This window comes from Limnohabitans sp. (assembly GCF_046052765.1).
Taxonomy (GTDB): Bacteria; Pseudomonadota; Gammaproteobacteria; order Burkholderiales; family Burkholderiaceae_C; genus Limnohabitans.
On record NZ_JAVLFQ010000002.1, the window covers coordinates 1 to 45,066 of the forward strand.

Sequence of the window (45,066 nt, forward strand, 5' to 3'; positions counted from 1 at the left end):
GGGGGATTCTGAGAATAGGTCTGCCGAAAAAGCAAGAGGCTAAGCCCTGACAGGGTCAGTTCATGTACTTCTATCTGATACATCCGTCAGTCAATAAATAGCCAGAGCGCCACCTAAGTGAAAAGTACCAGAGATCGGCAGATGCTCTACAGTCGGATTTTTTCAACTGGAGCCAAGCTTCATGCGCGTGTTATTGCTCGGTGCCACCGGCACCATAGGATTGGCCACGGCCAGGGCATTGCTCAGCAGCGGCCACGAGGTGGTGTGTCTGGCCCGGAATATAGCCGGGGTCAAGGGTAGCTGGACTGCTGAAAAAACCCGCGAACAGCTGGCGGGAACCCAAGTGCGTTTTGGCGATGTGCAATCGGCTGAATCTGTGCAAGTTCACGGTTTGCAAGGCGAACATTTCGATGCTGTGGTGTCTTGCCTGGCTTCGCGCACCGGCACCCCGCGTGATGCATGGGCCATAGATTACCAAGCCCATTCTCAGTTGTTGAAACTTGCACAAGCCGCCGGCATAAAGCAATTTGTATTGTTGTCAGCGATTTGCGTGCAAAAGCCATTGCTCGGTTTTCAACAAGCCAAACTTGCTTTTGAAAAAGAATTGATGGTGTCCGGTTTGACTTATTCCATCGTCAGGCCAACGGCGTTTTTCAAATCTTTATCAGGGCAGATTCAACGTTTAAAGCAAGGCAAGCCTTTTTTGCTGTTCGGCGACGGACGCTTAACCGCTTGCAAGCCCATCAGCGATGACGACCTCGGGCATTTCATCGCCGCTTGTTTGAGTGATGCTGACAAACACAACCGGATACTGCCCATAGGCGGGCCGGGCGAGGCGATCACGCCTTTGCAGCAAGGCGAGTACCTGTTCAAACTGCTGGGCAAAACCCCGAAGTACAAACACCTGCCCGTGGGTTTGCTTGATGTCATCATCCATGTGTTGAAGACCTTAGGAAAATTGATACCTTCGCTGGCTGATAAGGCTGAGCTTGCCCGCATAGGCCGCTATTACGCCACCGAGTCCATGCTGGTGTGGAACACGCAAACGCAAGCTTATGACGCGGACGCTACGCCGTCCTTCGGTACGCAAACTTTGTTTGAACATTACAAACAACTTGTGGCGGGTGAAGCGAAAGTGCAACTGGGTGATCACGCTGTGTTTTGAAGCCGTTGCCAGCAGCTTAGGTACGCTCCAATGAATGTTAACTTTGTTAACGGTTCCATTGTTTTTATTTGCCTACATTACCAAAAGACCTTAAACGGCGAAGCATCATCTGAACGCAGTGAAGATGATTGAATTAAGTCCCCATGAAGTACCGGATAAGTATTAAAGTAAAAATCACCACCAGGTCAAACAAAACAATCCAATAATTTATTCCACCAGAAATTTCCCACGGAATCCAAAATCAACCAGACCTATTTGTGACCACAGTCATTCTGCTGGCATAAATACCTGTACCAATAGAACATCATCACAAAGTGTTCGCTACTGCCTCGCACTAACTTACCGTGTGAAAGTCTTAGATAAATCCTTACATGGAGATTCCATATATGTCATCAGTAAACCAAGAAGAACAACCAAGAAAACAGATTCCAATCCGAATCGCTCATTCCCAGCACACCAAATTTACCAACATATCCAGACGCACCAAGATTCCCATGTCAGTCCTGTGCAGAGATGCCATTGCACGACACATAAAAGACATTGAGACCAGAGGCATCACAGCAGTCTTAAACGACTTGGATGCGGTGTACTGATGGCACCAGACAAGACCAAAATAAAAGAACTGATTCAGAAGTCTGCCACCAAAGACCTTATGTATCTTCACATCAATCCAGTTGAACCTAAGTCGCTTGAGTCTGCGTTGAAAGATTTACAGAAGTTCCTTGGCAAAGGTGGTGCAGAGGTGGTGGTGGTGAGGAGTTAAATTTAAATATAGGGCAAGAAAAGTGAAAATTTTCAATAAATCACCTATCGATAAATTCACCATTAATCCATTGACCAGTGCTAGGTGTAAAAAATGGATTGGATGATATATAAGATCCAATGCCATGATACTTACCATTTTTGAACTGTCCAACATATCTATCTCCATTTGAAAGAATTATTGAACCTTCACCATCATATTTTCCATTTAAAAATCCCCCTGAATAATGTTCTCCACGATTAGTATCATATTTTCCCGTCCCAGTCATTTCACCATTCTGATAACTTCCTTCATATTTGTCACCGTTACTATATAAATGAGTGCCTTTTCCATGTCTTTCTCCATTTAAATAATCTCCAATATACTTATCACCATTCCTGTGCCAATACGTACCAGTGCCACTTTGTTTACTATTTAAGTATTCGCCGTCGTATTTGTCACCATTTGAAAATTTCATTACGCCTTTACCATGAAGATTATTTTCTTTATACATCCCAATATATTCAAATTTGTCAGATTTAACAGTTCCGTATCCATCAGCAAGATCATTTTTGAATTCACCTTCGTATTTTGTTTCTGGTCCAATTCTTTTGCCGAAACCATGTGCTTTGCCATCTAAAACTTCGCCTTGATATGCATATCCTTTTTTTGGTCCGTCTAAATAGGTAAATGAACCAACACAATTAGTCCATTTAAGATAATTTTCACCTTCACATTTTGGAAGTGATTTTTTTGCAATATTATTATTAGAGTCAGTAGATAATATTTTTTTATTTGTTAAGAAAGAAGAGTCTATCCAACCATTTTTATTATTAAATTTAATTTTAGAATATGAGTTGGATTTTTCGCCAAGATAAATTAATTCGTCTTCTTTTGTAATCTTGTAAAGAACCTCTGCACTGTCGTCAGGTGATTTCAATATTTCAACATTATTTATTTTTGAAGTTACTACATCACCAATATTAAAATTAATAGAATTAGTTTGACTAAATGAGTTTATATTCAATAATAGAAGTACAAAAAAAATAACTTTAACTTTCATTATAAGTCCTTTACTTTTTGACAAGTATTTCTTCCACCCAACCAACACCGTTTTCAGTTCTGACTTTTACAAAACCTTGTTCAGTGACTCCCAAATAAAGCAAATCATCAGTTTTAGATAATTTACTTATTACTTCACTTTCTTCATTTGGCATTTTTAATAAAACAACATTTGCCACTTTAACTCTCAACATATCACCCTTATTGTAAGAGTTTGCTTTTGGAGCAGATTTTGCATTTTCAGCAGATTTTTCATTAATCTTAGAGTCAGCAAGTGTTGGCAAATCTCTAATTGATTTAACAATATTATTGTAGTTGTCAAGTAATGCAGCAGCAACAATTTTCCCCTCTGCTGTACTCGTATACGCACCCGCACCAACACCACCTAAAACACCACCAATTCCAAAATCTGCTTTTTCAACATTACCCTCCGCTGCTGCAACTTGTAGACCAGACCTGACATCAGAAATAATTAATGATGTTTGTGCTTGTTTTAGATTAATACCGGCACCAACTGCACCTGCAATCGCTCCTATGGGTCCAAAAAATCCACCGACTGCACCTATTGCTGCACCTCCAGCATTATTGGTGCTAAATGCAACAGTTGCAGTCATTATAAAATCAGCACTAACTAATTGACCTTTTCCAATATTTTGGTCTGCTTGAAGGTCACCATTATCTGATAATGCTCTTTCTTGCATTATGTTTTGCATTGCTTTTCCACGCTCAACTACTTGAAAGCATTTTGATTGTTGAATTATTAATCTTAATAATTGTGTTGGTGGTGGTAATTTATATTGGTTCAGTAGTGTTTGTATATCATTTTGAGGTTCTGAGATAGCAATAGTTCCTAGAGATTTTTCACATTTCTCTAAACTTGGTGCTGCATTCGTACTTCCAGACGATGTCGCTGAACCTTTTATTGGGGTATTCGCTTCTCCAGGTTTATTAGCAAATGCATCTTTTAATTTATCAAATAAATTCGGACCTTTATTTTCTGTTTGAGTTGTTTGAGGAGATCCTCTGCCTTGTGAATAACTGTTAACTGAAGAAAGGCATATTAGTATTATTAATATATATTTTTTCATATTTGAGTCTTAGATTACTTTGTGATTAGTCAATTTCAAAATACAAATTTCATTCAAGTCTTAATTTAGACACACCATGCTAACAAGACAGTTCATTGTATTGATGAATATATTTCCTATGTCTCAAAATGTAAACAATTTGAGATGGATTCAAAAAGCATTACATTTTTCGGTGGTTGCCAAGTCTCAAATGTTGTCTCACCATCCACAGATCCTTAACTAATCTACCAAATCTATTCACTATGTCAAGTATCGGTTACGCCAGAGTGTCGTCTTACGGTCAATCACTTGAGGTTCAACTTGAGAAGTTGTCATTCTGTGACACAGTGTTCCAAGAGAAGCAGTCTGCTCGAAACGACGACCGAGAACAACTCCAACGCTGCCTGAACTATCTAAATGACGGTGATAGTCTGGTCATCACTAAACTGGACAGACTCGCAAGATCCACCCGTGACCTATTGAACATCATGTCTCGACTAGACAGAATGAATGTCAAACTGGTCGTCTTGGATCAACAGATAGATACTTCTACATCTACTGGGATGCTGCTTTTCACGATGCTCGGTGCTATTGCCACTTTTGAGAATGACCTCAGGCGTGATAGACAGTCACAAGGTGTTGAACACGCAATCAAACGAGGTGTGAAATTCGGTCGCAAATGTGTTCTGAACGATGAGCAACTGATGACCATGAAGTCAAGGCGACTCAATGGTGACTCTATCCACGACTTGATGACTCAGTTCAAAGTCAGTAGAGCAACTGTGTACCGATGCCTGTCACAGGTTCAACATTAACTAATCAGTAGAGCATTAAAAAACCCACTCATAAGTGGGTTCTGATTGAGTTCTGTTGCCTTCTGACTGAACGACTTCTGGTTCATTGAAGATGGAAGACTTTTTGTTCTTCCTCGGAACACGATGTTCTTTCTTGACTCTTGGTTCTTTCACACTCAACGCAAATGCAATGTGTTCTGCGTTCAGTTGGTTCTGTTTGGCGATGGCAACAATCTGTGCAAGTGCGTCTGAGTGCGTTGATTGAATCTGACGCATTTCTTCCTTCTGCATTGATTCAATCATCTTGCGAAGTTTGACCAATGTTGTCCCTGTGTCACTCTGTGTCATACCGTTACCTCTGTGAGTTGTTGATGAGGGTTTGGATGGTATGAATGGGGTAAGAAATGGCAAGAATTTTTTCGGTAGGCACAGAAAAAACCGCATCACTAGTGGTGGTGCGGTTTGCCGTGGAAAGTATAAAACTACAGACTTTTATACTTTCAAAATAAAAAAAGCACTTAAATCTCTTTAAGCGCTTAATTTAATTGGGGTTTTTGGTAGGACGTACAAGATTCGAACTTGTGACCAACGGATTAAAAGTCCGCTGCTCTACCAACTGAGCTAACGTCCCATCATTGCGCGTAGCAGTTTTGCTGCAAAGCGAAGCCACAAAGTATAACTGTTTTTTTGAGCTTTTAACAAGACTGTTAAATATCAATCAGTGAGAAAAATGGTTCAATACCCAACCTGCTGCACACTGACCAAAAGTGGCTGTCACAGTGACCAATGAACCGTATCCATGGCAATTCAAATTGCCATCTACAGATACGCCTTCGATGGGTTCGGGTCGGGTAATTTCTTCCCTGCTAAACACCGCATGAATACTGCTGGGAACTTTGACAGAAAAAACAAAACCCATTTTTCGAAGCCGTTGCCTGACTTGTGCAAGCAGCGGGTCATGTGTGACCGAGGCTAAATCTGCCATTTCAACCAAATGGGCGAGTTTTTTTCCACCAGCAGCACCCACCATAACCAAAGGTTTGTGATGCGCTAAACACCAAGAAGCCAAAGCGACTTTGGCGCTGACCTGATCGGTGGCATCTATCAGCATATCCAGATCGCGGGGTAACAATGAATCTATGTTTTCAGGTGTGATGAAATCATCAATTTTTCGTACGACACACGACGGATTGATCAGCGAAATGCGATCTTGCATGGCTTGAACTTTGGATTGACCCAGTGTAGTGGTCAGCGCATGTAACTGACGATTGATATTGGATTCGGAAACATGATCCATATCAATCAACGTTAAATGTCCAACCCCACTTCTTGCCAAGGCCTCCACAGACCATGAGCCAACGCCGCCAACTCCGATCACTGCCACAGAGGCATGTTGGATTCGTTTTGCTGTGTCAGTTCCGAACAATCGAGACAAGCCGCCAAAACGTCTGTCTATGTCTGCCGAAGTGATATGGGTCGTATCCACCAATCTATTTCAATTTAGTCATCCGTTCTTTGGCAGCGATTGCTGCTTCTGAATTGGGATGTTTTGAAATCAATTCATCGAATGTTTTCTTGGCTTCTTGTGGCAATTTCAATTCGAGCTGTGCGTTGGCCAAAGTCAATAAGGCTTCAGGAAATTTGGTATGGCTATCGCTCATGCCGGTAAAAGCCTTCAATTGATTGACGGTATCTGCGTATTCCCGCTTCACATACTTCGCACTGGCTAGCCAGAACAAGGTACTTTGTTTAAATCCAGTATCAGGGTATTTGCGTAAAAAAGCCGAGAAGGTGGCGATAGATGCAGTGAAATCACCTTTTCTGAAAGAAGCCAAGGCCAGTTCAAAATCTTTCTTTTCGGCCGGGTCTGCCTGAAATTCAAGACCGTCAAGTTGAAAAATAACAGGCTCTAATTTAGCAATACGTTGCTCCATCTTGAGCAAGCGTTCTTCCAATCCTGAAGTGTTGTCGTTTTGACCACGTTTTAAAAGTGAGATTTCACGTTGCAACTGGTCTCTTTCTCCACGTGTTTCAGCCAAGCTTTGCTTGAGTCCATCAATCTGAGATTGCAGCTGAAGCAAGGCTTGCTGTAAGCGGGAGGATTCTTGCTGAACTTCAGAGGCGACCGTATCACGCACAACTTGTTGTGATTTGGTGATGCTGTCGAGTGAACGCTGTATCACAGCCTCATTGTTCAGTTGCGCTTGACGAAGGTTTTCTAAGCGTTGTCTTAAATCAAGAATCGCTCGCCGTGCTTCATCGTCTTCAAATACTCCCGCGTGGGAAAAAGTTGCTACAAACAACCAACACAGACAAGCTGTCTTAAAGCTTGGTTTCATTTGTAGAAGAATTCAGCACGACGGTTTTTAGAGAATGCGGCTTCGTTGTTGCCTTGAACTGCAGGTTTCTCTTCGCCGAAACTGACAGTTTCAATTTGCGAAGCAGCCACACCCAACAAGGTCAAACTTTGACGAACCGCATCAGAACGCTTTTGTCCGAGTGCAAGGTTGTACTCACGTCCACCGCGCTCATCCGAATGACCCTCTAAGGATAAACGTGCACGAGGGTTTGCTTTCAAAAACTTTGCGTGTGATTCGATGACAGATTGAAATTCAGGTTTAACGGAAAAACTGTCGTAATCGAAATAAATAATTTTTGTTGTGTTAGCTGGCCCAGATGCAAAATTGTCATTATTTGATGATGTAACGGGTTCAACCTTGCTTTGAGGTTGCGGCGTTGGTTGTACTGGCGCAGGAGTGATATTGGATAGTTCGGGCGGTGGTTTGATGCCAGATCTGTCTTCAACTGGCACATCATTGAGTTTCACCCCAGAGGCACAGGCGGTAAGCATCACCACAAGCAAAAAAGACAATAGAGACTTCATCATAGATTTACTCCAAATTTCAAAGCGTCAAGGTTTTAAGAAAGGGCCCCAATGGGGTTCACGAATATTGGTGGTTTGTCCGGCAAGCTTTGCACTTATTTTGCCATCTAACGTCGTTGTCATCAGCGCCTCACGACCTTGGATCAGTGTCGCATACAGAATAAGTTTTCCATTCGGTGCAAAACTGGGTTTTTCATCGCGGGTTGTTTCTGTCAAAGACAATACTTTGTCAGTAGCTAACTCCATTAATTGAAGCTTATATGAGGAACCAGTGCGGGAAATATAGGCTAGCCATTTGCCATCGGCGCTCAGCGCCGGTGAAATGTTGTAGTTGCCATTGAAAGTCACCCTTTGTACAGGACCTCCTGATGAAGGTATGCGGTAGATTTGAGGAGATCCGCCACGGTCACTGACGAAATAAATAGCGCTGCCATCTGAAGTGAAAACCGGCTCAGTATCAATTCCGGTGGACTGGGTGATACGTTTAGGATCACCGCCTGTGGCATCTATCAAAAAGATTTGAGAGCCACCATCTTTGCTCAGGGTAATGGCCAGATTCTTTCCGTCAGGCGACCAAGCAGGTGCGCTGTTAGACCCTTTGAAATTAGCCAACACCCTGCGCTTGCCAGTTGCTACATTGTGAATGTAAACAACAGGTTTGCGTGTTTCAAAAGAAACGTAAGCAAGTTCATTTCCATTCGGTGACCAACTTGACGAAATGATAGGTTCAGGACTGGTCAGTGCGGATTGAGCGTTTTCACCGTCTGAATCAGAAACCCACAGCATATGACGGTTTGCGGAACTGGTTATGTAGGTAATACGGGTTGAAAAAATGCCCTTGTCACCGGTTAGTTTTTCATACACTTGATCCGCAACACGGTGCGCCACAAAACGTAAATCAGAGGGTAGTGCCATGAAGCTTTGACCACCCAAGTCCTGGCTTCTAACCATATCCCATAGCCTGTAGCGAACTTCAAAGCGCCCATCCGCCAATTTGCTGATACTGCCAGTCAGTAATGCGTCAATTTTTTTTTGTTTCAGCAGATTGAAATCTGGACGGGTGTTTTCATCCAACTCAACGCCTGGGTTTGAACTTTTAAATTGACCACTGCGTTCCAGATCAGCGCTGATGATTTGAGAGATTTTTTGAGGAACCGTTTCGGAAGAACGGAAATCAGTAATGCCGATGGGAATCTGGCTAATGCCTACGCCTGAGATTTCAACTTTGAATTCTGCTTGTGCCGGACCACTGTATGCAAACAGCATTCCAATCAGGGCAGTTATCGCGATGACGTATCGGGTCATGTTTTTCATGGTAATTGTTGCTCCGCGATTCTAACCAAGAGAGGACTTCTCTAAGGCGATAATCCACACAAGTATAAAGTGATTACAAATGAGCCAAGAGAAAAATTTCATACAACGCTTGATCAGTTGCTTGAGTTTATTCAAGCAACCTACTCATGCGTGGGTGATTGCCGTTGTGTGCATGGTATTGGTTGCATTGTGCGAGCCCATGGTGCCAGCATTGCTTCAACCTTTGCTGGACAAGGGTTTTCAGCAAAACAGTTTCTCAGTATGGTTGGTGCCATTTGCCTTGATCGGACTTTTTGGTATTCGCGGCTTGGGTATGTTTGTGGGGCAAGTAGCTATCGCGAAAGTCACACAAAACGGATTGCTGCAGCTGCGCGTTCAAATGTTCAACCGACTGCAAGACGCAACGCTGTCATTATTCAGACAACAAAATGCGAGCGCACTGGGCAATACGCTGGTATTTGAAGTACAGATCGGGGCACTGACACTGGTCAATGCAATGATTGGTGCGGTTCGCGACAGTTTGACGCTTATTTCGCTGATTGCTTATTTGCTCTACCTCAATTGGAAATTAAGTTTGATTGTGGCCTTGCTCATCCCTTCGGTAGCATGGTTAATGAAGGTTCTGAGCAGGCGTTTATATATGCTTGTTCGCTCAAGTCAGCAAGCCACAGATAATTTGTCTTATGCGGTAGAGGAAACTGCATTAGCTCACCGAGAAATTCGCCTGCATGACGCGCAAGCACTACAAACACAACGCTTTAGGAATCTTGGCTTGGCGATGTCCCGTTTGTCACTCAAAACAACTGTCGCTAACGCAGGCATTACGCCATTGACACAACTATTTTCTGCGGTCGCACTTTCGGCGGTGATCAGCGTAGCTTTGTTACAAAGTCAAGACAGCCATATGAGTGTCGGTGGTTTTGCTGCTTTCGTCACGGGCATGTTGATGCTGGTCAATCCCATCAAACACTTATCTGAAGTTGCAGGACCCATCACGCGTGGTGTTGCTGCCATTGAACGTGCGCTTGAACTGATCAACCACACACCTGTTGAAACCAGTGGTCACTTTCATTGCGAAAAAGCCAAGGGACATTTGCATTTTCAACATATTTCTGTTCAATACCAACCGGACCATCCTTATGCGCTCAAGGAAATTGAACTTGAGATCAAGCCTGGAGAAACGGTGGCATTGGTGGGAAGTTCGGGTTCAGGCAAAACATCGTTGGCGAATTTACTGCCCAGATTTGTTGAGTGGACCCAAGGCGATGTGACGCTTGACGGTGTTTCCATACGAGATTGGGATCTACGTGATTTGCGCCGACAATTTGCCATGGTCAGTCAAACAGTAGTCGTGATGAACGACTCCTTGGCAGCCAATGTTGCCCTCGGCAAAGAGCCAGACAGAGACAGAGTGGTTGAATGCTTGCTGGCTGCTAACTTGGGGGACTATCTACAAACGCTTCCCGATCATATTGACACGCTGGTTGGCCATAACGCTTCCACACTGTCGGGTGGACAACGTCAACGTCTAGCGATTGCCAGAGCCATGTACAAAAACACACCTATTCTGATTTTGGATGAAGCTACATCCGCATTAGACAATGAATCTGAGCGCATGGTTCAAGATGCTTTGCAAAAATTACAAAAAGGCAGAACAACGTTAGTGATAGCGCATCGCTTATCAACCATTGAAAATGCAGACCGCATTGTTGTGCTGGATGCTGGGCGCATCATTGAATCAGGTACACATCAAAGTCTGATGAACATCGATGGTGTGTACGCCTCGATGTTCAGATTGGGTAGTTCTGGCAATCTGCAAGCATCATAAGTACTTGTTGATCAGTTCAAAGCAATACGATGTTGTATTGCTCAAGCCCTATACCAAATTCAGCTTGCAAAGAAATAGGTTTGCCAATGAACTCACTCAAACCGACCAAGTGTTGGCTTTCTTCCTCTTGCAATAAATCAATGACTTTAGGGGCTGCTAAAACTCGAAACTCGCGCGGACTGAATTGTCTGGCTTCTCTCAAAATTTCTCTGAGAATGTTGTAAGCAACCGTTCGGGCGGTGTTCACAACCCCACGTCCCTGACAATGACCGCAGGGCTCGCACAGCATCTGTGCCAAGGACTCTCTGGTGCGTTTACGAGTCATTTCGACCAACCCTAACGCTGAATACCCACTCAAACCTGTTTTCACTTTATCTCGTGACAGTTGCTTTGAAAACTCTGTCAGCACGGCGTCGCGGTGCTCGATTTTTTGCATGTCGATGAAGTCTGTCACGATGACTCCGCCTAAGTTGCGTAAGCGTAATTGCCGCGCAATAGCTCCAGCGGCTTCCAGGTTGGTTTTGAAAATCGTATCGTCAAAATTTTTCGCGCCGACAAAACCACCAGTATTCACATCGATGGTTGTCAACGCCTCTGTTTGATCAATGATCAGGTACCCGCCAGACTTGAGCATGACTTTTCGACCTAACGCCTGTTTAATTTCATCGTCTATGTTGAATAAATCAAATATGGGGCGTTCACCTTTGTAATGCGCAAGTTTTGATAAAACCGATGGCATGAACTCAGTGCCGAATGTACGCAAAATACCGTGTTGCTCGTGTGAATCAATACGTATGGTTTGGGTATTGTCATCCACCATGTCTCTTAATACGCGTTGCAGCAAATTCAAATCTTGATGCAGTAAGCTTTTGGACGCTTGTTGTGTTGAACTCGTTTTTACCTTGATCCAAGTCTTGCGCAAATATGCGATGTCCTCTTGAAGTTGCGCATCCGTTGCATCTTCTCCGTTGGTTCGAAGAATAAAACCGCCCTTTTCTTCGTTTTGATGTGCAAGCTGTACCAGTCTGAGACGCAGGTTTTCTCTTTGTTCTGGAGGGATTTTTTGCGATACACCGATGTGGTTATCCTGGGGTAAAAAAACCAATAAACGTCCTGCAATACTTATTTGCGTAGATAACCTCGCACCTTTGCTTCCGATGGGATCTTTGATCACTTGAACCAACAATGTTTGACCTTCAAACACCTGCTTCTCAATCGGGATCTGCGCAGACTGAGCGTCGTTATCCGTATTTTTGGGAGGGCTGCCATTGAACACATCAGCTACATGCAAGAAGGCGGAGCGTTCCATGCCAATATCTATGAATGCTGATTGCATGCCCGGGAGCACCCTTGCGACCCGTCCAGAGTAAATATTACCAACCAAGCCGCGCTCTAACGAACGTTCGATATGTATTTCCTGTAGGGCACCGTTTTCGACCACAGCAACACGGGTTTCCTGCGGTGACCAATTGATCAGAATGTCGTGTTGCATGATGGGTCCTTATCAATTTGGCTGAGCATTTGTCGGGTTTCAAAAACTGGCAAACCCATGATGCCTGAATGACTGCCTACAATTTTTTTGATAAAGCAAGCGGCAAACCCTTGTATCGCGTATGCGCCTGCTTTACCCATAGGCTCCGAGGTTTGAACGTAGGCTTGAATATCGCTACTGCTGATGGCTGCGAATGTCACCGATGATTTTTGTACCTTGCAGATAGTTCGACGTCCATGGCCTAGCGCCACTGCAGTAAACACATGGTGTGTTGTGCCTGACAAGATGCTTAACATTCTGAATGCATCTTGGTCGTCGACAGGTTTTCCCAAAATGGTTTCATTCAAAGCAACCGTGGTGTCTGCACACAGCACAGGACGAGGTGTCAAGCCGGAGGACTTCATTTGGGCTGTGGCTGCTTTGAGCTTCAATAACGTGACTCTTTTGACATAAGTCTGGGGGTTTTCGCCTGGCAATACCTGTTCTAATTTTTCTGCCGCCAGTGCATCAACTGGCAATAGCAACTCAAAAGAAATACCTATTTGAGTCAATAACTGTTGTCTGCGCGGACTTTGAGAGGCCAAATAAATAGTCGGCAACATGGTCACTCCCGATGGTAGGGATGGTTGGATAACAAAGACCAGGCTCTGTACAACTGTTCAATGAGCACCACTCTCACCATGGCATGGGGTAAGGTGAGATTCGACAACCCCAGTAAATCATGGCCGCCTTGTCTGATGACAGGATCAAATCCGTCCGGTCCGCCAATGATAAATGCCACTTCCAATGCTTGATCCTGCCATCCGCGCCATTTGCTTGCAAGACCAACAGTGCTGAGTTGTTCGCCTTTTTCATCTAGCCAAATACGGTGGCAGTCTTTGGGAATGGCGGCATCAATTCGACTGCGCTCAGCAACCCATATTTGAGACAAAGTTTTAGAGGATCGGGGTTCTGTCTTGACCGTTCTCAAAGTCAATTTGATATCAGGCGTGAACCGTTTGGCGTAGTCGTCCCACGCGAGTTGTGCCCAAGCAGGCACTTTTTGGCCAACTGCGACTACCCACAGTTTCATGAGCGCGTTTGACGGACTGCACTTTTAAGTGGAGTTGTTTTTTTAGCTGCCGTTTTCTTTGCAGGGGTCTTGGTGTTGATCACTTTTTTTGCCACTGGTTTACTGAGCTCTTTGGGGTTTGAAGTGGTTTTTTGAGCGACAGGTTTTTTATTCGATGAAGCTGTTGTTGAACGCTTAGGTTTATCTGAAGTCTTTGATTTTTCTGCAACGGGCTTAGCGGTAGATTTACTTCGGGCAGATTTCTTTGCAACCGGTTCTGATATTTCAACAACTTTGGGTGCGGCTTTCGGTAGTGGTGCACCCAGTTTGATGCGAACAGGTTTATCACCCCAGATTTCTTCCAGATGGTAATACTGCCGAATGGTGGGTTGCATGATGTGTACTACCACTGAACCGCAGTCCACAATGATCCATTCACCGTTTTCTTCGCCTTCAATCCGGGGTTTGCCAAAACCGCCGTCACGAACATCGTCGCGCACATTGGCAGCCAAGGCTTTGGTTTGCCTGTTAGAGGTTCCACTGGCGATGATGACCCGTTCAAATAGCGCAGATAAGTGTTCGGTATTGAACACAGCAATGTCTTGCGCCTTGACATCCTCGAGGCTGTCGACAACGATACGCTGCAATTTTTGTACGTCTTTTTTTTCAGAGACTTCGGTCATGGCGGTCCATATAAAGGTGGTGATGTTGAATATATTGAAACACTGAGGGCTTTAAACCGAGGTCGGTCATGAAGCCTTGTTTTAGGCCTAAACGTATGTCGGTGGCACTGACGTTTTCCAAGGGCATGTTCAATGGCGTGAGCCTGATCTGGGGGTGATTGTGCCACTCATACAGTTGAGTATCGTCTTTTTCGCTGGTTGCCCGCGGGGCCACTGCCAGTTGAGCCAGTTGAGCGATCTGTTGCCATTCTTTCCAAGTTTCAAAACGCGCAGCCTGGTCTGCGCCGAGCAACACAAAAAAATCTGCACTGTCATGGCGTTTGACCAACTCTCGCAGTGTGTCAATCGTATAACTTGGCCCCTGTCGCTTCAATTCCATATCTTCAACAACCACAGCCGGTAAGTCTGCAAAATTCAACTGTGTCATCGCCAGCCTGTGGGTCGCAGTGGTCAGGGATTGACTTTTGTGCCATGCATTTCCAGTGGGAATGATGTACAAAAGATCAAGTTTGAGTTGACTGATGGCGCACTGGGCCAATACGAAATGCCCGGTATGCGGCGGATCAAAAGCGCCGCCGTACAAACCAATCCGTTGTGAGGTTGAATGACTCAAATCCAAGCTTTTGGTTTGAGAAATTCTGTGTACAAGCGATCCTCAGCCGAACCAGTCTCTGGTCGGTGCTGGTATGACCAAGTCACCAGTGGAGGCATGGATAACAAGATGGACTCGGTTCGTCCGCCGGATTGCAAGCCGAAATGGGTTCCCCGATCAAACACCAGATTGAATTCGACATAGCGTCCTCGCCGATACAGTTGATGATCCCGTTCACGCTCGCCAAACGGCATGTCTTTGCGTTTTTCAACGATGGGCAGATAAGCCAAAAGCAAATGATTGCCGACACTTTGCATCATTTCAAAACTTCGATCAAAACCTAATTCTGAAAAATCATCGAAAAAAATTCCACCGATTCCGCGCGGTTCATTGCGGTGTTTCAAGAAAAAATATTCATCGCACCATGTTTTGAAACGCGGATACAACTTTTCATCGAACCCCTCTAAAGCTTGTCTGCAAGTCTGATGGAAATGGATCGCATCTTCTTCAAACCCATAATACGGTGTTAAATCCATGCCACCACCAAACCAGGCGACGGGTTCACCATCTTGTGTTTTGGCCATCAAGGCACGCACATTCATGTGCACCGTTGGCACATAGGGATTGCGCGGATGGAACACCAATGAAACGCCCATGGCTTCAAATGGTGAACCATTCAGTTCGGGACGGTGTTGAGTGGCTGATGGGGGAAGCTTAGGTCCGGTGACATGAGAAAACCCAACGCCTGCCCGCTCAAACACATTTCCCTGCTCCATGATCATGGTGATGCCATTGCCTTGAAGCGCTTCGCCTTTGGGTTTTTCCCAGCTGTCTGACAAAAAAGCATGACCATCCAGCTCAGTCAATGCAGAGGTGATGCGCTGTTGCAAGCCCATCAAATATGTGCGCACAGGCGCAAATACAGGATTCATTTATCAAGTCCTTGAATCAACGGCCTAAATTCATCGCTTCACACCTCGGTAGCCAATGTCACGTCTGACCTGTGCACCATCAAAATGGATAGTATCAACCAATTCATAGGCATTAGCCTGCGCTTGACGAACCGTGTCTCCAAGGGCGGTCACGCAAAGTACGCGACCTCCTGCGGTTACCGTTTCTGTACCTTCTTTGGCGGTGGCCGCATGAAACACCCTGGCATCTGGCTTGTCTGTATTGAGGCCATGGATCACGTCTCCTTTGCGAACTGCGCCAGGGTAACCAGATGCGGCCATGACCACACCAAGGGCTACCCGACGATCCCAATCCAGTTCCATTTTTGCAAGTTGAATAGGCTTGGGCTCGGTCGCCGCCAAAAGCAAGGCCAGCAAATCACTTTTGAGCCTTAACAATATGGGTTGGGTCTCGGGGTCGCCCATGCGGCAATTGAACTCGAGCACCTTGATCTGGCCATGCGAGCCAATCATTAATCCGGCATACAAAAAACCTGTGTAAGGAATGCCGTCAGACTCCATGCCTTTGAGTGTCGGTTGAATCACTTCGCGCATGACACGAGCATGTATTTCGGGCGTCACGACTGGCGCGGGAGAATAGGCACCCATACCGCCTGTATTGGGGCCCTGATCACCGTCAAGCAAGCGTTTATGGTCTTGGGATGTGGCCAGTGCCACTGCAACCTGACCATGCGCCACGACCATGAAGCTGGCTTCTTCCCCCTCTAAAAACTCTTCGATCACCACCCTTGGCTTCCCGTCAGAATGCTGAATGCCGGTTTGATCATGGGCAAGCATGTGGTCAATGGCTTCATGGGCTTCTTGCAAAGTGGTAGCTACTACCACGCCTTTGCCAGCTGCCAACCCATCAGCTTTCACCACGATGGGTGCAACCTGAGCTTGGACATACGCGTGCGCAAGCGTTGCATCTTCAAACACTTGATATGCCGCAGTAGGTATCTGGTGACGATGCATGAAGGCTTTGGAAAATGCCTTGGAACTCTCAAGCTGAGCAGCTGCCCTTGTAGGGCCAAAAATACGCAGTCCATGGGCTCTGAATTCGTCAACAATGCCTGCTGCCAAAGGAGCCTCAGGACCCACCACGGTAAGACCCACGTCATTGGCCTGAGCCCATTCACGCAAAGCAACCACATCCGTGATGGGCAGTACTTGCAGATCTTTATTCATGGCAATGCCGGCATTGCCTGGAGCGACGTACACCATTTGTACTTGGGGTGACGCGGTCAGTTTCCATGCCAGCGCATGCTCGCGTCCACCGGATCCAATCACCAATATTTTCATAGGGCCGCGTTGTGGTAGACCTCTTGTACGTCGTCAAGGTCTTCTAACGCATCAATGATTTTTTGCATTTTCAGGCGATCCTCATCGCTTAAATCGATGGTGATATCTGCACGGTAAGTGATTTCAGCCATGGCTGGCGTCAACCCTGCTTTGTCGAGGGCGGCCTTGATAGCCTCAAATTCAGCAGGGTCAGTCAACACCTCGATAGCGCCATCTTCATCAGTCAAGACATCTTGGGCGCCCGCCTCAAGTGCTACTTCCATGATGACGTCTTCGGAGGTGCCGGGCGCCAGAATCAGTTGGCCGCAATGTTTAAATTGAAAAGCCACCGAGCCTTCTGTGCCTAAGTTACCGCCGTGTTTGCTCAGTGCGTGGCGAACTTCTGCGACTGTCCGTACTTTGTTGTCAGTCATGGTGTCAACCATCAATGCCACACCCCCTATGCCATAGCCCTCATAGCGGATTTCTTCGTATTGCACGCCTTCTAGGTTACCAGTGGCCTTGTCGATATTGCGTTTGATGGTGTCAGCAGGCATATTGGCCGCTTTTGCCTTTTCAATCGCTAAACGCAAGCGGGGATTGATTTGCAGATCGCCACCCCCGGCTCGCGCAGCCACCATGATTTCCCGAATGACGCGCGTCCAGACTTTGCCGCGTTTTTCGTCTTGCCTGCCCTTACGGTGCTGGATATTGGCCCATTTACTATGACCTGCCACCTTAACTGGCCTCGGCTTCTTCGGGCTCTGCCGGTTCTGATTTAGAGGATCGACTCTCTTTTTTGGGAAGCGGTTGTATATCCAACAGCACTTCGTCCTTGTCGTCGAGCCCCACCGTGAGTCGACCACCCTCAGTCAAACGACCGAATAGCAATTCATCTGCCAGCGCACGGCGGATCATGTCTTGAATCAAGCGCTGCATAGGACGCGCGCCCATGAGGGGATCAAAGCCTTTTTTGGCCAGGTATTTGCGTAGGTCGTCGGTGAACGTGACATCAACTTTTTTCTCTGCCAACTGTGTTTCAAGTTGCAACAAAAACTTATCAACCACGCGCATGATGACAGTTTCATCCAGCGGTTTGAAACTGACTGTGGCATCCAAGCGGTTGCGGAACTCTGGCGTGAATAAACGTTTGATGTCTGCCATCTCGTCACCAGGTTCGCGTGCATTCGTAAAGCCAATGGTTGACTTGTTCATGGTCTCGGCGCCGGCGTTGGTCGTCATGATGATGATGATGTTGCGGAAATCGGCTTTGCGTCCGTTGTTATCGGTCAAGGTGCCGTGGTCCATCACTTGCAACAAGACGTTGAAAATATCCGGATGCGCTTTTTCAATTTCATCTAACAACAACACCGCATGCGGTTTTTTGGTTACTGCCTCAGTGAGCAATCCGCCTTGATCAAAACCGACATAGCCCGGAGGCGCTCCAATCAAACGGCTCACCGCATGGCGCTCCATGTATTCGGACATATCGAATCGAAGTAACTCAATACCTAAGATGTAAGCGAGCTGCTTGGCGGCTTCGGTTTTACCCACGCCAGTGGGACCGCTGAACAAAAAGGCACCAATCGGTTTGTCTGCCTTGCCCAAGCCAGACCGCGCCATCTTGACGGAAGAAGCGAGCACTTCAAGCGCTTTGTCTTGGCCGAACACCACGCTTTTCAGATCGCGTTCCAAGGTTTGCAACTTACCTCGATCGTCATTTGATACGCTGGCTGGCGGGATGCGAGCGATCTTGGCAACAATGTCTTCAATCTCTGATTTGGTGATGGTTTTCTTGCGCTTTGACACAGGCAAAATACGCTGTGCAGCGCCAGCTTCGTCGATGACATCAATGGCCTTGTCAGGCAAATGGCGGTCATTGATGTACTTGGCGCTGAGTTCTGCCGCAGCCTGCAAGGCAGCCACCGCGTATCTGACGCTGTGGTGCTCTTCAAAACGTGATTTGAGGCCTTTGAGAATATCGACCGTCTGCTCAACTGTGGGCTCGACCACATCGACTTTCTGGAAACGCCGCGACAGTGCCGCGTCTTTTTCAAAAATACCTCGGTATTCTGAGAAAGTTGTCGCGCCAATACATTTGAGTTGACCGCTTGACAATGCTGGTTTGAGCAAATTGGATGCGTCCAAGGTGCCACCGGAAGCCGCACCTGCACCAATCAAGGTATGGATTTCATCGATAAACAATACCGCATTGGGTTTATCTTTGAGCGATTTAAGTACTCCTTTGAGGCGTTGCTCAAAATCACCACGGTATTTAGTGCCTGCTAACAAGGCGCCCATATCAAGCGAATACACCTGAGAATCAGCCAAAATTTCAGGCACATCTTTTTGTGTGATTCGCCATGCCAGGCCTTCGGCTATGGCGGTTTTACCAACGCCGGCTTCACCGACCAGCAACGGGTTGTTTTTGCGTCTACGACACAAAATTTGAATCACTCGCTCCACTTCATATTCACGACCGATCAACGGATCAATCTTGCCGTCTTTGGCCAACTGGTTGAGGTTTTGCGTGAACTGCTCCAGCGGAGAAGTTTTTTCAGACTTATCGCTGTTTTCTTCAGCCTCAGGCGTGCTGGACTCCGAACCTTTGACAGGTTCTGCGGGGTCGGATTTTTTAATGCCGTGTGCAATGTAATTCACCACATCCAAACGGGTGACGCCTTGCTGGTGCAAGTAATACACAGCGTGCGAATCTTTCTCGCCGAATATAGCGACCAACACATTGGCGCCGGTCACTTCTTTTTTGCCATTACCTGTTGATTGAACGTGCATGATGGCACGCTGAATCACACGTTGAAACCCCAGTGTAGGTTGGGTGTCAACTTCCTCTGTGCCGTCTACCTGCGGCGTATTGTCTTTGATGAAATTGGACAAAGACTTGCGCAAATCATCAATATTTGCTGAACAGGCACGCAACACTTCGGCGGCGCTAGGGTTGTCAAGCAGTGCCAACAGCAAATGCTCAACGGTGATGAATTCATGACGCTGTTGTCTGGCCTCAACAAAGGCCATATGCAAGCTGACTTCAAGTTCTTGGGCAATCATGATTTCTTCCTTGGTGCAATCTCAGACTCAACTGTATATGGAAACGGATGGGATTTATTCAACGGGTTCAGCCAAACATTGCAAAGGATGCCCCGCCTGATGAGCGGCATCCTGTACTTGGTCAACCTTGGTGGCAGCAACATCCTTGGAATAGACCCCGCAAACGCCTTTGCCATCAAGGTGAATTTTTAGCATGATTTGAGTAGCCGCTTCCCGGTCTTTGCTGAAAAACTCCTGCAAGACACGAACGACAAACTCCATCGGTGTGAAATCATCATTCAACATGACGACTTGGTACATCTGTGGAGGCTTGGTTTTCAGGGTTTTCCGCTCTAAAACAACAGAATCCCCGTTTCCAGCTTCTTTGTCAGGGGTGATTTTGGGTATTTGAGGACTTGTGGGCATACCTTTATTCTATCGGTGCTGAACAAATGACGGAGTTATAGGGAAAAACTAAATAAATCTCATTTTATTAACTATAAATTAATCATTTACAAGATTAAAAATATATAATTTAATACTAAAATAGGATTCATGATGGATTCTAGTTTTTCAAACAAATTCGGAGGTTTCTATGGCATTCGGTATCGTTAAATGGTTCAACAACCACAAGGGGTTTGGCTTTATTGAATCAAATGAGTTTGATTCAGACATATTTGCCCATTTCAGTGAAGTAGAAATGATTGGTTTTAAAACCCTGCAGCAAGGTGCAAGCGTTGTTTATGAACCCATGCAAGGGCCAAGAGGTTGGATGGCTAAGAACATACGCGTTATCGCCGCTCCAGCCATGCCTCCAACCCAAACTCAGCACGTCGACCCCAAGGGGTCTAGACTTCGAACCCCTCAATTCAGAGCGAATTTAGCCAGTCAGTTTTCGTGACGTTTTTAAAAGATCACATATGGTCAATCATGACCTGACCAAATCCGGAGCAACTCACTTGGGTTGCACCTTCCATTAAGCGGGCAAAGTCGTAAGTCACATGACGACTCAGTATCGATTTTTCCATGGAAGAAATGATCAGATCAGCAGCCTCGATCCAACCCATGTGACGAAGCATCATTTCTGCAGACAATATCTCTGAACCTGGGTTCACATAGTCTTTTCCTGCGTACTTTGGGGCGGTTCCATGGGTGGCTTCAAAACAAGCGACCGAATCTGACAAATTGGCTCCCGGCGCGATTCCAATGCCACCGACTTGTGCTGCTAAGGCATCAGATATGTAATCGCCGTTCAAATTCAAAGTAGCGATGACGCTGTACTCGGCAGGACGCAACAATATTTGTTGCAGGAAAGCATCAGCAATACTGTCTTTGACAATGATCTCGCGGCCTGTACGCGGGTTTTTGAAACTGCACCAAGGTCCGCCGTCTATCAACTGTGCGCCAAATTCTTTTTGAGCCAATGCATAGGCCCAGTCTCGGAATCCACCTTCCGTGTATTTCATGATGTTGCCCTTGTGGACTATGGTCACGTTGGGTTTGTCATTATCAATAGCGTACTGTATGGCTTTGCGAACCAGCCGTTCAGTGCCTTCACGAGAGACGGGCTTGATACCAATCCCAGAGGTATTCGGGAAACGGATCTTGGTAACGCCCATTTCATCGATCAAGAACTTGATCAATTTTTTGGCTTTGTCAGACTCTGCCTCGTACTCAATTCCAGCATAAATATCTTCAGAATTTTCACGGAAGATGACCATATGCGTTTTTTCAGGTTCCTTCAGGGGCGATGGCACCCCTTTGAAATATTGAACGGGGCGCAAGCACACATACAAATCAAGCTCTTGTCGCAATGCCACGTTCAAGGAACGTATACCGCCACCAACTGGCGTCGTCAACGGGCCTTTAATAGAAACAACATATTCTTTGAGTGCGGCAAGGGTTTCCTGCGGCAGCCACACGTCTGGGCCATAAATTTGGGTCGATTTTTCGCCTGCGTAAACTTCCATCCAATGAATTTGACGCTTGCCGCCGTACGCCTTGGCAACAGCAGCATCCACTACTTTGAGCATGACTGGCGTGATGTCTAGACCCGTGCCATCACCTTCAATGTAAGGAATGATGGGCTGATCAGGGACTGTCAAAGACATGTCGGCGTTAACTTTGATTTTTTCGCCCTTGGCGGGTACTTTGATATGCTGGTACAAGTCACAATCTCCCAAAAAATAACACGCGATACCTATGTTGCTAATGTCAACACGGCTTTTAATCCATTCTAACCATCCCTGCCCCAAGATGAACGCTTACCTTTTGACTTTTTTCTTGTCTGTACTTAGCCTAAGCGCCAAGGCTCAAACCGCCCAAACTGAACTCCCCCGTATCAAGATTCAAGCTGGTATGTACCAGATAGATGCACAGGTGGCAGCCACGCAAGAGCAACGCGCTATGGGGTTGATGTACCGCGCTGACATGCCCCAACATGAAGGCATGGTTTTTGTTTTTGAACAAGCGCAGATTCAGTGTTTTTGGATGAAGAACACAGTGATGCCACTGACCGCTGCTTTTATCGCAGATGATGGAACCATCGTGAATCTCGCAGACATGAAGCCGTTGAGCCAAGACTCACATTGCTCAGAAGCGCCGGTTCGTTTTGTTTTGGAGATGAAGCAAGGATGGTTTGCCAGCAAGCGCATCAAAAAATCATACGTATTGAAGTCAAGCCTTTTCAAGACTAACCAGATTAAATCTGATCTTCCACCCTGAGTATGGTTTCTCCGTCAGACAGCTTGGCTGTCACCAAATCTCCACTGTGCAAGTCTTTGACCGAGCTTAAAGCCACACCCTCTTGATTTTGTAACCAGGCATAACCGCGTTTGAGGACCAAAGCAGGATCAAGGTTTTGTAAAAGCCATTGTGCTTTGTCCAAACGCCTGGCTTGAAGCGCTGGCATGTCCACAGCGGCACGTTTTAATCTCAATGCCATCGGTTGAAGTGCCAGTTGCCGTCGATTCAAGTTGTTGATGGTGGCTCGGCCTAATCGGTTGGCAAGCAAACTGCAAGCGTGCTGCTGTTGATGCAACCAACCAGATGGCCTGCCGATTTGCCGTTCAGCCCTGTCCAGTCTTTGCCAAGATTGATCTAAGTGAAGACGCATAGCTTGCAGCAAGGATGCTTGAAAATAATCCAATCCGCTCAAATCAGTCGCTCTGTCCAAAGCGCAAAGTTCAGCTGCAGCCGTTGGTGTAGGTGCTCGCAAATCGGCACAAAAATCGGCGATGGTGACATCCGTTTCGTGTCCTACCCCCGTGATCACTGGAACTCGGCAGCTAACAATGGCGTGAGCAAGAGCTTCGTCATTGAATGCCCACAAATCTTCGATAGATCCACCTCCACGCACCAGCAAAATCACTTCAACCTCGGGTATTGTTTGCAAGGCTTTCAGTGCATCGATCAATTTGCCCGGCGCATCCGCACCTTGCACCGGGCTGGGCGCAATACGCAAGCGTATGTGTGGAACCCTTCTTTTCAATGCGGTTAAAACGTCATGCAAGGCAGCAGCTGACAAAGAAGTCACAATGCCGATACATGCAGGCCGCAATGGAATCGGCCTTTTTCGGTCCTCATCAAACAAGCCTTCAGACTGCAACTTGGCTTTGAGTCTGAGAAAAGCTTCGTGTAATTGCCCAGCCCCAGCAGGCCGCATAGATTCAATGACCAATTGCATTTCGCCCCGAGGAACGTACAAGCCGCAGCGAGCCTGCACTTCGACCAGGTCACCGTTGCGGGGTTCAAAATTCACAGACTCGGCGACACGCTTGAACATTGCACAACGTAGCTGACCTTGTTCATCCTTTAATGTCAAGTAGCAGTGTCCACTGCCGGCACGCGTCAATCCGGAAATTTCGCCGCGAACAACCAGCAGGCCAAAGCGCGATTTCAACTGATTGCTGATGGCTAGGCATAACCCACCGACAGTCCATACATGAGCGCTGGTTATTTCGTTGGTAGTGGAAAAATCGCTCATGTCATTTGTTGAGTTAAAGCCAAGGTGGTAAGTAAGACATAATTGTTCTCACATCAGACAGGAGAACGCATTTGCTAGGCATCATACAAGCCGCAGGCTGGCCCATTTGGCCCTTACTCGCATGCTCAGTTGCAGCCATGGCGTTGATTTTTGAACGTATCTACAGCTTGCAAATCAAACGCGTTATTCCTGCGCATTTGCTTGATGAAGTCCTTTCTTTGTCACAACCTGAATTGCTCAACCCCGAGTCAATCACTCAACTTAAGAACCACTGTGCGCTAGGCGAAATCATTGTTGCTGGTCTGATGCACAGAAAAAGCAAGCCATCTACTTCTGAATCTGACTTTAGAGCAGTGATTGAAGCAAGTGGCCGTCGCGTCAATCACAAGTTAGAAAAATACTTGAGCTTGCTGGGCTCTATTGCCTCGGTGGCTCCACTGCTTGGTTTGTTTGGCACGGTGGTCGGCATGATTGAAATATTTGGCTCACAAACGCCAGGCACAGGAAACCCTGCACAGTTAGCGCACGGCATATCGGTTGCTCTTTACAACACAGCTTTTGGATTGGTGATTGCTATTCCCAGTTTGGTGATGTGGCGGTATTTACGCAACAGAGTCGACTACTTCACCGTAGAGATGGAGATTGCTGCAGAACAATTTGTGCGGCATTTTTACGCGACACCGACGGGCAAATAAGATGCGTTTCGGCCGTCCACAGTCATCCGAACCCGAGATCAATTTGATCCCGTTCGTCGATGTGTTGTTGGTCATTCTCATTTTTCTGATGCTAACAACCACCTACGGTCGTTTAACTCAACTAGACATACAACTGCCCCAAGCAGACAGCGGACTGCAAGAAACCAAGCCCAATGAAATCAAAGTAAGTATCAGCAGCGATGGTCGCTATGTGGTGCAAAAAGTGCCTGTGAATCCTTCAGATATCGTTGCTTTAACCTTAGCACTCAGGCAGGCAGCGAAAGATTCTCCACAAGCTTTAGTGATTATTTCAGCCGATGCCCAGGCGAGTCATCAGTCTGTGATTCAGGTGCTAGAAGCAGCACAAAAATCTGGTTTACAACACATTACATTTTCAGCCCAGGCGCGCACCAGCACCACTGTTTTACCTTGAACCCCTATGAAGTTGTCAACCTTCTTCACCGAAAAGGTTTGGACTGGTAAAGGTCTGTTCGCTCGCTTGCTATGGCCAGTCTCTTTGCTCAGCAAACTTTGGTTATGGGTACAAAATGATTTGTATCGACGCGGCAAGCGCCAAAGTGTCCATCTTCCGATTCCTGTACTGGTAGTGGGTAATGTGTTGGTCGGCGGAACGGGTAAAACACCTGTGGTCATCAGCCTTATCCATCATTTTCAACATCTGGGTATCCAAGTGGGTGTGATTGCCCGCGCTTATGGATCGACCGATGAATCAGTCCGTGAGGTTATGTGGGAGAGTTCGGCCGAGCTTTCAGGTGATGAAGCACTGCTAATTAAGCGCCGTTGCCAAGTTCCGGTATTCGTTGGTCGTCAACGTGCCCAAGCGGCCTTGGCCTTGCTACATGCCTATCCGTGGACCCAACTCATCATCAGTGATGACGGATTGCAGCACCGTGCATTGCATCATGATTTGGCTGTTTGTGTGTTTGACGACAGAGGGCTAGGCAACGGTTGGTTATTGCCTGCAGGTCCTATGCGAGAGCAATGGCCCAGACGTCTACAGCCAGGCGTCAAACAATATCTTTTGCACACAGCAAATCACGCTTTCCAACAGAGCTTGCCCGCCAAACGTTACCTCTCAACCATGGCTGTCAATGGTCTGGGAGAGCAACGACCATTGGCATCATGGGCAGGTCAACCTGTTCAAGCATTGGCGGCCATTGCCCGCCCAAATATTTTTTTCAAGGCTTTGCAACATGTGGGGCTGAATTTGGTCAAGACTTTTCCGTTGGCTGACCACGCACCCCTAGCAGATTGGCGAGCTCTCGACGGCCTCCCCGTTTTTTGTACGGAAAAAGACGCGGTCAAACTCTGGCCGCGCTTGCCTCAAGCTTGGGCAGTGCCATTGGTATGTGAATTACCTGGTACTTTGCTGGATGCCATCGCAGCTGAAGTACAACAGCTATCATCCAAATATGGACAACAAACTGATTGAATTGCTGGTCTGCCCTGTCACCAAGGGCAGTTTGATTTATCAGCGCGAAGCCAACGAACTGGTTTCTCGCAGCGCCAGGCTGGCTTACCCCATTCGAGACGGCATTCCCGTGATGCTGGAATTAGAGGCTCGTACGCTCACAGACGAAGAATTGGACAAATTACATGGCTGATGCAGGCTATGTTGTCTTGATTCCTGCCCGCCTCGGTTCCTCTCGTTTACCTGATAAGCCCTTGGCCGACCTTGCCGGATTGCCTATGGTGGTCAGGGTCGCGCAACAAGCTAGCAAGTCATCTGCGCAGCGCATTGTTGTGGCGGCAGACCATTCAAGTGTTGTGTCAGCCTGTCATTCTCATGGCATCGAAGCTGTAATGACTCGGAATGATCACCCCAGTGGCAGTGACAGACTGGCCGAAACGGCTGAATTGCTGGGTTTAGGTGATGATGAAATCGTGGTCAATGTTCAAGGTGATGAACCTTTGATACACCCCCAACACATCCATGACGTTGCACAACTGCTGGCTAAACGCGAAAACGTCAGCATGTCAACACTGGCACACCCCATCACAAATCTCAGCGATTGGCTCAGTCCACACGTAGTTAAAGTAGTGATGGATGCGCATTCAATGGCCGCTTACTTCAGTCGGGCCAGTATTCCCTGCTGGCGAGACGCCATCACTGGACAATTGCCGCCTTATCCGGTGTTTCGTCACGTCGGGCTGTACGCTTATAAAACTGGTTTTTTAAAGAAATTTCCTCATTTATCTCAAGCACCCACCGAACAAGCTGAAGCCTTGGAACAATTACGCGCACTTTGGCATGGTCACAAGATTGCAGTCCACGTTTCACAGCAGGCGAGTGCGCCTGGCGTAGATACCCCCGACGACTTGGCCCGCGTACAGGCATTGTTCAGGCCTTAGCTTATCAGCCATGGCATGGCTGTGCGTGATATTCTTGTCACTTGACTCACGGGAAAAGCGCTGCACAGACAGCGAATCTAATTCAATTCAAGGATGACAATGAGACTGATATTGCTGGGTGCGCCCGGTGCCGGTAAAGGCACACAAGCCACATTCATTTGCCAAGCCTATGGCATACCCCAAATTTCCACCGGTGACATGTTGCGAGCTGCCGTCAAGGCTGGAACTGAGATGGGCCTGGCGGCAAAAAAAGTCATGGATTCAGGCGGACTGGTGGGGGACGACATCATCATTGGTCTGGTCAAAGAACGCATTACCCATGCAGATTGCGCTAATGGTTTTTTATTTGATGGGTTTCCGCGCACTATTCCCCAAGCGGATGCCATGAAACAAGCTGGCGTCAAACTCGATTGTGTACTTGAAATCGATGTCCCGTTTGAAGCCATCATCGAACGCATGAGTGGCCGTCGTGTTCATGTTGCAAGTGGACGCACCTACCATGTCAAGTTCAATCCGCCCCAAAAAGAGGGTGTGGATGACATCACAGGCGACGCCCTGATTCAGCGAGATGACGACAAAGAAGAAACCGTCAAAAAACGTCTTGAGGTGTACAGCGCACAAACGCGTCCGCTGGTCCACTATTACTCTGATTGGTCCACATCTGAACCTTCAGTGGCACCCAAGTACCGAGCTATCAGTGGTCAGGGCAGCGTCGACGAGATCAAAGAGCGCGCACTTTCCGCATTAAAGAGCTGAGTTTGCCTCGTCTTTTTGCATCAACGCCAATGCCAATGCGATACAAGCTTTTGCAGGCGGTAGATTTGATAAGTGACCGCAATCTTGTTGTGCCTGGGGCAAGGCTTTTCCCCATGTGCAACGGCTTGTCAGCCAAACTTCTATGCCTGATGCCATGGCCCTTTGCAGTGCTTTTTCCCAAGCTGGTTTCACAGTGCCTGCACCCGTACCCGCAATCACCAGACCGCGCAAGGGTTCGACGCTCATCGTCGGCTGTCGAATAAGCGCATCGATGCATTCACTCGAGCTTGCTGCATGGTGTGTCAACCATTCCACTCGTGGCCATTGCGTTTGCTTTAGAAAATAGTCCGCTGTCGGAGCAAGCACAGCATTGACTGGTGCTTCTGACTTGGACATATGCCACTGCGCCCCCGTTTGGGTTGCCGCTGCACCTGCTAGTCCACTGCTGAATGCATGTTGTTCATCGATGGATACTTTTTGGACATTCAATGCATGGTGCGCTTGACTGCCAAAAACCACATACACCCCATGTACTGAAGGTTGGCTGGCAAATAACAAAGCATCTCTTAAATTGACGGGTCCGTCTGCTTCTGGGTGATCTGCCGGTTTCATTGCACATGTCATGATCACCGGCTTTAACCATGGCCCTAAGGAATCAAGTAGGAAAGCGGTTTCCTCTATCGTGTCAGTGCCATGGGTGATCACTGCTGCGCGCACATCCTCCCTGGAAAGTGTTGACTTCAAGGCTTTATAAAGCTGTTGCCAAACAGGTAAATCTATATTTTTACTGTCAATACGTGCAATATCTTGAAATTCAATGTGCGCCTGATGTATATCTGTCGGATGAATTAAGTCAGCGATCCCTAACTGGCCTGATCTGTAGATGGCTGGATTTCCAGGTTGAAGACTGACCCCTGCAATCGTGCCACCAGTACCCAGAATCACCGTTTTTAAATTTATTTTGTGTGACATGGTTGCCAAAGTTTGAAAACTGGTTAAAAATACAGTTACTGGATAAACAAACAGTTGTTTAGATCTACCCTCATAACCCACTCGCATTGTGCAGGAGCCTCATGGAACAAATCAAGCTCACAGCCCGTCAACAGCAAATCCTGACATTGATTCAAACCGCATTACACAACACAGGCGCACCGCCTACTCGTGCGGAAATTGCCACAGAACTCGGATTCAAATCAGCCAATGCAGCGGAAGAACACTTACAAGCACTTGCTCGTAAAGGCGTGATTCAACTCATCAGTGGCACGTCTCGTGGCATCAGGTTGAAAAACACAAGCACAGATTTCAATGCCCATACAGGCTTTAAACAATTCCAACTTCCCCTCCAAGCATTGGCTCAACTTACTTTGCCTCTGGTGGGTCGGGTTGCTGCTGGCTCCCCTATTTTGGCTCAGGAACATATTGAACAAAGCTACAGCGTAGAGGCTTCCATGTTCCAGCAACAACCAGACTACTTGCTCAAAGTCAAAGGATTGTCTATGAGAGACATAGGCATCATGGATGGAGACTTATTGGCGGTCAAGACCACACGTGAAGCCCGCAACGGACAAATCATCGTGGCTCGCTTGGGCGAAGAGGTCACCGTTAAACGTTTACAGAAAACCGCTCAAGGCATTGCACTGTTGCCTGAGAACCCCGATTTTTCGCCTATTCATGTACTACCAGGCGATATTTTTGAAATTGAAGGATTGGCCGTCGGTCTGATTCGCAACCAGTTTTAACACCAGGAGATCATCATGTCACTCGCCCTTTGGAGCAGCCAGCAAGTTTTTCAACGCGTCGACTCTGCAATGCGTTCATTGCTGAACCAGCACCGTCAACCAATCGCCACACATGCACGCAGTCAACAAGTATCAGATCGACCATTGCGGGTGGTCCATATTGCTGAAGAGCAACGACCCCCGTTAAATACGGCAGGCCGCATGGTCATCTCAGGTCGCATGGCTGATGTGTGCGCAGAACTAGATCGCCTGATCGATCTGGACAACCAACGTCAGATCTATCCAAACTGATCTACTTGCTTCCAGACCGCAAAGCCATCATCATTTCGCTGTTGACTTTGCGGTCAGCCTGGATTTTTTTCATGTGCGGGTTCTCTGACAAGTGCTGTGTATAAGTCTTGACAGGTAAGCCAGCCAACAAGTCTTCTCCCAATACCAATTTACTGGCCAGTACAGCCAGCGGCAAATGAAATGCTGCTGCGCAATCAGCCAAAGTGAAGTGGTCGCCAGCCACATAAGGCGAAAACTTTGCTAACTTTGAAAACGCCGCGATATTTTTTGTCAATTGCTTACGTACTTTTTCCTTTGTGGCGTCACTGACCTCGCCACCAAAAAAAGCTTGGCTGTAAAGCTCTCTCACCACCAATTCAATGTGTAATTCCAAATAAACGATGATTTCCCTGACCTTGCCTGCCTCGTAGGCATCGCTTGGCAATAAAGCATGGGCGGGGTATTGCTGTTCTATGTATTCAGCACAAGCCATAGATTCTGAAATACAGCCTTGTGGTGTGTCTAAAAATGGGACTTTGCCCATAGGCGAACGGTCTACCAATTTCGGGTGTGTGTTGCCTGTCCAAACCAATTCTTCTTCGAAATCTACGCCTTTTTCCAATAATTGGAATTTGATTTTGTTGTAGTAATTGCTTGCTGCAAAACCGCAAAGTTTGAGTGTCATGGTGAATTTCTCCTGCTTTTTATGACTATAGGACATTTTGCAGTATCTCTATGAGGCATTCGTGGTCTGAATGTCAGCCATAATCTTTTCTATATGGACACCACATTTAAAAACGTTGCCGTCATTGGCGCCGGCGCCATGGGTCAAGGCATTGCACAGATGTCCGCTCAGGCGGGTGCCCATGTCTTTTTATTTGATGTTGCTGCAGGTGCCGCAGAGAAAGCAAATGCTTCGATCCGCCTTCAATGGCAGAGGATGCTTGAAAAAGGACGTTTAACAGACAGTGAGCTTGAGGCACTGCTACAACGCATGACGCCTGTTAGCCATCTGGACGAACTCTCGGCGTGTGATTTGCTGGTTGAAGCCGTGGTTGAAAACACGGGCATCAAGAAATCCTTGTACGCCGAATTGGAACAACGGGTAAGCCTTGATGCGGTAATTGCCAGTAACACATCATCACTATCAATCACTGCGCTGGCGGCTGGCTTGCAGCATCCCTCGAGATTTGCTGGACTTCACTTCTTCAACCCTGTGCCATTAATGAAAGTGGTGGAAGTCGTTCCGGGGTTGGCCACCGATGACAGGGTTTGTCAGCGATTGAGCGTATTTGTCAAAGCCATGGGTCATCAGTCGGTCATGGCGCAGGATACGCCAGGCTTCATCGTGAATCATGCGGGACGTGGTTATGGCACCGAGGCTTTGCGTATTGTGTCGGAAGGCATCGCAGATTTCGCCACGGTGGACAGGATTTTGAAAGACCAAGTGGGGTTCAAGTTAGGCCCTTTTGAATTGATGGATTTGACCGCACTCGACGTCTCGCATCCTGTGATGGAGTCCATCTACCACCAATATTTTGAGGAACCGCGCTACCGCCCTTCTGTCATCACGGCACAACGCCTTGCAGGCGGTTGGCTGGGTCGCAAAACAGGACAAGGGTTTTATGCTTATGTAGAAGGAAAAGCGCAAATTCCGCAAGAGGCTGACAATCCCGGCATGACTGAACTGCCACCGGTTTGGGTGTCATCTCGTGCTGCACGTCGCGCCGACCTTTTCCAGTTGCTCAAAGACCTGGGCGTACAAATTGAAACATCTACCGCGCCATCCAACCATGCCTTGTGCTTGGTCGCGCCGCTTGGCTTTGATGTCACCACTTGCGCTATCGTTGAACGATTGGATCCCGCTCGCACCATGGGTATTGATATGTTGATGCCAGATTCGGCCACTCGTCGACGTGTATTGGCTACCAATCCAGCCACGCGCAGAGACATGCGCGAGGCAGCACACTCCATGTTCGCCAAAGATGGCAAAGCCGTCAGCATCATTCAGGACAGCGGGGGATTCGTCACTCAGCGCGTGCTGGCGCAAATCGTCAACATTGCTAGTGATATTTGCCAGCAAGGCATTTGTTCACCAAGTGATCTGGACACGGCGGTCACGTTAGGCTTGGGCTATCCCAAAGGCCCGTTGGCTTTGGGTGATTCGCTGGGCGCAGACAGTTTGCTTGAAGTGTTATTCAATATGCAGACGGTGTATGGAGATCCTCGATACCGCCCTAGCCCTTGGTTGCGCCGCCGTGGCGCATTGGGTTTGAGTCTCACACATACCAACACTTAAGCCATGACAGCACAACTCAAAAGTCACAGCGTCGGTCATACCTTGGTGTTGACTTTGTCCAACCCTGAATATCGAAATGCGCTTGGCCCAGAAATATATTCGGCAGGAATTGAAGCGCTGAATGCGGCTGAAAGCAATCACGATGTTCACACCGTGGTGTTAACTGGCGAAGGCGCCAATTTCAGTGCGGGCGGCAATTTAAACCGTCTGCTCAACAACAGGCAACTTCCCCCTGAACATCAGGCACAAAGCATAGATGGTTTACACGGATGGATTGAAACCATCACCACATTCCCCAAACCTATTTTGGCTGCTGTAGAGGGGGCTGCTGCCGGTGCAGGTTTTTCTCTGGCGCTGGCTTGCGATTTCTTGGTTGCCGCCAGCAACAGTGTGTTTGTCATGGCTTACAGCAATGTGGCTTTGTCCCCCGATGGCGGCGGCAGTTGGCAATTGGCCAGCTCTTTGCCAAAGGCATTGGTCAACCAATGGTTGATGCTGGGTGAAAAAATCGGCGCAGATCAACTGTTTGCTCATGGCGTCATCAATCAAATCGCAGCGCCTGGTGCTTCACTGGAGACCGCACTGGCATTGGCAGAACGACTGAACTTGCGGGCACCCAATGCGCTGTCGAGCATCAAGGAGTTAGTGAATGCCGCCCCCGATCAAAGCCTTTTTGAGCAATTGAACCAAGAAAAGAAGCATTTTGTGAACAACCTTCATCACCCTAACGCTGGCATTGGAATTCAAGCATTTTTGAATAAAGAATTGCCGAATTACAAGGCTTAACCACCCGATTTTTCACACCTCTGGTCACGCCGGAGACATTCTGCAACCCACTGGTCACGAACAAGACAGACGATGGACGAGCCCATACTTAACATTGAAGAACGCGAGGCGGTGAATGCCGGTCGCTGGTTTTCCTCACTCTCACCTTCTTTAAGGCACGACATACTTCGATGCGCATACGTCAAACGACTCAAGGACGGCGATCTGATTGCTGCGCGCGGCGACTCGCCCGAAGAGTGGATAGCGTGTGCCAAAGGCGCAGTCAGAGTCAGTTCGACATCGCTGTCGGGCAAGCAAATCACTTTGACCTACGTCGAACCTGGCATATGGTTTGGCGATGTAGCTATATTGGACGGAGACAGCCGCACCCACGACGCCTATGCCCACGGGGACACCACCATATTGTGTGTATCCAAACACAATTTCGAAAAAATTCTTTCCGAACATGTCGAGTTCTACCAAGCGATGCTTCGTTTGCAAGCCAGACGCATACGGCAGTTATTCGGACTGGTCGAAGACCTCAACACCCTGCCCTTGCGTGCGCGGTTGGCCAAACAACTGCTGCATTTGGCACGCAGCTACGGAGTGCCCTCGCTCAACCACGGCGAGGAAGTGCGTATTGGATTGCATTTGGCGCAGGAAGAACTGGCACAGTTGCTCGGGGCATCAAGGCAACGTGTCAATCAAGAACTCAAAGCCATGGAACGAGAAGAAGCCTTGCGAATAGAACCCGGTGGTCTGGTGATTCGCAACAGGGATGCGTTGATGAAAATCAGCGCTGCGGAGTAAACAGATGAGCAATTTTGATAATTTTGTAGGCACACGCGAAGTCAGCGAGTCACACAGTTTTGATGTGGCAGCGTTGCAAGCTTGGTTGACAGTGCACATGGTCGGTTTTAAGGGCCCGCTAGAAGTGGAAATGTTCAAAGGCGGACAATCCAACCCCACCTACAAACTCATCACACCTGGCAAAAGCTATGTGATGCGTGCCAAACCAGGTCCAGTGGCCAAGCTACTGCCCTCGGCGCATGCCATAGAGCGTGAATTCGCCGTCATGCAAGGACTGCATGGCACTGACGTACCGGTCGCGCAAATGCATGTGTTGTGTGACGATGAATCAATCATTGGCCGTGCCTTCTATGTGATGGAATTTGTGCAAGGTCGGGTGTTGTGGGACCAGGCCTTGCCCGACATGACGCGAGAGCAACGTCGTGACATTTACCTTGAAATGAACCGCGTCATTGCGGCATTGCATGCGGTAGACCACAAGGCACAAGGACTTGAAAATTTTGGCAAGCCCGGCAACTATTTTGACCGTCAAATCGGGCGCTGGAGCAAACAATACCGTGCCTCAGTCACTCAGCCCATCGACGAAATGGACCAGTTGATGGAGTGGTTACCAGCGCATATGCCTGACAGCGCCCGCGCTGACTTGACCTGTATCGTGCACGGCGACTTCCGCTTGGACAACATGATTTTTCATCCCGAAGAACCGCGCATACTCGCTGTGCTGGATTGGGAGCTTTCCACTTTGGGACATCCCTTGGCAGATTTCAGTTACCACTGCATGTCGTGGCATATTCCGCCGGGCAGCTTTCGCGGCATTGGTGGTTTAGACCACCAAGCCTTGGGCATTCCGCTGGAAGATGAATACATCGATTTGTACTGCAAACGCAGTGGCATCACCACGCTGGCTGAACTGAAAAAAGACTGGAACTTCTACCTCGCCTACAACATGTTCCGAATCGCAGCGATTTTGCAAGGTATTGCCAAACGCGTAGAAGACGGCACCGCTTCCAGCGCCCAAGCCAAGGCATCAGGCGCAGGGGCTAGACCCATGGCCGAACTCGCCTGGTTGTTTGCCAGACGCCAATGATTTTTTTTTAAAACAGATAAACCGGAGAAAACCATGAATTTCGATTACACCGACAAAGTCAAGAACATGCAGGCACGCTTGATCGCTTTCATGGACGAGCACATCTACCCGAATGAAAAACGCTTTTTCGAGGAGATTGCAGCCAATCGCGCCAAAGGCAATCCTTGGATTCCAACGGAAATTGTGGAAGAGCTCAAACCCCTGGCACGCAAAGCGGGTTTATGGAATTTGTTTTTGCCACACAGCAAGCGCGCACCCGAAGGCTTGAGCAACCTTGAATACGCGCCCTTGTGCGAAATCATGGGTCGCGTTCCTTTTGCCGCTGAGGTATTCAATTGCTCTGCACCCGACACCGGCAACATGGAAACCTTTGAGCGCTATGCCAGCGAAGAACTCAAGGACCAGTGGTTGGAACCCTTGTTGCGTGGAGATATCCGTTCCGCGTTTTTAATGACTGAACCTGAAGTGGCTTCCTCGGACGCCACTAATATCCAATGTTCAATCCGTCGTGACGGCGACCACTATGTCATCAATGGACGCAAGTGGTGGTCATCTGGTGCTGGCGACCCGCGATGCGCTGTCTATATTGTGATGGGTAAAACCGATCCGGATGCGCCTCGCCATTCTCAGCAAAGCATGATCATCGTGCCAGCCAATGCGCCCGGCGTGGAAGTGTTGCGCCCTTTGAGCGTGTTTGGCTACGACGATGCACCTCACGGTCACATGGAAGTCTTGTTGAAAAACGTGCGCGTGCCGGTCGGCAATTTGCTGCTCGGCGAAGGTCGTGGTTTTGAAATCGCCCAAGGCCGCTTAGGCCCCGGCCGTATTCACCATTGCATGCGTACCATCGGTTGTGCAGAACGCGCGCTTGAACTCATGTGCAAACGGTTAAACAGCCGCACAGCATTCGGCAAACTCATTTCATCGCAAGGCGTTTGGCACGAACGCATCGCTGAGTCGCGCATCATGATTGAGCAAGCGCGTTTACTCACGCTGAAAGCCGCTTACATGATGGACACCGTCGGCAACAAGATTGCCAAAACCGAAATCGCCATGATCAAGGTGATCGCGCCCGTGATGGCCACCCAAATCATCGATTGGGCGATTCAGGCGCACGGCGCTGGTGGTGTCAGCGACGACTTCCCGCTGGCCTACGCTTACGCCCATCAGCGCACCTTGCGTTTGGCTGATGGTCCTGATGAAGTGCACCGTAACTCCATTGCCAAGCTGGAATTGGCCCGTCACATTGCAACCCTTCCACAAGAAGTGGACATGCCTGTGACTCGTGGAAGCTGAACATGCACAAACCAGTGATTGACGTTTACAGTTGGCCGACTCCCAACGGCCACAAAGTCCACATCATGCTGGAGGAATGCGGCTTCAAACTAGGACGTGACTGGCTGGCCCACCCTGTACACATCGGACAAGGCGAACAGTTCACCCCCGAGTTTTTAACCATCAGTCCCAACAACAAAATCCCTGCCTTGGTCGATCCTGTCGGACCCGATGGCAAACCCATCAGTCTTTTTGAATCGGGCGCGATTTTGTTGTACCTGGCAGCTAAAACAGGCAAGTTCCTGCCAAAGTCAGACAGAGCCAAATTTGAAGTGTTGCAATGGTTGATGTTCCAAATGGGCGGTGTCGGCCCCATGCTGGGACAAAACCACCATTTCCGTACCTACGCACCAGAAAAAATTCCCTATGCTGTTGACCGATACACCAACGAAGCCAAACGCTTATATGGTGTGATGGACAAGCAACTGGCTTTGGGCAAATACATCGCTGGCAACAGCTACAGCATTGCTGACATGGCCATCTACCCTTGGCTGCGTAACTGGAAAGCGCAAGGCATAGATTGGGTGGACTTTCCGCGCCTGAAAGAATGGTATGACTTGATGGAAAGCAGACCTGCGGTGATACGCGGATGTGCGGTACTGGCCGATTTACGCAAACCATTGCAAGACGACAAAAAGGCGATGGAAACCTTGTTTGGCAAAGCGCAATATGAAAAGCGCTGATAAAGCTAAAACTGCCAGCCCATGCCAATCAAAGCGCCTTTGCCCGTAGCGCTGGCCTTGAAGGTTTGCGTGCCACTGGTGACATTGGTGTCGCCCATCTTGGTGTAGTTGACTTCTGTGAATACAAACTGAAACGGATTCAAAAAAGTCTTGTAGCCCAAGCCCAAGCCGTAACCGCTCAAGCTGAAATTATTGATCGCATTGGTGGTGTCCATCGTCGCATAGCCAAGCTTTGTGTAGACCATGCCATCGTTTCTTATCAATTGGCCTGCCATCACTGACAACTGCGATTGGTTTTTAAAACCCATGGTTGTTGTAACACCTGTACCGCTGAAGTACTGTGAGCTTGGGTTAGACCTTCGCAAATTTCTTTCGTACCCCAATCCCATCACCACTCGCTCACTCACGGACCATGTGTAATTGCCGTTGACGACCAGCGGATACCCGGTTGAAGATTCACTGTTGGTGTATGCACTGGCGTAAGGAGAACTGTAATTGCTCAACTTGGGCGAGATACTTTGATAACCGGTAGCGGCTTGCACGCTCCAACCGACAAATAAATTCATCTGTGCCATGGCTGGAACACAGCAGGTCAACATTGCTATTGGTAAAGATATTCTCGATCTCACAGCGAACTTCCGATCAGTTGTATTCGGTTAAGCAATATTGCCACCTTTATAACATCGTCAAAACCACCTGTTTCTAAAGCGCGTCTGGTGTTTATTTGTTAAATACTGCGCCACACACTACGTTAGGCTGGCTTACTTATTGCATGGAATATGCAGGCAGGCAATTCTGGTGCAAGTGCACTGATTTGCCGCTTTGGCTCGCTTTAAGCGGCAAATCTTTGCCGTTTTAAAGTCTTTGGAGGAAAAAAAATGCAGGTCAGTTCAATCAGTGCCGCCAGCAATGCTTACAAAACAAGCACGACTGTCATGAATGTGGCGCAAGGACTGGCTGCACTGAAGCTCAACAGCAAATTAAAAATCACCATCAGCGACTCTTCAGCCAACATCAAAAATAACCTGAACGCATTAAACGATCTGAACGCACAAATTAACGAACTGAAGTTCACTGACGCGACTGAGTTGTTGGATTTGAACGCCAAGCAAGTCAACACATATGCCCAACTTTTGGGCAAGTTTCCAGATAACAGTTTGAAATTGACTGATAACTTTGATGCATTAAATGCCAATTTAACGACGCTGAGAAACATCAATGTCAAGATCAACAAAATAATATTGACCCCGTCAAATAACGCCAACGCCAAGCAATCTATTTCACCGTGGGACAGCCAGTTGTGGAGCAAATCCATCAACGGCAAATTTGAAATTCAAACCCAGACACATGTCAGTCTGTCAGGTACAGCAACATCACCAACGACCAACACCACCACTACGCAAACGACTTCGGTCAAACCCACGACGGAAACGGCGAAATTTACGCCTTTCGAAGATACGCAATCGCTTGCTACCAATTATCTGGGACTCAAAACATTGGATGACATGGGTATGTTGTCAGGGATTGAATCGTTCAAGGGTTCAGCCATCACCACCACCATTGCACAAGGCAAAGCCTTATCGAATTTGTTCAATAAATATTCGACTGAGTTTTATTTGAATATTCGCGACACCACACCCAACATTTCTAAGAACATTGATTTCATCGCCAGCAGCAATAAAAAACTCGCAAGCATCACGCAAATTGGCGATATCCGTCCGTTAGAGATCAGCCAAGCGGCCAATAAAAAAGCCATACAGGCCTTGGCAAAAATGAAGAATCCCTATTCCATCAAGTTCACTGGGTGAATAAATACATATGAAAACCGATCCAACCAATAAATCATTAGTTATCAAAATATCAACAGCCGAAAAATGCGCACCCCATGAATACACAAAGCACATTCCCGTTTTTTTAATCCCACGCTTGAGTTGATAATCAAACCCATGTTTCTTCACCTGTTTCAGCCTTACAAAACACTCTGTTTACGCACCGCAGGCATCCTGCTGCTTGCAGGTTTGGTCTTGTCTGGCTGCACTGAAGAAAAACCGTTGAGCAAGTTCGTTCCTGTTCCTGAAAAAAAACAAACGGATAAAAAGCAAGAAGAAGATTTATTGAATCGTCGGGTGGAGTCTGTTTTAAACGAAGGCTTGCAAAGCAAAGAGGGCGTAGAAGAAGCGCCACGCGCTTCCAAAGCGCGTCCACCCAATTCGGGCAAAGAGCCCATGATCATGCTGGATAAAAACAAAAAACCTTTGGGTGAAGTTGTTTACCATTCAGACAAGCTGGACTACTACGAATGCAAAGGCATTGTTGCGCCATGGTTTCTTGAACTCGTTGTTGCCGAGATGAATTATTTCAACGAGTTGGCTGAATTGCGTTTTGTCGATCCCAAAACCTGCATCGTCACATTGGGCACAGAAAAAAGCCTGACCCCTGGGCGCATCAGCATCCAATTGTTTGAGAACAGCAAGCAATTTGACCGATGCATTCGCAGCGAGGAATGCCCGATCTTTCGCACGGTTAACTTTGTGCCCAATAGGCAAGCCTTATTCAGATCCTATTTTCTATCCGATATCAGCCGAAAGCTGATACAGCATCAATGCGTGACAGACACGGGTAAATGGCACCGAGATGAGACTTGCTATACCGTTGACTGATCAATTCAATTGCCGCCATGGCTGCTCAAGACCGGCGGGTTGATGCCGATTTACAAAGACGTACTTACATAAATTTCATGAAAAATCTGTTTATTGTTTTCCTACAACTGATTGTGCTGCTGGTTATCACCACAGCCAATGTTGCTATGGCTAACGACCCCGCACCAGCCAAACCAGCGGCTGATTCGCATGGCGCCCCTGCCAAAAAGGAAGAGAAAAAAGACGACCATGGTGCCCCACCCAAAAAGGATGACCACGGTGCGCCTGCCAAAGACGCTCATGGCGCTCCTGCTGCGAAGGAAGAACGACCTAAACGGACCTTTGAAGGCCAAGAACCACTGTTTTATTTTGACTCCAAAAGACGCCCCTACATTGAACCATTTCACAAAACCGAAGAAGAAGAATATTTCATCTGCAGAGGTGTGATTGGAGAGTGGTACCGCGAACTCCTTGCGCAAGAAGCCAATATGCTGGCTGAAAAGGACGGCTTAGACAAAGTCACTGGGTCAACCTGTGCGGTGCGCTTGGTAGCGACTCACCATGGTAAAAAACTGCCCATTATTTCTGTAGAGTTGTATGTCAATTCCAACGTCATGCGCTCTTGCATTTTGGGGGAATCTTGCCCTCAGTCCCGCACAGCCATCATGTATGTGCTGAATAAAACTCTGTACAGAAGTTATTTCATCACTGACCGTGATAAAAAAATCCGGCGTTATTACTGCTTGGATAACAAGAGCAACATATTGTCCAAAGAAGAATGCTGGTATCACTTTTTTGACAAAGCCGCCAAAGAAAAACCATCAGGACACGGCGGCGGACATTGACAGTGGCCTGCCCGGAGGGGATCGAACCCCCGACCCACAGCTTAGAAGGCTGTTGCTCTATCCAACTGAGCTACGGGCAGAATTCATGAAAAAAGGCCTTGACGGCCTTTTCTTTTTATAAAAATTGGTCGGGGCGATAGGATTCGAACCTACGACCCTCTGGTCCCAAACCAGATGCGCTACCAGACTGCGCTACACCCCGATGGCGACATTCTACCCGCACAATCAAAGCCAACTTGGGAAATGCATTTTGTTGCATGAGTGATGGGCAATAATCAACCTCTTTAAATGCTCACTCGGCTTTCATCGATGCAACTCAGTCAAGCTCATCACCATGTCTCTCCACCTCAGGTAGACATTCCCAAGGTGTATAACGCCGCGGCTGATCTGCTGTTGCGTCACAGCGTTCGAGCTGATAAAGCGGCATATATAGATGCGCAAAGTTTTCAAAGCTTGAGCTACTCGCAACTCAATCATGAGGCGCATTGTTTTGCTCAGGGCTTGCTCAAGATGGGTATGCAACAAGAAGATCGCATTCTGCTGTGTATGCATGACAGCTTGCATTGGCCCGTGGTTTTTTTGGGCTGCATATTGGCTGGCGTGGTGCCAGTCGCTGTGAATACATTGCTCACCTCGCAAGACTACCAGTTCATGCTGCAAGATTCACGCGCACGCGGATTGCTCGTATCCAAGTCCTTATGGCCTTCATTTGCACCCATCATTGAACACTGTGCACATGTGAAACACATCATGACGGAGACGACAGACACTGCGTCAGGTGGCATCGCTATAGACGATTTAATCAAAGCCAATTCACCCCTAGTACAAGTGGCACCTACGCTGGCTGACGATGTGTGTTTTTGGCTCTACTCCAGTGGATCTACTGGTTCACCCAAAGGCACGGTGCATTTACACAGCCATGTGATTCAAACCGCTGAGTTGTATGGCCGTGGAGTATTGGGATTGAAAGAAGATGACGTGGTGTATTCAGCAGCCAAGTTGTTTTTTGCCTATGGTCTAGGCAATGCGCTCAGTTTTCCCTTGGCGGTAGGTGCAACCACGGTATTGTTGGGTGTGCGGCCAACGCCAGCAGATGTATTTAACGTTTTAGAAAAGCACCAGCCCACTGTTTTTTATGGGGTGCCTACCTTGTTTGCTGGTCTACTGGCACACGCTTCGCGTCCAGCCTCTCATCAATTGAATTTACGCGTCTGTACCAGTGCAGGTGAAGCCTTGCCTGCCGAAATCGGCCATAAATGGCAAAACGAATATGGCGTTGAGATATTGGACGGCATCGGGTCTACCGAAATGCTGCATATTTTTTTATCCAACCAGCCTGGTCGCGTGCGTTACGGCACCACAGGTAAAGCCGTTCCTGGCTACCGCTTGCGACTGGTGAACGATGACGGCCAAGAATGCGCCGAAGGTGAATTGGGTGAATTGCAAATCAGCGGCCCGAGTGCAGCCCTGATGTATTGGAATAACCGCGAAAAAACCAAACATACGTTTGCCGGTGAATGGACCCGCAGTGGTGATAAGTACAGCTGCGACGTCGACGGTTATTACACTTATGGCGGCCGTTCGGACGACATGCTCAAGGTCGGCGGAATTTACGTCTCCCCTTTTGAAGTGGAAGCCTCTCTCATGACGCATCCGGCTGTTTTAGAGGCTGCAGTGGTTGGCCAGCCAGACGAAGCAGGCCTGACCAAGCCCAAAGCTTTTGTGGTGCTCAAAGCCGGGCAACACGTATTGGAAACAGAACTCAAAGCCCATGTGAAAAGCCAGTTAGCTCCTTTCAAATACCCGCGCTGGATAGAGTTTTTGACTGAATTGCCTAAAACTGCCACGGGCAAGATCCAGCGGTTTAAACTGCGAGCTTGATTTCACGCCACTTTGACCCGCCTTCCCCGGAGAATTTCATGACCACGAGACGACAAGTACTCACCCAATCCGCTGCCATTCTGGGCGCTGCCTCTGGCGGGTTGATACTGCCGGCAAACGCACAAAACGCAAAAATACGTGTGGGCTTGATGCTGCCTTACACCGGCACATTCACACAGTTGGGTGTGGCTTGTGACAACGGTTTTCGCATGGCTTTGGAAGAAAAAGGCAACAAACTTGGCGGCCGTGAGATTGAATATTTCAAAGTGGATGATGAGTCTGAACCCGCCAAAGGCGTGGAAAACGCCAACAAACTGGTGCAACGCGACAAGGTAGATGTGATCATCGGCACCGTTCACTCTGGCGTGCAAATGGGTATACACAAAGTGGCGCGTGAAACGGGTGTGTTGTCCATCATCCCCAACGCAGGCATGCACGCCGCCACCCGCGCACTGTGTGCACCCAATGTATTCCGCACCTCCTTTACCAACAGCCAACCGACACGCGCTTTAGGCAAAGCGATGATGGATAAAGGCCATAAAAAAGCGGTCTGGATCACTTGGAAATACGCCGCAGGTGATGAGGCTGGTGAAGGCTTCAAAGAAGGTTACTTGGCCGCTGGCGGCACCATCGTCAAAGAACTGGGTTTGCCGTTTCCCAACGTGGAGTTTCAGGCGTTGTTGACCGAAATCGCCTCCATCAAACCGGATGCCGTGGCTTGCTTCTTCTCGGGCGGCGGCGCCTCTAAATTCATCCGCGATTACGCGGCCGCTGGATTGGCCGGCAAAATCCCTTTGTATGGCTCCGGTTTTTTGACCGAAGGTTTGCTTGACGATGAACTTGCACCCTCGGCCCAAGGCATTGTCACCACGCTTCACTACAGCACCTCTTTGGCGAGCAAACGCAACGATGCATTCCGCTTAGCCTATGCCAAGATGTTCAAAATGCAGCCCGATGTGTATGCGGTGCAAGGCTACGACGCCGGTCAATTACTGTTACAAGGCGCGGCAGCAGTCAACGGCGATTTATCCAACAAAAAGGCCTTGTATGCCGCCATGGAAAACGCTGTCATCGACAGCCCGCGCGGCAAATGGACCATGAGCAAAGCGCACAATCCTGTGCAAGACATCTACCTGCGCGTCGTTAAAGGCAAAGAAAACGTGGTGCTGGGCGTCGCCGCCAAGGCGCTGGAAGATTCAGGCGCTGGTTGCAAGTTGGGTTGATGGATCTCGCCAATTTTCTTATCCAACTGCTCAACAGCGTTCAATACGGCTTGCTGCTGTTTTTGCTGGCAGCCGGACTGACTTTGATTTTTGGCATCATGGGCGTGGTCAATCTGGCGCACGGCAGTTTTTACATGCTGGGCGCCTATCTGGCTTATGCATTGACCGGCAGCATGGGCAATTTGTTTGTCGCCATACCCGTCGGGGCTGTGTTGAGTCTGGTCATCGGTTGGTTGCTGGAAAAAATACTGTTCAAACATTTTTACCACCGTGACCATTTAGACCAGGTGTTGCTCACCTTTGGTTTGATCTATATCTTTGAAGAGCTTCGCTCCATGCTTTGGGGCGACGATGTACACAACGTGGCGATTCCAGCGTCTCTGGATTGGTCCATCAAGCTCACCGACACCTTGTCTTATCCTGCTTACCGATTGTTCCTGCTTGGTGTGTGCTTGTTGATGGCAGTGGGTTTGTGGCTGCTGATCAGTCGCACCAAAATCGGTATGAAAATCCGCGCTGGTGCATTTAACAGTGACATGGCACAAGCACTTGGTGTGAATATTGTGCGATTGCACGCCCTCGTGTTTGCGTTGGGTGTGGCGTTGGCGTCTTTAGCTGGTATGTTGATTGCGCCTTTGTCGAGCATTTATCCGAACATGGGCTCACAAGTATTGATCATGTGTTTTGTGGTGGTGGTGATAGGCGGCATTGGATCGGTTCGCGGTGCGTTGACAGCCGCTCTGCTGGTTGGCTTGGTGGATATTTTCGGCAAAGTGCTGGTGCCGCAATTTGCCAGTATGTTGGTTTATGTATTGATGGCCTTGGTGCTGCTGTACAAACCCGAAGGCTTGTTCAAACAATGAGTACTCCGCAAGCCCATTTGGAAGTGCTGCCGCTCAGCGTGCAAGTGTTTTTGTTCGTCGGCTTGATCGCCTTGCTGGCGTTTCCGTTTGCGCAACAGGATTTTTATACGCAAACCGTCACCCGCATGATGATTCTGGCCATCTTCGCCATGAGTCTCGATTTATTGCAAGGCATCACCGGTCTGGTGTCATTGGGTCACGCCGCCTATTTCGGTCTGGCCGGTTATGTGGTGGCTTATTTGTCGCCGCAAGACGCGGGTGCCAACTGGCTCATCGCCTTGCCGCTGGCCATGCTGGTGTCTGCGTTAGCGGCGCTGGTCATCGGTTTTTTGGTGGTGCGCACCCACGGCATTTATTTCATCATGGTGACCATGGCGTTTTCACAAATGATGTACTACCTGTTTTTCGACAACAAAGCGCTGGGCGGGTCTGACGGTGTCTACATCAATGTGCGCCCCGGGGGCTTCGGCTTGGACCTGGAAAACAAATGGATGCTCTACTACTTCACGCTGGCTTGCATGGTCTTGACCTATGCATTTTTGCGCCGCTTGCTGTGGAGCCCGTTCGGCAGAACCTTGAACGGCATTCGCTTGAACGAACACCGCACCCGCGCTTTAGGCTATGCCAGTTTCAGCTACAAACTCACGGCATTCACACTGGCCGGTGCGCTTGCGGGACTGGCCGGATTTTTGTGGGCGGCGCAAACCGGTTTCGTCAACCCAGATTTGATGGGTTTTCACATGAGCGCACACGTCATCATGATGGTCATCTTGGGCGGCATGGGTAATGTGGCCGGTGCCATGATTGGTGCATTCGGCTTTGAAATTTTTCTGGACCTGTTCAAAGACTTGCCAAAGATCGGCGACTT

Annotated in this window: 49 protein-coding genes and 3 tRNA genes; 27 read left to right on the forward strand and 25 right to left on the reverse strand. The window is 48.1% G+C overall.

The features are described from left to right. The first annotated feature begins 181 nt into the window (after positions 1–181). The gene (locus AC9UG7_RS00135) at positions 182–1,165 is read left to right on the forward strand and encodes an NAD(P)H-binding protein (RefSeq protein WP_509582884.1); all 984 of its coding nucleotides are present in this window, start codon (positions 182–184) and stop codon (positions 1,163–1,165) included. A gap of 592 nt (positions 1,166–1,757) precedes the next feature. Then, a complete protein-coding gene (locus AC9UG7_RS00140; protein WP_509582887.1) occupies positions 1,758–1,928 on the forward strand; it encodes a hypothetical protein in 171 nt (56 codons plus the stop codon). Between the two features lie 40 nt (positions 1,929–1,968). Here AC9UG7_RS00140 and AC9UG7_RS00145 read toward each other — a convergent pair whose 3' ends face one another. Together AC9UG7_RS00145 and AC9UG7_RS00150 are read right to left on the reverse strand one after the other, a co-directional pair. Next, a complete protein-coding gene (locus tag AC9UG7_RS00145; RefSeq protein ID WP_509582890.1) occupies positions 1,969–2,970 on the reverse strand; it encodes an SH3 domain-containing protein in 1,002 nt (333 codons plus the stop codon). Positions 2,971–2,980: 10 nt separating this feature from the next. After that, the gene (locus AC9UG7_RS00150; RefSeq protein WP_509582893.1) at positions 2,981–4,057 is read right to left on the reverse strand and encodes a CsgG/HfaB family protein; all 1,077 of its coding nucleotides are present in this window, start codon (positions 4,055–4,057) and stop codon (positions 2,981–2,983) included. Between the two features lie 242 nt (positions 4,058–4,299). On the opposite strand from AC9UG7_RS00150, the gene AC9UG7_RS00155 reads away from it, so the two are divergent. Further along, positions 4,300–4,851: a recombinase family protein gene (locus AC9UG7_RS00155; RefSeq protein ID WP_509582896.1), complete on the forward strand. Its 552-nt coding sequence runs from the start codon at positions 4,300–4,302 to the stop codon at positions 4,849–4,851. A gap of 15 nt (positions 4,852–4,866) precedes the next feature. Here the strand turns inward: AC9UG7_RS00155 and AC9UG7_RS00160 are convergent, their stop codons facing one another. The 6 genes from AC9UG7_RS00160 to tolB form a co-directional block, all read right to left on the reverse strand. After that, the gene (locus tag AC9UG7_RS00160) at positions 4,867–5,178 is read right to left on the reverse strand and encodes a hypothetical protein (protein WP_509582898.1); all 312 of its coding nucleotides are present in this window, start codon (positions 5,176–5,178) and stop codon (positions 4,867–4,869) included. 207 nt (positions 5,179–5,385) lie between these two features. After that, positions 5,386–5,461, reverse strand: a tRNA-Lys gene (locus AC9UG7_RS00165). 87 nt (positions 5,462–5,548) lie between these two features. After that, positions 5,549–6,316, reverse strand: coding sequence for a tRNA threonylcarbamoyladenosine dehydratase (locus AC9UG7_RS00170; RefSeq protein WP_509582901.1), 768 nt, complete (start codon positions 6,314–6,316; stop codon positions 5,549–5,551). Positions 6,317–6,320: 4 nt separating this feature from the next. Next, the gene (locus tag AC9UG7_RS00175; protein ID WP_509582904.1) at positions 6,321–7,169 is read right to left on the reverse strand and encodes a tetratricopeptide repeat protein; all 849 of its coding nucleotides are present in this window, start codon (positions 7,167–7,169) and stop codon (positions 6,321–6,323) included. Then, the gene (pal, locus tag AC9UG7_RS00180) at positions 7,166–7,717 is read right to left on the reverse strand and encodes a peptidoglycan-associated lipoprotein Pal (protein ID WP_509582907.1); all 552 of its coding nucleotides are present in this window, start codon (positions 7,715–7,717) and stop codon (positions 7,166–7,168) included. The genes AC9UG7_RS00175 and pal overlap by 4 nt, the downstream gene beginning before the upstream one ends. 24 nt (positions 7,718–7,741) lie before the next feature. After that, positions 7,742–9,019 (reverse strand): Tol-Pal system beta propeller repeat protein TolB, encoded by a 1,278-nt coding sequence (gene tolB, locus AC9UG7_RS00185; RefSeq protein WP_509582994.1) that lies wholly within the window; start codon positions 9,017–9,019, stop codon positions 7,742–7,744. Positions 9,020–9,107: 88 nt separating this feature from the next. Between tolB and msbA the strand changes: the two genes are divergently transcribed. Next, positions 9,108–10,856, forward strand: coding sequence for a lipid A export permease/ATP-binding protein MsbA (msbA, locus tag AC9UG7_RS00190; protein ID WP_509582910.1), 1,749 nt, complete (start codon positions 9,108–9,110; stop codon positions 10,854–10,856). A gap of 16 nt (positions 10,857–10,872) precedes the next feature. On the opposite strand, the gene rng is transcribed toward msbA, so the two are convergent. Genes rng through clpS form a run of 10 tightly spaced genes read right to left on the reverse strand, consistent with a single transcriptional unit; the run spans position 10,873 to position 20,376 of the window. Then, positions 10,873–12,348 (reverse strand): ribonuclease G, encoded by a 1,476-nt coding sequence (rng, locus tag AC9UG7_RS00195; protein ID WP_509582913.1) that lies wholly within the window; start codon positions 12,346–12,348, stop codon positions 10,873–10,875. Continuing rightward, on the reverse strand, positions 12,330–12,950 hold the full coding sequence (locus tag AC9UG7_RS00200; protein WP_509582915.1) for a Maf family protein: 621 nt from the start codon (positions 12,948–12,950) through the stop codon (positions 12,330–12,332). Before AC9UG7_RS00200 ends, rng begins: the two co-directional genes overlap by 19 nt. A 2-nt stretch (positions 12,951–12,952) precedes the next feature. Further along, positions 12,953–13,420 carry a 23S rRNA (pseudouridine(1915)-N(3))-methyltransferase RlmH gene (rlmH, locus tag AC9UG7_RS00205; RefSeq protein ID WP_509582918.1) on the reverse strand — a complete coding sequence of 156 codons (468 nt, stop codon included), beginning with the start codon at positions 13,418–13,420 and terminating at the stop codon, positions 12,953–12,955. Continuing rightward, a complete protein-coding gene (gene rsfS / locus AC9UG7_RS00210; RefSeq protein WP_509582920.1) occupies positions 13,417–14,082 on the reverse strand; it encodes a ribosome silencing factor in 666 nt (221 codons plus the stop codon). The genes rlmH and rsfS overlap by 4 nt, the downstream gene beginning before the upstream one ends. Continuing rightward, positions 14,066–14,695 carry a nicotinate (nicotinamide) nucleotide adenylyltransferase gene (gene nadD / locus AC9UG7_RS00215; protein ID WP_509582922.1) on the reverse strand — a complete coding sequence of 210 codons (630 nt, stop codon included), beginning with the start codon at positions 14,693–14,695 and terminating at the stop codon, positions 14,066–14,068. The genes rsfS and nadD overlap by 17 nt, the downstream gene beginning before the upstream one ends. Continuing rightward, the gene (hemF, locus tag AC9UG7_RS00220; RefSeq protein ID WP_509582924.1) at positions 14,692–15,606 is read right to left on the reverse strand and encodes an oxygen-dependent coproporphyrinogen oxidase; all 915 of its coding nucleotides are present in this window, start codon (positions 15,604–15,606) and stop codon (positions 14,692–14,694) included. Before hemF ends, nadD begins: the two co-directional genes overlap by 4 nt. A 30-nt stretch (positions 15,607–15,636) precedes the next feature. Beyond that, entirely contained in the window at positions 15,637–16,926 is a 1,290-nt protein-coding gene (purD, locus tag AC9UG7_RS00225; protein ID WP_509582927.1) for a phosphoribosylamine--glycine ligase, read from the reverse strand. Then, positions 16,923–17,642 carry a YebC/PmpR family DNA-binding transcriptional regulator gene (locus tag AC9UG7_RS00230; protein ID WP_509582929.1) on the reverse strand — a complete coding sequence of 240 codons (720 nt, stop codon included), beginning with the start codon at positions 17,640–17,642 and terminating at the stop codon, positions 16,923–16,925. The genes purD and AC9UG7_RS00230 overlap by 4 nt, the downstream gene beginning before the upstream one ends. A gap of 1 nt (position 17,643) precedes the next feature. Beyond that, positions 17,644–19,971, reverse strand: a complete 2,328-nt coding sequence (gene clpA / locus AC9UG7_RS00235) for an ATP-dependent Clp protease ATP-binding subunit ClpA (RefSeq protein WP_509582931.1) — start codon at positions 19,969–19,971, stop codon at positions 17,644–17,646. 54 nt (positions 19,972–20,025) lie between these two features. Next, positions 20,026–20,376 carry an ATP-dependent Clp protease adapter ClpS gene (gene clpS, locus AC9UG7_RS00240; protein ID WP_509582932.1) on the reverse strand — a complete coding sequence of 117 codons (351 nt, stop codon included), beginning with the start codon at positions 20,374–20,376 and terminating at the stop codon, positions 20,026–20,028. A gap of 169 nt (positions 20,377–20,545) precedes the next feature. Here clpS and AC9UG7_RS00245 point away from each other — a divergent pair, with 169 nt between their 5' ends. Further along, entirely contained in the window at positions 20,546–20,851 is a 306-nt protein-coding gene (locus AC9UG7_RS00245; RefSeq protein WP_509582934.1) for a cold-shock protein, read from the forward strand. Positions 20,852–20,864: 13 nt separating this feature from the next. Here AC9UG7_RS00245 and icd read toward each other — a convergent pair whose 3' ends face one another. Then, the gene (gene icd, locus AC9UG7_RS00250) at positions 20,865–22,118 is read right to left on the reverse strand and encodes an NADP-dependent isocitrate dehydrogenase (protein WP_509582937.1); all 1,254 of its coding nucleotides are present in this window, start codon (positions 22,116–22,118) and stop codon (positions 20,865–20,867) included. Between the two features lie 88 nt (positions 22,119–22,206). Here icd and AC9UG7_RS00255 point away from each other — a divergent pair, with 88 nt between their 5' ends. Next, the gene (locus AC9UG7_RS00255) at positions 22,207–22,674 is read left to right on the forward strand and encodes a DUF192 domain-containing protein (RefSeq protein WP_509582939.1); all 468 of its coding nucleotides are present in this window, start codon (positions 22,207–22,209) and stop codon (positions 22,672–22,674) included. Here AC9UG7_RS00255 and xseA read toward each other — a convergent pair. Then, entirely contained in the window at positions 22,652–23,935 is a 1,284-nt protein-coding gene (xseA, locus tag AC9UG7_RS00260; protein WP_509582942.1) for an exodeoxyribonuclease VII large subunit, read from the reverse strand. The two genes, AC9UG7_RS00255 and xseA, sit on opposite strands and share 23 nt — an antisense overlap. 71 nt (positions 23,936–24,006) lie before the next feature. Between xseA and AC9UG7_RS00265 the strand changes: the two genes are divergently transcribed. From AC9UG7_RS00265 to adk, 6 genes are all read left to right on the forward strand, one after another. Continuing rightward, complete coding sequence (locus AC9UG7_RS00265) at positions 24,007–24,630, forward strand: MotA/TolQ/ExbB proton channel family protein (RefSeq protein WP_509582945.1); 624 nt, start codon at positions 24,007–24,009, stop codon at positions 24,628–24,630. Between the two features lies 1 nt (position 24,631). Continuing rightward, a complete protein-coding gene (locus tag AC9UG7_RS00270; protein ID WP_509582947.1) occupies positions 24,632–25,063 on the forward strand; it encodes an ExbD/TolR family protein in 432 nt (143 codons plus the stop codon). Between the two features lie 6 nt (positions 25,064–25,069). Continuing rightward, a complete protein-coding gene (gene lpxK, locus AC9UG7_RS00275; RefSeq protein WP_509582948.1) occupies positions 25,070–26,083 on the forward strand; it encodes a tetraacyldisaccharide 4'-kinase in 1,014 nt (337 codons plus the stop codon). Further along, positions 26,064–26,255 (forward strand): Trm112 family protein, encoded by a 192-nt coding sequence (locus AC9UG7_RS00280; RefSeq protein WP_509582950.1) that lies wholly within the window; start codon positions 26,064–26,066, stop codon positions 26,253–26,255. Before lpxK ends, AC9UG7_RS00280 begins: the two co-directional genes overlap by 20 nt. Further along, positions 26,248–27,003: a 3-deoxy-manno-octulosonate cytidylyltransferase gene (gene kdsB / locus AC9UG7_RS00285; RefSeq protein ID WP_509582952.1), complete on the forward strand. Its 756-nt coding sequence runs from the start codon at positions 26,248–26,250 to the stop codon at positions 27,001–27,003. The genes AC9UG7_RS00280 and kdsB overlap by 8 nt, the downstream gene beginning before the upstream one ends. A 99-nt stretch (positions 27,004–27,102) precedes the next feature. Next, the gene (gene adk, locus AC9UG7_RS00290) at positions 27,103–27,759 is read left to right on the forward strand and encodes an adenylate kinase (RefSeq protein WP_509582954.1); all 657 of its coding nucleotides are present in this window, start codon (positions 27,103–27,105) and stop codon (positions 27,757–27,759) included. On the opposite strand, the gene AC9UG7_RS00295 is transcribed toward adk, so the two are convergent. Then, positions 27,748–28,731 carry an asparaginase domain-containing protein gene (locus AC9UG7_RS00295; RefSeq protein WP_509582956.1) on the reverse strand — a complete coding sequence of 328 codons (984 nt, stop codon included), beginning with the start codon at positions 28,729–28,731 and terminating at the stop codon, positions 27,748–27,750. The genes adk and AC9UG7_RS00295 overlap by 12 nt on opposite strands. 101 nt (positions 28,732–28,832) lie before the next feature. Here AC9UG7_RS00295 and lexA point away from each other — a divergent pair, with 101 nt between their 5' ends. Beyond that, positions 28,833–29,498 (forward strand): transcriptional repressor LexA, encoded by a 666-nt coding sequence (gene lexA, locus AC9UG7_RS00300; RefSeq protein ID WP_509582958.1) that lies wholly within the window; start codon positions 28,833–28,835, stop codon positions 29,496–29,498. Between the two features lie 15 nt (positions 29,499–29,513). Next, the gene (locus AC9UG7_RS00305) at positions 29,514–29,789 is read left to right on the forward strand and encodes a hypothetical protein (protein WP_509582960.1); all 276 of its coding nucleotides are present in this window, start codon (positions 29,514–29,516) and stop codon (positions 29,787–29,789) included. A gap of 1 nt (position 29,790) precedes the next feature. Here AC9UG7_RS00305 and AC9UG7_RS00310 read toward each other — a convergent pair whose 3' ends face one another. Then, positions 29,791–30,453, reverse strand: coding sequence for a glutathione S-transferase (locus tag AC9UG7_RS00310; RefSeq protein ID WP_509582961.1), 663 nt, complete (start codon positions 30,451–30,453; stop codon positions 29,791–29,793). 93 nt (positions 30,454–30,546) lie between these two features. On the opposite strand from AC9UG7_RS00310, the gene AC9UG7_RS00315 reads away from it, so the two are divergent. The 6 genes from AC9UG7_RS00315 to AC9UG7_RS00340 all read left to right on the forward strand — a co-directional run bounded on the left by AC9UG7_RS00315 (position 30,547) and on the right by AC9UG7_RS00340 (position 36,747). Next, complete coding sequence (locus AC9UG7_RS00315; RefSeq protein WP_509582963.1) at positions 30,547–32,067, forward strand: 3-hydroxyacyl-CoA dehydrogenase; 1,521 nt, start codon at positions 30,547–30,549, stop codon at positions 32,065–32,067. Positions 32,068–32,070: 3 nt separating this feature from the next. Next, positions 32,071–32,853 carry an oxepin-CoA hydrolase, alternative type gene (locus AC9UG7_RS00320; protein ID WP_509582965.1) on the forward strand — a complete coding sequence of 261 codons (783 nt, stop codon included), beginning with the start codon at positions 32,071–32,073 and terminating at the stop codon, positions 32,851–32,853. A gap of 72 nt (positions 32,854–32,925) precedes the next feature. After that, entirely contained in the window at positions 32,926–33,642 is a 717-nt protein-coding gene (locus tag AC9UG7_RS00325) for a Crp/Fnr family transcriptional regulator (RefSeq protein ID WP_509582967.1), read from the forward strand. A gap of 4 nt (positions 33,643–33,646) precedes the next feature. Beyond that, the gene (locus AC9UG7_RS00330) at positions 33,647–34,729 is read left to right on the forward strand and encodes a phosphotransferase family protein (protein ID WP_509582968.1); all 1,083 of its coding nucleotides are present in this window, start codon (positions 33,647–33,649) and stop codon (positions 34,727–34,729) included. A gap of 33 nt (positions 34,730–34,762) precedes the next feature. Further along, positions 34,763–36,025, forward strand: a complete 1,263-nt coding sequence (locus tag AC9UG7_RS00335) for an acyl-CoA dehydrogenase family protein (protein WP_509582970.1) — start codon at positions 34,763–34,765, stop codon at positions 36,023–36,025. A gap of 2 nt (positions 36,026–36,027) precedes the next feature. Further along, positions 36,028–36,747: a glutathione S-transferase C-terminal domain-containing protein gene (locus tag AC9UG7_RS00340; protein ID WP_509582972.1), complete on the forward strand. Its 720-nt coding sequence runs from the start codon at positions 36,028–36,030 to the stop codon at positions 36,745–36,747. A gap of 5 nt (positions 36,748–36,752) precedes the next feature. Here the strand turns inward: AC9UG7_RS00340 and AC9UG7_RS00345 are convergent, their stop codons facing one another. Beyond that, positions 36,753–37,322, reverse strand: a complete 570-nt coding sequence (locus AC9UG7_RS00345; RefSeq protein WP_509582974.1) for a hypothetical protein — start codon at positions 37,320–37,322, stop codon at positions 36,753–36,755. Between the two features lie 303 nt (positions 37,323–37,625). Between AC9UG7_RS00345 and AC9UG7_RS00350 the strand changes: the two genes are divergently transcribed. The 3 genes from AC9UG7_RS00350 to AC9UG7_RS00360 all read left to right on the forward strand — a co-directional run bounded on the left by AC9UG7_RS00350 (position 37,626) and on the right by AC9UG7_RS00360 (position 40,231). Then, positions 37,626–38,555: a hypothetical protein gene (locus tag AC9UG7_RS00350; protein ID WP_509582976.1), complete on the forward strand. Its 930-nt coding sequence runs from the start codon at positions 37,626–37,628 to the stop codon at positions 38,553–38,555. A 138-nt stretch (positions 38,556–38,693) separates the two neighbouring features. Beyond that, positions 38,694–39,407 (forward strand): hypothetical protein, encoded by a 714-nt coding sequence (locus AC9UG7_RS00355; RefSeq protein ID WP_509582978.1) that lies wholly within the window; start codon positions 38,694–38,696, stop codon positions 39,405–39,407. 17 nt (positions 39,408–39,424) lie between these two features. After that, positions 39,425–40,231 carry a hypothetical protein gene (locus AC9UG7_RS00360; RefSeq protein WP_509582980.1) on the forward strand — a complete coding sequence of 269 codons (807 nt, stop codon included), beginning with the start codon at positions 39,425–39,427 and terminating at the stop codon, positions 40,229–40,231. 3 nt (positions 40,232–40,234) lie between these two features. Here the strand turns inward: AC9UG7_RS00360 and AC9UG7_RS00365 are convergent. Next, positions 40,235–40,311, reverse strand: a tRNA-Arg gene (locus AC9UG7_RS00365). A 45-nt stretch (positions 40,312–40,356) separates the two neighbouring features. Then, positions 40,357–40,433, reverse strand: a tRNA-Pro gene (locus AC9UG7_RS00370). A 107-nt stretch (positions 40,434–40,540) separates the two neighbouring features. Here AC9UG7_RS00370 and AC9UG7_RS00375 point away from each other — a divergent pair. The 4 genes from AC9UG7_RS00375 to AC9UG7_RS00390 all read left to right on the forward strand — a co-directional run. Beyond that, positions 40,541–42,112, forward strand: coding sequence for a benzoate-CoA ligase family protein (locus AC9UG7_RS00375; protein ID WP_509582982.1), 1,572 nt, complete (start codon positions 40,541–40,543; stop codon positions 42,110–42,112). Between the two features lie 38 nt (positions 42,113–42,150). Continuing rightward, positions 42,151–43,335 carry an ABC transporter substrate-binding protein gene (locus tag AC9UG7_RS00380; protein ID WP_509582984.1) on the forward strand — a complete coding sequence of 395 codons (1,185 nt, stop codon included), beginning with the start codon at positions 42,151–42,153 and terminating at the stop codon, positions 43,333–43,335. After that, positions 43,335–44,198 carry a branched-chain amino acid ABC transporter permease gene (locus AC9UG7_RS00385; protein WP_509582986.1) on the forward strand — a complete coding sequence of 288 codons (864 nt, stop codon included), beginning with the start codon at positions 43,335–43,337 and terminating at the stop codon, positions 44,196–44,198. The genes AC9UG7_RS00380 and AC9UG7_RS00385 overlap by 1 nt, the downstream gene beginning before the upstream one ends. Continuing rightward, positions 44,195–45,066: branched-chain amino acid ABC transporter permease (locus tag AC9UG7_RS00390; RefSeq protein WP_509582992.1), on the forward strand; the 872-nt coding region annotated here is incomplete at its 3' end. The genes AC9UG7_RS00385 and AC9UG7_RS00390, both read left to right, overlap by 4 nt.

Coding starts and splice junctions, on each gene's coding strand:
- AC9UG7_RS00325 (WP_509582967.1), top strand. CDS start 32,926: ATGGACGAGCCCATACTTAACATTGAAGAACGCGAGGCGGTGAATGCC.
- AC9UG7_RS00335 (WP_509582970.1), top strand. CDS start 34,763: ATGAATTTCGATTACACCGACAAAGTCAAGAACATGCAGGCACGCTTG.
- AC9UG7_RS00200 (WP_509582915.1), bottom strand. CDS start 12,950: ATGTTGCCGACTATTTATTTGGCCTCTCAAAGTCCGCGCAGACAACAG.
- kdsB (WP_509582952.1), top strand. CDS start 26,248: ATGGCTGATGCAGGCTATGTTGTCTTGATTCCTGCCCGCCTCGGTTCC.
- xseA (WP_509582942.1), bottom strand. CDS start 23,935: ATGAGCGATTTTTCCACTACCAACGAAATAACCAGCGCTCATGTATGG.
- AC9UG7_RS00380 (WP_509582984.1), top strand. CDS start 42,151: ATGACCACGAGACGACAAGTACTCACCCAATCCGCTGCCATTCTGGGC.
- AC9UG7_RS00320 (WP_509582965.1), top strand. CDS start 32,071: ATGACAGCACAACTCAAAAGTCACAGCGTCGGTCATACCTTGGTGTTG.
- AC9UG7_RS00135 (WP_509582884.1), top strand. CDS start 182: ATGCGCGTGTTATTGCTCGGTGCCACCGGCACCATAGGATTGGCCACG.
- AC9UG7_RS00310 (WP_509582961.1), bottom strand. CDS start 30,453: ATGACACTCAAACTTTGCGGTTTTGCAGCAAGCAATTACTACAACAAA.
- AC9UG7_RS00315 (WP_509582963.1), top strand. CDS start 30,547: ATGGACACCACATTTAAAAACGTTGCCGTCATTGGCGCCGGCGCCATG.
- AC9UG7_RS00245 (WP_509582934.1), top strand. CDS start 20,546: ATGGCATTCGGTATCGTTAAATGGTTCAACAACCACAAGGGGTTTGGC.
- AC9UG7_RS00280 (WP_509582950.1), top strand. CDS start 26,064: ATGGACAACAAACTGATTGAATTGCTGGTCTGCCCTGTCACCAAGGGC.
- AC9UG7_RS00255 (WP_509582939.1), top strand. CDS start 22,207: ATGAACGCTTACCTTTTGACTTTTTTCTTGTCTGTACTTAGCCTAAGC.
- AC9UG7_RS00340 (WP_509582972.1), top strand. CDS start 36,028: ATGCACAAACCAGTGATTGACGTTTACAGTTGGCCGACTCCCAACGGC.
- AC9UG7_RS00160 (WP_509582898.1), bottom strand. CDS start 5,178: ATGACACAGAGTGACACAGGGACAACATTGGTCAAACTTCGCAAGATG.
- AC9UG7_RS00295 (WP_509582956.1), bottom strand. CDS start 28,731: ATGTCACACAAAATAAATTTAAAAACGGTGATTCTGGGTACTGGTGGC.
- AC9UG7_RS00150 (WP_509582893.1), bottom strand. CDS start 4,057: ATGAAAAAATATATATTAATAATACTAATATGCCTTTCTTCAGTTAAC.
- AC9UG7_RS00330 (WP_509582968.1), top strand. CDS start 33,647: ATGAGCAATTTTGATAATTTTGTAGGCACACGCGAAGTCAGCGAGTCA.
- AC9UG7_RS00345 (WP_509582974.1), bottom strand. CDS start 37,322: ATGGCACAGATGAATTTATTTGTCGGTTGGAGCGTGCAAGCCGCTACC.
- AC9UG7_RS00350 (WP_509582976.1), top strand. CDS start 37,626: ATGCAGGTCAGTTCAATCAGTGCCGCCAGCAATGCTTACAAAACAAGC.
- rng (WP_509582913.1), bottom strand. CDS start 12,348: ATGCAACACGACATTCTGATCAATTGGTCACCGCAGGAAACCCGTGTT.
- hemF (WP_509582924.1), bottom strand. CDS start 15,606: ATGAATCCTGTATTTGCGCCTGTGCGCACATATTTGATGGGCTTGCAA.
- lexA (WP_509582958.1), top strand. CDS start 28,833: ATGGAACAAATCAAGCTCACAGCCCGTCAACAGCAAATCCTGACATTG.
- clpA (WP_509582931.1), bottom strand. CDS start 19,971: ATGATTGCCCAAGAACTTGAAGTCAGCTTGCATATGGCCTTTGTTGAG.
- AC9UG7_RS00155 (WP_509582896.1), top strand. CDS start 4,300: ATGTCAAGTATCGGTTACGCCAGAGTGTCGTCTTACGGTCAATCACTT.
- AC9UG7_RS00140 (WP_509582887.1), top strand. CDS start 1,758: ATGGCACCAGACAAGACCAAAATAAAAGAACTGATTCAGAAGTCTGCC.
- AC9UG7_RS00385 (WP_509582986.1), top strand. CDS start 43,335: ATGGATCTCGCCAATTTTCTTATCCAACTGCTCAACAGCGTTCAATAC.
- rsfS (WP_509582920.1), bottom strand. CDS start 14,082: ATGACCGAAGTCTCTGAAAAAAAAGACGTACAAAAATTGCAGCGTATC.
- clpS (WP_509582932.1), bottom strand. CDS start 20,376: ATGCCCACAAGTCCTCAAATACCCAAAATCACCCCTGACAAAGAAGCT.
- tolB (WP_509582994.1), bottom strand. CDS start 9,019: ATGACCCGATACGTCATCGCGATAACTGCCCTGATTGGAATGCTGTTT.
- lpxK (WP_509582948.1), top strand. CDS start 25,070: ATGAAGTTGTCAACCTTCTTCACCGAAAAGGTTTGGACTGGTAAAGGT.
- AC9UG7_RS00375 (WP_509582982.1), top strand. CDS start 40,541: ATGCAACTCAGTCAAGCTCATCACCATGTCTCTCCACCTCAGGTAGAC.
- adk (WP_509582954.1), top strand. CDS start 27,103: ATGAGACTGATATTGCTGGGTGCGCCCGGTGCCGGTAAAGGCACACAA.
- pal (WP_509582907.1), bottom strand. CDS start 7,717: ATGATGAAGTCTCTATTGTCTTTTTTGCTTGTGGTGATGCTTACCGCC.
- AC9UG7_RS00270 (WP_509582947.1), top strand. CDS start 24,632: ATGCGTTTCGGCCGTCCACAGTCATCCGAACCCGAGATCAATTTGATC.
- AC9UG7_RS00145 (WP_509582890.1), bottom strand. CDS start 2,970: ATGAAAGTTAAAGTTATTTTTTTTGTACTTCTATTATTGAATATAAAC.
- msbA (WP_509582910.1), top strand. CDS start 9,108: ATGAGCCAAGAGAAAAATTTCATACAACGCTTGATCAGTTGCTTGAGT.
- AC9UG7_RS00175 (WP_509582904.1), bottom strand. CDS start 7,169: ATGAAACCAAGCTTTAAGACAGCTTGTCTGTGTTGGTTGTTTGTAGCA.
- AC9UG7_RS00305 (WP_509582960.1), top strand. CDS start 29,514: ATGTCACTCGCCCTTTGGAGCAGCCAGCAAGTTTTTCAACGCGTCGAC.
- rlmH (WP_509582918.1), bottom strand. CDS start 13,420: ATGAAACTGTGGGTAGTCGCAGTTGGCCAAAAAGTGCCTGCTTGGGCA.
- AC9UG7_RS00360 (WP_509582980.1), top strand. CDS start 39,425: ATGGCTGCTCAAGACCGGCGGGTTGATGCCGATTTACAAAGACGTACT.
- AC9UG7_RS00355 (WP_509582978.1), top strand. CDS start 38,694: ATGTTTCTTCACCTGTTTCAGCCTTACAAAACACTCTGTTTACGCACC.
- purD (WP_509582927.1), bottom strand. CDS start 16,926: ATGAAAATATTGGTGATTGGATCCGGTGGACGCGAGCATGCGCTGGCA.